Here is a 57,259-nt window from a genome sequence, read left to right as displayed (position 1 = left end):
CCAGTGCCGGGCAGGATGTCGTCTAACTTACATACGGTCGTCCACTGGCTCATGCGTTTTCCTCCGCTAGTTCAATCTGTTTCACCGGAATACGCTCGGCAGGGCGTGCCGGACGGTGTTGTTGACGTTCACTCACCATTTGCACGTTCGGGTCACGTACCGGGCTGTTAATAAAGTGAGCAAAGCGTTTCTGTGCTTCCGCATCTTCCAGCGTTGCCTGCCATTCGCAGACGTAGCCTTCCCGCAGGCGTGCGATATCGGATTCAAGTTGGTCGTTAATGCCCAGTTTGTCTTTCACAATTACATTGCGCAGGTAGTCGATACCGCCTTCGAGGTTATCCAGCCAGACGGACGTACGCTGGAGCTTATCGGCCGTGCGGATGTAGAACATCATGAAGCGATCCAAATAGCGGACTAAGGTCTCGCGATCCAGATCGGCTTCCAGCAGGTCAGCGTGGCGCGGTTTCATCCCGCCGTTGCCGCATACATAGAGGTTCCAGCCTTTTTCGGTAGCGATGATCCCCACGTCTTTACCCTGTGCTTCCGCACATTCCCGCGTACAGCCGGAAACGCCAAATTTCATTTTGTGCGGGGTGCGAATACCTTTGTAGCGGTTTTCCAGCTCAACGCCGAACCCTACGCTGTCGCCGACGCCAAAACGGCACCAGGTGCTGCCGACGCAGGTTTTTGCCATCCGTAATGCCTTGGCGTAAGCGTGGCCGGTTTCAAACCCGGCTTCGATGAGCTGAGCCCATACGTCAGGCAGGTCGTCTTTCTGTACGCCGAATAGCGCCATGCGCTGAGAACCCGTCATTTTGGTGTACAGGTTGTATTGCTTCGCGATGCGACCAATGGCGATCAGGCCATCCGGCGTGATTTCCCCGCCTGCGGAGCGTGGGATCACGGAGTAGGTGCCGTCTTTCTGGATATTGCCGAGGAAGTTGTCGTTAGAATCCTGCAACGGCGTGTGCTGCGGTTTGAGCACGTACTCGTTCCAGCAGGAAGCCAGCAGGGACGCGACGGTCGGTTTACAGACCTCACAGCCGTAGCCTGAACCGTGTTTCTCCAGCAGTTGATCGAACGTTTTGATTTTTTCGATTTGGATCAGGTGGTACAGCTCCTGACGCGAATAGGCGAAGTGTTCACACAGATGATTATTGACTTCGATCCCCTGTTTGCTGAGTTCCGCGTTCAACACCTGCGTAAGCAGCGGGATACAGCCGCCGCAGCCCGTACCGGCTTTGGTGGTTTCCTTAAGCGCCGCGACGGTATGGCAGCCGCCGTTAATCGCTTTGATGATGTCGCCTTTGGACACGTCGAAGCAGGAGCAGATTTGCGCACTTTCTGGCAGTGCATCGACACCCAGCGTCGGTTTCGCACTGCCAGCGGACGCAGGAAGAATCAGCGCTTCAGGAGAATCCGGCAGCGGGATTTTGTTCAGCATGAATTGCAGCAGGTTACCGTAATCCCGCGTGTCGCCGACCAGCACAGCACCGAGCAGCGTTTTATTGTCGGCGCTGACGATCAGTCGTTTGTAGGTTTCTTTATTTTCATCCAGCCACATGTAGCTGCGAGAGCCTGGCGTATGGCCGTGTGCGTCGCCAATCCCGCCGACATCGACGCCCATCAACTTGAGCTTGGCGCTCATATCGGCGCCCTGGAATCGGTTTTCATGCCCTAACAGGTGGTCGACGGTAACCTGTGCCATTTTGTAGCCGGGCGCAACCAGACCAAATGGCCTGCCTTGCCAGGCGGCACATTCGCCGATGGCGTAGACGTCAGGGTCGGAAGTTTGACACCAGTCGTTAATCGCGATACCGCCGCGTGGGCCAATTTCCAGCGCACACTGACGTGCCAATTTGTCTTGTGCGCGGATACCGGTAGAGAACACGATGAAGTCGACTTCCAGCGTGCTGCCGTCGGCAAACACCATCGTCTTGCGGCTTTCCAGACCAGAATGTTGGATCGCCTGCGTATTCTTGCTGGTATGCACACGCACACCCATGTTTTCAATCTTGCGTTGCAGCAGGGTGCCGCCCTGTGCATCTAACTGTTCGGCCATGAGCACGGGGGCGAACTCAATGACGTGTGTTTCCACGCCAAGGTGTTTCAGCGCGCCAGCCGCTTCTAGACCTAATAGCCCCCCGCCGATCACCGCGCCGCGCTTGCTACGGCGTGCGCAGTTTTCGATGGCGTTCAGATCTTCAATGGTGCGGTAGACGAAACAGTCTTGCCCGTTTGATCCTTTGATTGAAGGAATCCAGGGGTAGGAGCCGGTTGCCATGATGAGCTTATCGTAATACACGGTACGGCCGGAATTGGAGTGAATGGCTTTTTCACTGCGGTTGATGGTGATGGCGCGTTCACCGAGCAGGACGTTAACGCCATTCTTTTCGTAATAACCTTCGCGTACTAAAGAAAGTTCTTCTACCGTATGGTGAGCGAAGTAAGAAGAGAGGTGGACACGATCGTAGGCAACGCGGGGTTCTTCACAAAAAACGGTAATCTCGTAGGTGGACGTTGGGGCCTTATCCAGCAACTCTTCGATAAAACGGTGGCCAACCATCCCGTTACCGATAACAGCGAGTCTGACTTTGTTCATTTTTGCCTCAAAATTGCTTCTTCTGAGGTTACCTTATCGCGCTACAAAGGCCGCTTATTGATGTACATCAAGTTGTCTTTTATATACTTCTTTGTGGGTATCTTGATGATTTTACTTAATTTTTATTAAGTGTTGGTTTTCATTGGAGTTTTCGGGATTGGCAAAAATGAGATCTATAGCACGCTTTTGGTCAGAAGCCGACTGATTAGCGGCCAATCCGCTATCAGGGTAATCGTACCCCTCATCAATCATTCACGTTCCTGAAGGCGTAAAAATAAAACTAAGGGATTATCCATTCATTTAGTAAGGATATGAAATTTTCTGGTGATAGTGCTCACAGCTTTATGTGCAAATGCACAATTATCCGCGACATAATTTCTTCATATGAAAGAAATTGCCTAATGACTAACGGCGTAACAACCTTAATAATTAAAAATAAAACGCTATTTTTTTTTAATTAACACGTAATTTCTTTTTGTGACGCCGATCGACTTATAAGGTCGTACCAGAAAGCGTTATGCGTTTTTTATCTACTAGTCCCAGCACAGGCAGTGAAGTGATTCTTTACTATTTATGTGGCTCACATTCGCAATCGTATACATGAGTTGTGTTAAACATCAAAGCAGGTAACAACGTGAAAATAGAATCAATTGATGTCACCGTCTTCACTTATCCCACACGTCGGGTTTCCGATAGTGCGGGCCATTCACACCCGGGAGCCGAGAATCAGGCCAAGATGGCGCTGTTGACCATCACGGCAGATGACGGCCAAAAAGGTTACGCTTTCGCTCCGCCGGAAGTGATTCGTCCCCATATCGTTAATGCGTTCTTCCGTAAAGTGCTGATTGGGCAGAATCCGTTCGATCGTGAACGCCTCTGGCAGGATCTGGTGCACTGGCAACGCGGCAGCGCCAACCAACTGACTGACCGCGCGCTGTCGATTGTGGAATCCGCACTGTGGGATCTGCAAGGTCGCGTGCTGAACATGCCTGTGCATAAGCTGCTCGGCGGCTATCGTGAAAAAGTCCCTGCTTACGGCAGCACCATGTGTGGTGATGAGCTGGAAGGCGGTTTATCTACGCCAGAGGAATACGGCCAGTTCGCCGAAAAGCTGGTGCAGCGCGGCTATAAGGCCATCAAGTTGCATACCTGGATGCCGCCTGTCTCGTTCGCGCCTAGCCCGAAAATTGATGTGAAAGCCTGTGCGGCAGTGCGTGAAGCGGTCGGACCGGATGTCTGCCTGATGCTGGATGGCTACCACTGGTACAGCCGCAGCGATGCACTATACATCGGCCGTGAACTGCAAAAGCTCGATTTCACCTGGTTTGAAGAGCCAATGGAAGAACAGAGCATGGCGTCCTACAGCTGGCTGACCAAGAGCCTGGATATCGATGTCATCGGGCCGGAAAGCCTGTCAGGTAAATATTTCAGCCGTGCTGACTGGGTTAAAGAAGGCGCATGCGACATTTTGCGCGCGGGCGTGCAAGGCGTCGGCGGTCTCTGGCCGTGTCTGAAGGTTGCCAGCCTGGCTGAATCTTTCGGTATGGACTGCGAAATTCACGGTAACGGAGCGCCAAACCTTAACGTTGTAGGTGCGATCAAAAACTGCCGTTGGTATGAACGCGGGCTGCTGCATCCTTTCCTCGATTACGACGAACCTGCTGCTTACCTGAATTCGATTGTCGACCCGATGGATGACGAGGGCTTTGTGCATCTGCCGCAACGTCCAGGGCTGGGAGAAGATATTAATTTTGACTGGATTGAGGAGCATACCCTAAGCAAAGAATAGTTTTTCTGTATGAATAGTTGTTTGTTCGATCTGAAAGATAGCCTTACCTAAAAAATAAAAAGTTGTCGTCTTCCATGCTCCCACACCTGGAGAATAATGATGAAAGCACGAGCAATACTCCGTACCCTGCTGTTAGGTTCACTCTGCATGGCCGCTACACCGGCCATTCTATCGGCAAAAACCCCTGACGATCAGCTGATCGTGGGGATGAACATGAACAACATGCTCTCACTCGATCCGGCCGCCATGACGGGTAACGAAGTGGTGGGCATTATCGTCAACCTCTATGACTCGCTGGTGGTGCTCGATCCGGCCAACCTGAGTAACATCCTGCCTTCTCTGGCGAAAAGCTGGAGCGTCAATGATGCGGGCAACGTCATCACCTTCAATCTGGTCGATAACGCCAAATTCCATTCCGGTAACCCCGTGACGGCACAAGATTTCGCCTGGTCGATGAAGCGTCTGCTTAGCCTCAACATGGCCCAGGCCACGACGTGGAAATCCTACGGCTTCACCGCGGAAAACGTGGAGAAAATGATCCGTGCCAAAGACGATCATACCGTTGAAATTGAGCTGCCTAAGCCGAACGACCCCAAGCTGGTGATCTATTCGCTGGCAACGTTAGGTAGCGGCTCGGTGCTGGACAGTAAAACGGTCATGAAGCACGAGAAAAACGGTGACTGGGGTAACGGCTGGCTGACCACGAACGAAGCCGGTTCTGGTCCGTTCAAGCTGGATGTGTGGCAGGCGAAAGACGTGCTGCGCATCAGTAAGGTTGAGAACAACTGGCAGGGCGACGCGAAAATGCGGCGCGTGATTTTCCGCCACATGACTGAATCACAGGCGCTGCGTCTGATGATTGAAAAAGGCGACATTGACGTGGCCTCTGGGATGTCGGTGCCGGATATCAATGCGTTGAAACAAGATAAAGACGTTGTGGTTGATGAGGTGAAAAAAGGCACGCTGTACTACGTTGCAATGAGCCTGAAAAACGAATACTTCGCTAAGCCGAAAGTGCGCGAAGCGGTTCGCTACCTGATTGATTACGATGGCGTCAATAAGACAGTGATGCCTGGCTACGGCTTCTATCATCAGCGCCCTATCCAAAAAGGGATGGATGCGACGTTGCCGGACCCTGGCTATAAGCTGGACGTGCCACGCGCCAAAGCGCTGCTGGCTGAAGCTGGCTACCCGAATGGGTTTGAAACCACGCTACGTGTTCTTTCCGATCAGCCGTTCCTGAATCTGGCGACGTCGGTACAGTCCACGCTGGCACAGGCGGGTATCAAAGCCAAAATCATCTCCGGTACTGGCAATCAGGTTTACGGCGCGATGCGCGATCGTAACTTCGATATGCTGGTCGGCCGCGGCGGTGGTGGCGTCGATCCGCACCCTCACTCCAGCCTGCGTTCTGTTGTCTATAACCCGGATAACAGCGACGAAGCCAAACTGACCAACTTCCAGGGCTGGCGCACGTCTTTCTACGACAAACCCTTGAACGACATGATCGATCAGGCACTGTTGGAGAAAGATCCTCAGAAACAGAAGCAGATGTATATCAACGTACAGAATCGCTATGAAGAACTGTTCCCGGCCATTATTCCGGTGTCGCAGATGATCGATTCTGTGGTGTTGCGTAAAGACGTGAAAGGCTATGTGCCGCATCCGTCTTCTACGACGCATCTGCGCGAGGTCTATAAGCAGCGCTAGTGTCCACACGTTAAATCGGATGATTAGCTACACGTTCCCAGCTAATCATCCCGATCAGATACGCTAAAAAGAGATGACCGCGTGAGTGGTGATTTGCTGTCGCCGCTAACCGGGATATCAGGAGAAAGAACATGGTTTTCTCTGATTGGATCAAGCCGGGTGGAGTACTGCGTCGTTTGGCAAAACGTCTGTTTCAGGTCGTCGTCACGCTGTTCGGGTTATTAATCCTGACCTTCGTGATCGGCCGCGTGATGCCAATCGATCCAGTCCTGGCTATTGTCGGGCAGGATGCTGACCAAAGTACCTATCAACAGGTTTACCAACAACTGGGGTTGGATAAGCCGCTATATGTCCAGTTCTTTATTTACTTCAATTCACTGATGCATGGGGATTTGGGCAATGCACTCCTGACCGGACGACCGGTCATGGATGACATTATCCGGGTTTTCCCTGCCACCATCGAGCTTGCCACCATGGCGATTATCGTGGGTGCGGGTTTGGGTGTTCCGCTAGGCGTGCTGGCTGCGGCGCGACGCGGTAAGTGGGCGGATTATGTGGTGCGTTTTATCAGTCTGGCCGGTTATTCGACGCCGATATTTTGGGTCGGGATGATGGGGCTGCTGGTGTTCTATGCCTGGCTGAATTGGGTCGGTGGCGCAGGACGGGTTGATATGGCCTACGATGGTCTGGTGGAAAACCGTACCGGTCTGCTGTTGGTGGATTCACTACTGGCAGGCGAGTGGGATGTGTTCCGCAGCGCGTTGAACCATCTGGTATTGCCCGCGACGATTCTCGGTTTCCATTCGCTGGCCTATATCAGCCGTATGACGCGCAGCTTCATGCTGGCGCAGCTTTCGCAGGAATACATCATTACTGCGCGAGTGAAAGGGCTGTCTGAGTTCCGTGTTGTCTGGGCGCATGCGTTTCGCAATATTCTGGTTCAGCTTCTGACGGTGGTAGCGCTGGCGTATGGCTCGCTGCTGGAAGGGGCGGTGTTGATCGAAACGGTCTTCTCATGGCCAGGATTTGGTTCCTATCTGACCGGTAGTCTACTGCTGGGGGATATGAACGCGGTGATGGGGTGTGTGCTGCTGGTGGGGTTAATCTTCGTGACGCTTAACCTGCTGTCGGACATGTTGTATCAAATCTTTGATCCGAGGACGAACGCATGAATATTTCCTCTGAGCCGTCAGTCACTCGTGAGTCGGTACTGCGGACACCGCCCGAAAAACGCGTGAGCCGCTTGCGGCTACGCGGAGCGCGAATCGGCGGGTTTCTCTTGACGATGATGCGCAATCCACTTACCGCGATTGGTTCTGCGATTGTGCTGATGTTGATGCTGGTCGCCATCTTCGCGCCGTGGATCGCCACGCACGACCCGCTGGTACAGGATTTGGCCAACGCGCTACAGGCACCGAGCGCGGCGCATTACTTTGGTACCGATGAGTTTGGGCGCGATGTGTTTAGTCGTCTGGTCTATGGTTCACGCATCACGTTGTATATCGTTGCGCTGGTGTCGGTCACCGTTGGGCCGATCGGGCTGGCGTTGGGCGTGGTGGCAGGGTATTACGGTGGCATCGTTGACACTATCCTGATGCGCATCACCGATATCTTTATCTCGTTCCCCAGTCTGGTATTGGCGCTGGCGTTCGTGGCGGCGCTCGGCCCTGGTCTGGAACATGTAGTGATCGCGATTACGCTGACGGCCTGGCCGCCGATTGCTCGTCTGGCAAGGGCGGAAACGCTGTCGCTGCGTCACGCGGACTTCGTTTCTGCTGTGAAGCTTCAAGGGGCATCGTCTATCCGCATCCTGCTGCATCACATTGTACCGCTGTGCCTGCCATCGGTGATTATTCGTATCACTATGAATATGGCGGGCATCATTCTGACGGCGGCGGGTCTGGGCTTTCTGGGGTTGGGGGCACAGCCGCCCGATCCTGAATGGGGCGCGATGATCTCTGCGGGTCGTCGTTACATGATGGAGTGCTGGTGGTTAGTAACTATTCCGGGGCTGGCGATTTTAATTAACAGCCTGGCGTTCAACTTCCTTGGAGACGGCCTACGTGACATCCTCGATCCCAGAACTGAATAAGTCTTCTCAACGAGTGCCGGGAAGCTCGCCCCTGATGGAAGTGGAAAATCTGCGGGTAGGCTTCGTGAACCGTGGTGTTGTGACTGATGCCGTGCGCGGCGTTTCCTTCCAGCTTGGCTGTGAAAAGCTGGCGATTGTTGGCGAATCCGGCTCCGGTAAATCGACAGTTGGCCGTGCGCTGTTGCAACTGCACCCGCACAGCGCGCGAATTACGGCAGATAAACTGCGCTTCGGTGATACCGATTTGCTGAAAGCGGATGAGGCGCGGATGCGTCAGATTCGCGGCAAGCGCATATCCATGATTATGCAGGACCCCAAATACTCGCTGAACCCAGTGGTTTGCGTCGGCGATCAGATTGCCGAAGCCTATCTGGCGCACCATAAGGTGTCGCACCGCGAGGCGAAGGAAAAGGTGATGGCAATGCTGGACGTGGTGCGTATTCGTCAGCCAGAGCGTGTCTATAATCTGTATCCCCATGAGATCTCAGGCGGGCAAGGGCAGCGCATCATGATTGCGATGATGCTAATTACCGAACCCGAAATCGTGATTGCCGATGAGCCGACCTCAGCGCTGGATGTCTCCGTGCGTTTGCAGGTGTTAGCGATGTTGGACGATCTGGTGAGTGAGCGTGGTCTGGGGCTGATTTTCATCAGCCACGACATCAATCTGGTGCGCAGCTTCTGCGATCGGGTGCTGGTGATGTATGCCGGGCGCGTTGTGGAGTCGATTGCTGCCGCCGATCTGGATAACGCACAGCACCCGTATACGCGCGGGTTGCTGAATTCGCTGCCGGATATCGACCACCGACGCCCACGTTTGCCGGTGATGAATCGCGATCCTGCCTGGATCAACGGATAAAGGGGATAATCATGGCAACTGAAGCAATACATCAGCGTCAGCCGATGATCGAAGTGAATAACCTGAATCTCTCTTTCGGTCAGGGCAGCACGGCGAATCAGGTGTTGTACGATGTGAACCTCACGGTCAACGATGGCGATATCTTTGGTCTGGTGGGGGAATCGGGGTCAGGAAAAACCACCGTGTTGAAGTGTCTGGCCGGATTGTTTAATCATTGGGAAGGCACGCTGCACATTGACGGGAAGAAGCTGGCACATCGGATCGATCGGGCGCGCTGTCGCCGCGTGCAGATGGTGTTTCAGGACCCGTACGGATCGCTGCACCCCCGTCATACGGTAGAGGCGATTCTGGAAGAGCCGCTGTCGATCCACCGTTTTGACGATCGTGACGATCGCATCGATACCTTGCTGGAGAAGGTCGGGCTGGGAACGAACTTTCGTCGCCGCTATCCGCATCAGCTGTCGGGCGGGCAGCGCCAGCGCGTGGCGATTGCCCGTGCGCTGATTCTGGAACCGAGAGTGCTGCTGCTCGATGAACCAACCTCGGCGCTGGACGTGTCGGTGCAGGCGGAGATCCTCAATCTGCTGACGGAGTTGCACCAGCAGGAAAAGCTGACTTACCTGATGGTGACGCACGATTTAGGCGTGATTTCTCACTTGTGTCATAAAGTGGCGGTGATGCAATACGGCAAGATACTGGAAACGCTGGAGACCGACGATCTGACCAGCGATGTGCCGAAGGATGCTTATACTTCGATGCTGGTTGACGCCAGCCGTCAGTACAGCCGCGATCTGGCGGTGCGTTCGGAACGTATGGGCTAGGCGTGCAGTGCGACGATCATCATCATCATGAGGGCCGAGTCATCGGCCCTTTTTTTGTCTTGTAAGCAGGTTTTCGTTCACAGTTGGTTACGAACAGACTTTTATACGTAAAAAAAGGTAAATGGGTAGCGCTGAAGAGTGCGGATACTTACAATCATTACGCTTTCTGTAGTCGGCCTCTTCAAAAAGGAATTCTCATGTTCAAACGTACTCTGGTTGCGGCAGCAGCCCTTATTTCACTGACGGCATTTTCTCCAGCCTTTGCGGCCTCTGGCACCACTCATGTGCTGTTGACGACGTCCGCAGGCAATATCGAACTGTCTTTAGATAATCAAAAAGCGCCGGTTTCGGTAAAAAATTTCGTCGAGTACGTTAACAATGGCTTTTATAACGGGACGACATTTCATCGTGTGATCCCCGGTTTTATGGTGCAGGGCGGCGGTTTTTCTGGCGAAATGAACCAGAAAGCGCCAAATGCGCCGATCAAGAATGAAGCTGACAACGGCCTGCGTAACCAGCGTGGCACTATCGCGATGGCGCGAACCGCTGACAAAGATAGCGCGACCAGCCAGTTTTTTATCAACGTAGCGGACAACGCTTTCCTCGATCATGGCCAGCGTGATTTTGGCTATGCCGTATTTGGTAAAGTGGTGAAGGGTATGGACGTCGTGGATAAGATTTCTCAGGTACCAACGAAAAACGTTGGACCTTACCAGAATGTGCCGACTGCACCTATCGTGATTCAGTCCGCGAAAGTGCTGCCCTGATTGGCAAGATAGATAAGCAAAGAACCGAGAATACAAAAGGCCACGTCAGTGGCCTTTTGCGATCTTAACGCTTCAGTTCGCGCATTATTCCAGCGCTTTTGCCATCTGCTGTAGCCAGGCATCCACGCCAGTGCTCGGCACGTTCAACTGACGGTAGGTCGTGGTTGCCACGGGATAGCCGCCAACCTCTTCCTGACTGTTCACGAAGCCACCTGTCCGCTGTTTGAAATTCTCCACGATACGTTTATCAACAGCATCACGATCTTTAGGGCGTGCGCCTGCGCGTTGCAGTACCTGATTGGTGACGGCGCTGGCCGGTGATGCCGTTAAGCCCGCAGGCCAAATAGGGGAGATTTTGAGTAAATTAATTCCGCTGCCTGACGTTTGTGGCGCGGTTTTTCCCTTGGCATCATACGCGAGGTTATCTGACATCCAGACATCGCCAGAGCTGTTGCTTCCTACCAGGCCTAAACCTGCTTTGGTATTTGCGCCATAGTGCATCACGTTACCCGCAACGGAAACGCGTGGGCTGGCGGGCATAGTTTTCCCTTCCCATTCTCCTTTGACTCCGCCAACGCGCACGCCCCAAATGCCGGGGTTGTAGATCAGATTATTGACCATGACGCCCGTTGAACCCGCCTTGAACCAGGCGTTGCGCTCGTTGTTGTGCGCATACAGGTTGCCAATGATTGACACATCAGTCACGTTATCGTGAACCAGCGTGCCCATCGAGTGAATGCCTTTGGTGTGGGCTGAGTCGTATAGGCCTTCAGCAACGATATTATTCGAGAGCGTGATACGGTGCGCGGTGCCCTGTGGTCCGTCGTAGCGTGGGCCGGAAATAGACAGATTTTCGTCTGTACCCCACGCGAAACTTGAGTGATCGATGACAACGTTGTAAGCATTTGCGCCGTTGATTGAAACATCACGCTCAAAGCCGCTTTTCTTACCCGTACCGGCATCGCCGATGCGAAAACGAATATGCTGCATGAGCACATCATGGGTGCTAATTCCCATTCCGCCACGAATAATCGTGATACCGGGGGAAGGGGCCGTTTGACCCGCAATGGTGACAAACGGTTCGGTTAGCCGAAGGTCGCTTTTGTTCAAGTCGATAATACCGCCAACCTCGAAAACGATAATGCGCGGCCCTTTGGCGGCTAGTGCTTCCCTGAGTGAGCCGGTTCCGGAAGAAGCCAGCGTTGTAACGCGAATAACGCGTCCACCACTGCCTGCCACGGTATCCGTTCCGAATCCTTTCAACTCTGGTGCTGCTGGTGTGGCGGCGCTAGCCATCGGTATGCCAACACTGAATACTGTACTGGTGCTGAACAGTGCGGCGAACAGAAGAGAACGTTTCATTTCATTTCCTTGAATATTAACGACAAAAATGAGCGAGCCTTTAGGGCTCGCTCAAGTACGGCCCGAACGATAGATCGACGGGCATTAAGCTTGCTTGCCGGCTCCTGTTAGCACAGGACAATGAGGGTAGGAGCCTGAAGCCAGCTTATTTACTCTTCTCGACTAGTTGCAATTTGCTGCTGTCAGTACGGCAAGGTTTTTGTTCACGCCAGCATAATTTGCCAGCTTGTCCTTCACGCACTGCGCTGAAACCGGGGAGTAGCTGTAAGGAACAGAAGCGAATGTGCCAGTGCTTTTCCAGTCTTCAGCATTCACGTAGGGTTTTGTGTCTTTGTCCCAAGTGATGTTGTATTTCGCGAAGTCGGCTGGGCTCATGACGTTATTGTTACGCAATTCCCAGGTACCGAAGTTGGAACCGTCGTAGCGTGAAGTCACAGGGTTTTTCGCATTTTCGAACCAGTTGCGTTCGATCAACGCAATCCCTTTCTGGCGCACGTTCAGGCCGGAGCTGGTGATACCAGTATAGAGGTTATTATAAGCGTGAACCTGACCACCACGTTGCAGTGGGAGGCGAGCGTTAACATCGTCGTAAATATTGTGATGGTAAGTCAGGTCGCGGCCCGTATCGCTGCTGCTGAAGCCGCTCAGCCCCACTTTTTTGATGCCGTGAATGTAGTTGTACGAAATGGTCACGTTGGTAGACGCTTTCTTGATATCAATCGCCGATTCAAATGTGGTATCACCGTCTTTTGTACCTGCACATTCAAAGTTTTTCGCGAAGATTTCGTTGTGGTCAATCCAAACGTTTGGCGTGTTATCGATGCGAATCGCATCACCGTCCTGCGCGCCACCTGGCATGTAACCAAAACGCATGTTACGGATGACAACATCGGATGATTTCGTCAGCCAGATCCCGAAGTTAGCGGAAGAACCGTTGGTGCCGATGATGGTAATGCCTTTGGTAAACTCTTTGATTTCCACGCCGCGCGCGTCTTTCTTCCACTGAGCGCAAATATCGTTCTCAGCAGCTTTGATCAGCGCATCTTCATTACCGTTATAGGTAATGACGAGCGGGTAAGCCCCACCTTTGACTTTCTTACCCTTGGAATCCAGCTTCGCCGCTTCGATAATATCAATGATATCCTGCATGGAACGCGCAGTTTTGTTCACGGCACCAGCCACGTTACCACCGTCAGTGGTAGCATAACCCCCCGTATTTGCCGCCATTGTTGGCTGGGCTGCAAGTAATAACAGCCCAGCGGCTGTAGAAGGCAGTAGGTATTTCATTCAGGTACTCTCCTTGGAATTGAATTTTTTTTGGGCATTTATGATCCACATAGCCCAGATTATATTATTAGGTTGTTTCAATAAAAGTGAAATCAAGGTTTATTGAAATCCCGTTTAAGTGTTATCATAAAAATAAAATAATTCAATATTTAGATATTAAATACATCAGACGAATAACATGGGTAAATATCGATGATTAATAAGTCCCTATTTTAAATGGTAATATTTTTTTCATTTTTTCTAAAATCAATACATCTTTGTTTTTTATTAAAAATAAAATTATTTTTTGGTTTGTTGTTTTTTGATAGGGATGATTTGAAAGGCGTGATAACTGTGAGCACCATCAAGAAATAAGTAAAATTCTCTCATTAAAAGGGGAGTGTTAAAAAATAATTGATGGCGATCAAATTATTAATTTATCTCATGTTGGTACGTCATTATTTTATTTGTCGATTAATCCTTAATTTAAATATGGTTTTTGTTAGTTAATCATTCAGCTGACTTTAATTTAAAATAATTAGCATGGTAGTTAATATGTTGATTGTCTATTTGGGAGGTTAACCTCTGTTCCTGCATGGATTTCCATAAAAAATAAGCGAGCTCTAAGAGCTCGCCCAAGGGTATAGCGTTTATTTACAGTTAGCTGCTGTCAGTACTGCCAGGTTTTTACCTACGCCAGCATAGTTTGCCAGTTTATCCTTCACACACTGCGCCGAAACTGGCGTGTATTTGTAAGAAATGGAAGGGAATTTGCCGGTACTTTTCCAATCATCAGCATTAACGTGAGGCGTGGAAGGGCGACCCCAGGTAATGTTGTACTTGGAGAAGTCTGCTGGTTTGGTGATGTTGTTGTTACGCAACTCCCAAGTACCAAAGTTGGAGCTGTCGTTACGTGCCGTCACCGGGTTCAGTGCATTTTCGAACCAGTTACTTTCGATCAGCGCGATCCCTTTCTGGCGAACGTTAAAGCCAGAGCCAGTGATGCCGTCATACAGGTTGTTGTAAGCATGAACCAGGCCACCACGCTGTAGCGGCAGACGTGAGTTAACATCGCGATAGATATTGTGATGATAAGTCAGGTTACGACCCGTATCCGAATTGCTTGCACCGCTCAGACCCACTTTTTTAATGCCATGGATGTAGTTGTATGACACCGTGACGTTAGTTGACCCTTTCTTGATATCGACGGCCGACTCAAAAGTGGTGTCATTATCTGGTGTGCCTTTACACTCAAAGTTTTTGGCAAAGATCTCATTATGGTCAATCCAGACGTTTGGCGAGTTATCAATACGAATGGCATCGCCGTCTTGCGCGCCGCCTGGCATATAGCCAAAGCGCATATTACGTACGACAACGTTGGATGAATTAATAATCCAGATACCGAAGTTGGCAGATGAGCCATTGGTGCCCTGGATGGTGATCCCTTTGGTAAACTCTTTGACTTGTACGCCGCGTGCGTCCTTACTCCACTGGCCGCAAATATTCTTTTCAGCCGCTTTGATTAATGAATCTTCATTACCGTTATAAGTGATAATGAGCGGGTAAGCTCCGCCTTTAACTTTCTTGCCTTTTGAATCCACTTTCGCGGCTTCAATAATATCTACAATCTCTTGCAGAGAACGTGCAGTTTTTTTCACGGCGCCGGAAACATCTCCACCATCGGTGGTGGCATAGCCACCCGTATTGGCGGCCATCGCTGGCTGAGCAGCAAGTAATAACAATCCGGCGGCGGCCGTAGGCAATAGGTATTTCATTATAACTGTCTCCTTAGAATAGAATTTTCATGGGCATTTATTGCTCCATATGCCCGATGTAGCAGGTACATATTTTTCAACAAAAAGGAATATCAATTTTGATGAAAAACTAGGGGGAGTGTGGTCAAAAAATAACAACACTTCAAGGGTGAAATGTTAAATGTATTACGGAGGAAACATTTTGTAATATTGATGATTGAATGGTTTTTGATTTATAGGAAACAACACTCCATTAAAATAATTTGAAATCAGTGAGTTATTTTTTTAATGGATGGATAATGTGTCTTGGTTTCTTTATCTATGTGATTTAAGCCGCGACTTTTCTTGTGACGATCGCTGAGATTAACGTAATAATTTATCTTAAGTCAGAATATAATATCACAGGGATATTCAGTTTTGTTTTTGTCATGAATGGATTTTATATTGAATTTTAATTTGCTAAGAAATAATTATTATTAACTACTATGTGTTGTGAAAAATGAGCGAGCACGTTGCGCTCGCTCATGAAGAACCCGGCGCAGAGTGAATACGCCGGGCTTAACGCGTTTATTTACAGTTGGCTGCTGTCAGTACGGCCTGGTTTTTACCTACGCCAGCATAGTTCGCCAGTTTATCCTTCACGCACTGTGCGGAAACAGGGGAATAGCTATACGGGACGGCAGGGAATTTGCCAGTGCTTTTCCAGTCATCCGCATTGATGTGCGGTGTGGATGGTTTGCCCCAGGTAATTTTGTATTTAGCAAAATCAGACGGGCTGGTAATGTTGTTGTTACGCAACTCCCAAGTACCGAAGTTGGAATCGTCATTACGTGCAGTTACTGGGTTGAGTGCATTTTCGAACCAGTTGCTTTCGATCAGTGCAATCCCTTTCTGACGGACGTTAAAGCCTGAACTTTTGATACCGTCATACAGGTTATTATAAGCATGTACCTGACCACCACGTTGCAGCGGCAGACGTGAGTTAACATCGCTGTAAATATTGTGATGGTAAGTCAGATTACGACCTGTATCCGTGTTGCTTGAACCGCTCAAACCCACCTTTTTCACGCCATGGATATAGTTGTACGACACCGTGACGTTGGTTGATGCTTTCTTGATATCGACAGCCGATTCAAAAGTGGTGTCGTTATCTGGTGTACCGGCACATTCAAAGTTCTTCGCAAAGATCTCGTTGTGATCGATCCAAACGTTCGGTGAGTTATCAATACGGATAGCGTCGCCATCTTTTGCGCCACCAGGCATATAACCGAAGCGCATATTACGTACGACAACATTGGAAGAGTTAACCACCCAGATGCCGAAGTTGGCAGAAGACCCATTGGTACCGAGGATGGTGATCCCTTTGGTGAACTCTTTGATTTCTACACCGCGCGGATCTTTGCTCCATTGGCCACAGATATTGGCTTCAGCGGCTTTGATCAGTGCATCTTCATTACCGTTATAGGTAATCACGAGCGGGTAGGCTCCCCCCTTGACTGCTTTACCGTTTGAATCTTTTTTCGCTGCCTCAATGATATCGACGATCTCTTGCAGAGAGCGTGCGGTTTTTTTCACAGCACCGGAAACGTCGCCGCCGTCAGTGGTGGCATAACCTCCCGTATTTGCTGCCATTGTTGGTTGGGCTGCAAGCAGCAACAGCCCAGCGGCTGCAGAAGGCAGTAGGTATTTCATTGTGTACTCTCCTTGACATAGAATTTTTCTGGGTATTTATCACTACACACCCTGTGTAATAAAAAAGGCTGTTTCAACAAAAATGAAATTAAGGTTTGTCTATAAAGCCGAGCTAAGTGTTAACAGAAAAAATAAACAATACAAGATGGGGCGTTAAATATATTAATTAAATAACAGGGGAACGTTGACTTGATTTGCTTTTAATGCTTTTAGATAGAAACTGATTTCTATTTAAATTCATTTAAATCAATTGGTTGTGTTTTTATTTTAATTTTTTTCTTTATTTTTACCTGTTTCATATCTAGATTTTATTCACTTGATAGCAATTGTGATCGCCGTCAAAAGTTAAAAGTAAATATTGATTAGAAAGATAAATTTCGTGGGGTAACTTGCCAGCTTAAAAAACGTAATTAATTCATGAGGGTTTTTTGGTTATTATTTATTTTGTTAACAATAGTTTCAAAGAAATCGTTTTCTGTAGGGGTTAATAATAAATATTACCTATTAATGAAGATATTTATTACAGAAATAAATCATTTGTTATCTTTATAATTATGATCGTGCTACTTTTATACTTTGGCTCAGTGCAGACACACTTGGTTGGTTTTCCTCTGTTTGTAGAGACGCTGTCCCTCTGAATATTTCAGCTTCTGCTGTGAAGCGATAAAAAAACTAAACATAAGGAAGTGGCTGACAGGCTGTTAGCGTTTATCTGTGTAAATATTTTTCGTACACATTTTTTGTTGACAAATTATTTTTTTATTGACCCTGAATTTTACGAAAGGTAGCATTATTAGCATGCATGAAAGCCATTTTCAGACACGCTACTAGGATCGTAAAATGTTCATCTCAGATAAAAAGATCGCAGAAAGTTTAATTGAAAAATCAATTGTTCTTATCGAGCAAATCAAAGCAGAGTTAGTTGTGCTGAAAAGCTCTTTGCCTCAGGAGGAGTATGAAAAGTGTCGGCATGTTGCCGGGCACTTAATTTATACGTTAACGGGTAAGGTTATAAATGATATTTCAATTGATCATCCAGATTTAAAACCAGATGGCTTTACAGTTTATTTAAATAAAGATGCGGATGTGTGATTTTTTTGTTATTTCCTTTCCTTTTTTTGTTATTGTTTCGTGCCATTTTTTAAATGGCACGTGATAGATAAAAGAAAAAAATCTTGATTTCTTTACTAATTATTTTAGTATTGATTAGGTTTTTGCGATAAATGCATGTATTTGTTGCCTAAATTATTTTGGTTATTGGAAGATAAAAAACCAAGTGTTAGAAACATTAATTAGCATACTTTTAAAGGATTGAGTTATGTTAAAATCCCCTCCCTTGTTGGTATTATCCCCATTGATTTTGTCGTTTGTTTTATTTTCAGGTAAAGCGATCAGTTCAGATGATAAACCCCTTCCTATTGACCTTATTAATGGGAAAGTCAGTTTTATACAAACACAAAATCAAAAAATGTGTATTGTTAAAAGTAAAAAATCGAATGAAATGATTATCGACGAAAAATATTCACTATCCCTGACCGATAGATGTATAGCCGAATGTTCATACCTATTAGATATGCCTGGTGATTATGGAAGTACGAACTTCCATAGTTGTCTTGCACAATGTAAAGGTGGCGTTGCGATGTGTGATTTCTAATTTTAAAATTAGTTTTTTTGTCAGTGTCTTTTAAAAAATAATCTTGTTAATTTTTTATATTCATTTTCATGATTTTTTTAATGTGTTTATTGAAAAAATTCAATTAGTAAATTTAAAAGGATGGTATGAGTTATGGCTTCATACAAGATACGGATTTTGAGTTGCAGCGGCGGCACCCAAGAAATAATGTGTCCTGATGATAAATATATACTTGATGCTGCTGAAGAAGCTGGAATAGATCTTCCCTACAGTTGCCGGGCTGGAGCGTGTTCTACATGTGCATGTAGGGTGATCTTTGGAAGTTATGATGATAGCGATCAATCTTTCCTTGATGGAACCCAGAGAGGAACATTTATATTATCTTGTACAACATATCCTACATCAGATATGACAATAATGTCTCATGCTGAAGCTGACTTGGTTGAATAAGAGGGTTGAATAATGGTTAGCAGAAGGAATTTTATTTTATCCGGTGTTGCATTCAGCCTTTGTAGCTTGGCATATAGAGTAAATAGTGAAACTGGCGAGCGACTTACAGTAATAAATGCAGTGTTAATTAATGACGTAAATGATATTAATGAACGCTTGGATAAGTTTGTATTTAAAAAAGGTCAATGCAATTCTGTTAAATCAACACAACAGAGTGCTGTAAAAGTTATTATCAACGTTATCCGTAAGTCTACGATGGAACCTTTAACCGGGAGCAAAGTGGGTTTATGCCTTTCTGATGCTTTCAAATCTAAAGGAAAGCTTGCTTCTGCGACTGAGAACTGCAACTTAACGTGGGCCGAAATTAGAGATGAAGCACCTATCGAGTTTATTACCTACATCCCTAAATTGTCTTTAAAAGGAAAGAAGGTGATGAATCCTATGGATATTATCATTAGGGAGGGAAATAAATTTGGTGTCTATCGGTTTAATTTCCCCTTGGATTATTTATCATCGATCGGTGTATTCCAGTCGAATGCGAAAGAAGCGGTAACAACGACTACCCTGACAGATAAAGCAATCGAGCTATATGGGGCAAAGCCAGATACCTCAGTTGCTGAGCTACGACCTGATTTTGTTGATGGTTTTTATCGGGTACCTATAACTTTTATCTTGGATGATGCTTAGCTATCGTTAATAGCTCGCGCTCGTTAATCTAATCAATATCTAGCTAAAGTAGGGATTCTGCACATTTAACTCGGAATCTCTGCTTCCTGCCCTCTAACATGCCTCTGGATACAACTAAGATCGACCTCTCGCCATACTTCTAGCTATACGCAGATACAATAATCAGTGTTGCATGCGTCTATGAAAAATTCATTGGCATAATTTTCGGGTATTATTGTGGATATCAAGAGTAGGGCTAATTTAAATAACTAATATTTATCATAACATTAAGTCAATATGCTGCTAATTATCGATAACTGTCATCGACGTCCATTAGCGTTTGTTACGCTCTATCTTATGGTTTAATTCTATTAAATTACAGTTAATTACCGTGCATTGGTGGGTGGAGTCGTCCATTGTTATCCACGGAAATAGCGGGTATCTTTGCGGGTATCGTTTATCTGATACCCGCAATCCTATGCCGCTGACTGATGCAAAAATTCGTAGTACCAAACCGACCAGTAAAGCAATCAAGCTGGCTGATGGCGGGGGCCTGTATCTGGAGGTTCGTCCATCAGGTTCAAAACTGTGGCGCTACCGATACCGTATTGCAGGAAAAGAAAACGTATTTGCTCTGGGGGAGTATCCAACACTGAGTCTTGCTGAAGCCCGCGCAGAGCACGATAAAGCGAGAGCTTTGGTCAAACAGGCAATCCACCCAGCACATCAACGCCAGTTAGAACGTATGGCGAGCCACAGTGCTAACGCGAATACGTTCGAAGCTGTTGCGCGTGAATGGATCGATAAAAAGTCGCCAGACTGGACACCCTACTACTTACGGCAGGTAGAACGCTTCTTTGCTGCCGATGTATTCCCCGCCATTGGTAAGTTGCCGATCAAAAGTGTTAAAGCGGCTCACCTGCTTGAGATCATTAAACGTATTGAAGGTCGAGGGGCGGAGACGGTTGCTTTGCTGGTCAGGCAATGGTCATCTGCGATATTTCGTTACGCCGTTGCAACGCTTCGAGCAGATAGCGATCCGGCGGCTGCGCTCAAAGGTGCGGTACGCCGCCCTAAAGTTGAGCACCATAAACCTCTGTCTCGCACTGAAATTGCGGATTTCATGCAGACACTGAATCGTTATGGTGGCTATCGAACCACGGTGATTGCCTTAGAATTGATGTTACTGACGTTTGTCAGAACCGTGGAGCTTCGCAAAGCGGAATGGAATGAATTTGATCTGGATGGTGCCGAGTGGCGAATCCCTGCCGGAAGAATGAAGATGCGAGAAGAGCATATCGTCCCGTTATCAACGCAGGCGATAGTTCTGTTACGAGAACTACAGACATACACTGGTGGACGCGGGTGGCTGTTTCCAAATTATCGGAACCCACATGATTGCATGACGGCGACCACTCTTAACCGTGCGCTTGAGCGTATGGGGTTTAATGGCAAGGACGGCATCGGTTTTTCTGCGCACGGCTTTCGCGCTACCGCATCAACTATTTTAAATGAAATGGGCTACCGACCTGATGTGATCGAACGTCAGCTTGCTCATACTGAGCGTAACAAAGTTCGGGCAAGTTACAACCGTGCGGAGTATCTGGATGAACGACGGAAGATGATGCAGATGTGGGCGGATTTTGTTGGTAATTTGCATTGTATGTAATTTTATTGGTTATTATTTATGTGCTTTGTATTTAAATCCGGTTTTCCTTACCTTGAAGGCGGTACTTGAGATACCAGCGCTTAGAGCTGTGAGGATTCCCCAAAAGATAGAGGTCGTGCGTGTCCTTTCTCGTGAGGCTTAACAGTTCGGGCAACAACCTTAGTCAGTGCCATAATTGGGGGCCAACGCATAATCGAAGTGAATTTCTCCCCAAATTATCTAGATGCCAATGGACGAAAAAAGGCCACAGTGGATAAAACAGACAAAATTGCAGGGAGGGAAATGAAATTAATATATTTATATTACAGTGGATACTGGCATTACTGGGCGATCGTGGACATAAAAAATCCACCATGCGGTGATTTGATTTTCATATAATGGTGAATACCGGACTCGAAAATTATTGTATTTGTGTAATTTTAAATAAAAACACTACCATTACGACCACTAAATTGACCCTAATGGATTTTAGACAACATTCTTTCGAAGTAAATACAAGGAGAGAAAACACTCAGATAAGAAGGGGGTAAATCCCTCCTTATCCGCTAAATTTGACAGATCGATAAGAGCGAAAGACAAAGTTGGCATTTAGTTATATGACTAGCTAAAAGCTAAGGAGATTATCGGACGCAGCCAATTCTATCGTAGCCAATGATTGATGACTATAGCCTTTCATTGAAAAATGAAATGAGCTTATCCTCATAATCTAAACCAGTATTGGTTTTTAATTCATCACTAAGCTGCCGAATTTTTGCTTTCACTCTTCCTGACGATTTTTCTCCGTGACCAATAATTAGTTGCCTGACCTGCCTGCCAATATCGCTAGATACATGGTTAGATATTTGCACACCTAACAGGTTCGGAAAAGTATTCTCATAGAGAGCGTTAATTTTATTTTTAGGAGGTGTAAAGCTTATATAATTATAAAGAAAATCGGGTCTCATATAGCAACTAACAGGATATTTTTGCTTAAATAATCTACTAACAGTTCTATGTGTCGCTGTATCTGATGATAGCCACCAAGTTTTGTATCCTTCTAATGAGGATTTAGTCTCACCATGCATGTCTCTAAGAGCATAAATTGTTAAAATCAAATTTGCGTCTGCCCGAGCTTTAGCCGCAGATCCTTTTACCGAAGATAACTCATTTACCAATGTAATTAAATCGTTATTATCGATATTGACTTTCATCTCATTTGTTGATGATGACACATAATCAATGCCGAACTCTTCATTCAAAAAATCAATTAATTCTTGTTTTGCTAAAGGTGAATTAATAGAGACAAAGTTATCTAAATATAACTCATACGAATTTACCTTATTTTCATTTTTAGCATACAGGAACGATCTAATCAAAATTTGATCGACAAACTCCTCTGACCCACTAATAAATTGGTCGATGTTATCTTTATAGTTATCTTGAAAGACTCTGTAGGAGTTTTTGATATGATATAAGAGCTCATCAAGTATGGTATCGTTAACAAGCAAACGGACACCTCTAGATTTAGCAGACTTTAGCAAACTCCAATAACGCTTGTTTTGATCCTCTAAGTAAACCTCCGAAAATGCTGGAACGAGTATTGATGTGCATACAAAAATCCTCATCTTCCCAGCCATTTGTTGAAAGTAACTAATAATATGTGGATCACACTTCATTAAAAATAGCATTAAATATGTTTTTGATAATGACTTAAGATATTCCTTTGCTTGTGGAGAACCAGAGTAAACAATATCTCTAATTGCCATAATTAAGGCACTCTTAACTCTATTTCTATTTTTATCTATAATATTTGATGCGTCTAAAACCAGATCTACTGTATCTGATAAATTTGATTCGAATAGATCAGAACCACCTCCATTTAATAAAAAATCAGAAAATTCCAATCCTTGCTGATAATATATAAGTTCAACTATTTTTTTCAAAATTTCCGGAAGTTTTTTTATCTGGACTTCTTCATCTTTAAGTTTTGTTCTTAGCACGGATTCAGCTTCATCCATAAAACTATTGTATAAAATCTTATCCTTAGAGTTATCTGCTATAATTTTCAATCTTGTCTCATATGGCAAACAGTAACTATCATCATTATCACGAGTGTGGTGATTTATCTTTTTGTTTGGTTTTTTAGATAAGGATTTTAACCGTTTATTTATCTTAGAACGCAGTCTTTCGACTTCAAAATCAAACATTTCTCGAACTGCACTTTCAATTTGATCTGATGTCATTAATATATATTTATCTGGATCTGTGTCTCTAAGCGAATACAGAATTAAACTATCTATAAGCTTATCGTTGAGGTTTCCTTCATGACTACTCCTTCCTATTTGTTGCATTAAAAATACATATAGTCTAGGATCTTTCACAAAATCATTTACAACAAATTCCTTGCCAGGTTTCTGCATTTCTCTAAGGTGACGAGAAATAAAATTTATAATTACGCTCTGGGTTGCAGGAGAATCGTTGCAGTTATCTGCAATCCATTTTGCATCGAAAATCCTTAGATTTATACCATAGTCATCATTACTCATATCGATTAACTTATCTTTGTTTTTTACCTCTACACTAGTAACATAAGTGAGTCTAGAATAATTTATAGAGTTATCTCTTAATTTATCTAAAGTATCTATCAACTTCTGTTCTGATTTTTTATCGATAGTTATCTGAAATATAGAGGTTGGCCTGTTCGCATCTTCTGATGCATATTCAAGACCATCAATTCCCCTATCCTTTATTCCACCACTACTCAAAAATTTATAACCTAAACGAGCAGATAAAAATTCTTGAGAAAAATTTTCAAAAAGAAAACCATCATCAATGACAGCCAGCATATCCATAACATCTTCTGCGTGAACCGATTGATTTTCCAAAATATTTCCTTAAGTTAATATATTAACGTGCAATAAAAATATATTATAGCCAAAAAACGAACGTTTTTTAGCCTTCTTTCAAGATTATTATCCATACCAACTTAACGTCGATTCATCTAAATTCCAAATTTTTTAAACAGTTAAAAGTGATGTCCTAAGTAGTTTATATCAGCAGTATATTATTTCATTATGAACTTTATTGGCTTAATAGCATGCCAAATTAATGTAAACCCTATCGGTCAAATTATCATATCAAAAATAGGTCAGGACAACGCAATCAAACCAACACCTTCAACCCATGCTTCTGCACCACGGTAAGCAGTTTCAGCGACAACCCGCTAGGGCGTTTAACACCGCTTTCCCATTTCTGCACCGTTGAAACACTGGTGTTCAGGTAGCTGGCGAAAACAGGCTGGCTAACGTTCAGCTTTTCACGCAATGCTTTGATCTCAATAGGCTGAAGATCGTCCACGCTGTTGAGGCACGCTTTGTTAAAGTTGCGCATCGTTTCCTGTGGGATAGCATCGACGCTGAATAATCCAGAAGCCGCGCTATGGATAGCCTCAAATGCAGGACTCTTGAATTTACTTTTTGCGGTCATGGCAAATCTCCACCAGTTCTTTACTCTTAATCAGTGCCGTAATTTTTTCATCGGCAAGGGTTGCGTAGTGCTTCGCCAAATCGCGGAATCCGGCCAGTTCGCGATTATCAATATTCGCCATATCCTGCTTGGCAAACAGGAACGTGTAAAACCAGTGCTGTCCACCTTTCGCCAGTATGATGGCGCGATCACGATTCTGGTTCAGCCGCTTCTTATAAACGCCGCCGCCGAGATCATCAGCTTTCCCTTGCATCACCGCCTCGATAGCTTCACACAACTCGCTATCTTTGATGGCGTGGGATTTAGCCGCCTTAGTGAACCATTTAGTTTTGAATACACGCATCAGGCCGACATCCTGTAACCTTAATTATAGCACTAAGTGCTAGATTACTCGCTTTTCTGGCAGAGTCAAAGCACTTGAAGTCTGCAACACTTTGTCGTATTTTTGACCATGAAAACCTGCTGTCGATGACAGCCACCAATGTTTTCAGTATCGGGATGATACGAGTGACCTGTGAGAAACGCCTTCGGGTGGTCACACTGCCAAAGTCATAAGGAATAGAGCGTGGTCTGAGACTGACGCCTTCGGGCGACCACACGATACTTTTACTTTTCCATTGCCTGAAAGGAAGGGAGCGTGATTAAGAAGCGCGGTAAATCTGCCATCCTTTGAAAGCAGATGTCGTCAGGTAGTTTGAACGCCGCTACGAGCGTGACGATGAAGGTTCCGTTGAACTTTACTTCAAGCCCAACGTTGCCGTGGGCTTACTATACCCAGCCAGAGAGCGGCTTCCAAGCCGTAGGAGACTGGCCTTAGCTGCAACGTTTATCGTTGTGGTGATTTCACTTCATAAGCGGCTTAAACAGCGCTTACCCTCGTAAGTTCGCGTTATCGCGTAACTTCGATTTTACTCGTCTTAATGATTTGCGTCTGCGCGTGTGAACGTGCTGGCTGCGCGCTGCTATGCCGTCAGGCATCTGCTAAGCGCCTGCCTGCAACGTCTGCACCGGCGTCACTTTTTCCGTGTCAACGGATGAAAGTGACGCCGCAGCCGAAGACCCCATCAGCCCCTGAGACATGCACCTCAACTACCGCGTCATGAATCTGACACATCCGTTTGTGCCGGACTGACCGCTTTTTTACAGGAGATTGAACCGATACCGAGGCAGGCCTAACCGCCTGAGAGGAAATCCTGCAACCGCAGGCGGCCGCACCGAGTGCCTAGCCGACACCTCCCAAGACCTCAACTGCTGTCCGCTCTGGCGCACAGGTATCGTTCAAGGCAGGTCAATTGCGATTGTTTCTGCCCTTTCCCATGCGCCAGAGAAAAGCATCCAGTTGAATTATGAGAGGTAAGTTGCATGAGTAAATTAAGTCGTGAAATGACCACGCTGGCGAAACAGGCTGGCGGGAGCTACAAGACGGTTCATGATCGTATCCGCATCATGGACAGGCTGTGCCGTCACCTGCTGGCGCTGAATATTCAGGTGCGTGACGTGAAGTATCTCAAAGCCAGACATATCGAAAGTTATATCGCCGAACGGCTGTCACAGCAGATTGCCCTTCGTACCCTGCACAACGAAATGGCGGCGCTGCGCACGGTGTTTAAGCAGGGAGGACGGGAAAAGCTCGCCGTTTCTGATCTCCTGACCAACAACGCGTTGGGGCTGAGTGGCGCAAGCCGTGCCGGGACAAAATTCGCTATCCCGGATGAGCGCTATCAGGCTGTTCTGCTCGCGGCGCAACAACGCGATAAAGGGCTGGCCTGCGCACTTCAGCTTGCCCGATTGCTGGGGCTGCGTTCCCAGGAAGCGGTGCAATGTGCCAGTTCGTTGAAGACGTGGGAAAAGCAGCTTGAGCGTCACCAACAAACGCTGACCGTGGTCTTTGGCACCAAAGGCGGCAGGCCACGCGAAACCCGGATTATCGATCGCGAGGCGATTCAACGGGCAGTAAACGAGGCGCTAAAGGTGGCCAAGGCGCGTAACGGCAGGTTGATCGATAAACCCGACCTGAAAACCGCTATGAACTTCTGGCGCACGCAGACCACCCGCTTAGGGCTGACCGGCCACTACTCCCCACACAGCCTGCGCTACGCATGGGCGCAGGATGCCATGCGTTATTACCTGTCACAGGGCTTTTCCCGCAATGAAGCCAGAGCATTAACCTCTATGGATCTCGGTCACGGTGATGGTCGGGGGCGCTATGTCGAGCGGGTTTACACCCGGAAGGAGGATTGAACATGACGGATAACACGTTGATTCGCTTATCGGGTGTGATGAAAAAAACCGGCCTCAGGAAATCATGGATTTACCTGCTGATGAAGCAGGGGGAATTCCCTCAGACGGTCAAAATCGGTGCCCGCTCAGTAGCGTGGGTGGAAAGTGAGGTGAATGACTGGATCGCGGCACGTATCAGCCAGCGCGGAGAGGCTAAACCATGATGCATTGTTATTTTTTTCTGGCGGGCAATTTACGATATACTGCTGATGCTGCGGCAAAATCCGCAGCCGGAATTGGCGTTCCGACACTTACCACGTTGCCTAAAAGACACGGATTTATTACGTGTCTTTTATTAGGCGATGCCTGCGCATACCTGTCAATGGTGGCTCAGGCGGGGGCTCCGCAAGGAGCGCCGGGCTACGTGGTAACCGGTTACGCCAACCCCGTCTGGGCTACCACCATAGAGGTTGGCGTCTCAGGTGGTAGTGATACCCTGCTTACCACGGAGGCTGCCTTATGGCTACGATCCTTCCCTTTCTCTACCCGCAATCTTTCTTTTTTTCTGCGGGGGTACATCATGTATGACCCCACGCCCCTGACGTTAGAAGAACTCGTCGATCACTGTCGGGCGCTGGCCTACGCCATCATTGAACTGGACAACGCGCTCGCGAAAGAGCTGCTGATCTTTATCCTTTGGGAACGTCTGAACCAGTTGAATGACGCACTGCAAGCGGAGGTGGCTGACGATGAGTAAATTCGTTTCAGACATTGCTGCACAGTCGCGCCACCGCTGGCGTGCCATTCTGTCTGCACTGGCTATTCCAGTGCCTTCCGGTGGTAAACACGGCGCTTGTCCTGCCTGCGGCGGCAAAGATCGCTTCCGCTTTGACGACAAAGAAGGACGGGGAACGTGGTTTTGCAATCAATGTGGTCATGGTGATGGCCTTGATCTGGTCGCACGGGTGAAAAACTGTGACCTGTCAGATGCCGCAAAACAGGTGGCCGCGCTGACACTCCCCACCTCAACAGCGCCAGCCAGGGAAAAAGCCGCTGAGCGCCCGCCGCTGGCCGATAAAATCAAGCAGATGCTGACCCATTCAAGGAATGGCGAAAGCGCCTACCTGAAAGCCAAAGGGTTTTCTATCGTCCATGCCCGCCTGACCGCACAGCAAAAAATGCGTATCGGCGGCGTGCTGTTTGATGAGGGAAGCCTGCTGCTGAAATTGCATCGCGTTTCCGGTGAACTGATCGGCGCACAGTTGATCAACGACGACGGAGAAAAACGCCTGCTGCCGGGCTCACAGTTGAAAGGCGCTTTCATTGCGGTGCATTACCCGAAAGAGCCGGACACCATCGTGATCACTGAAGGATACGCCACCGGCCTGACCATCAGCCAGATCACCACGGCAGCGGTGGTCGCGGCGGTATCGGCCAATAACCTGATGAACGTCGCCCAAGCCCTGCGTGGCTGGTATCCCGATGCCACTATTATTCTGGCGGGCGACCATGACCTGCATGCCGACGGTTCAACCAATATCGGTAAAGAACAGGCTGAAAAAGCCGCGCTCGCGGTGGACGGCTGGTTGTCGTTACCGCCCACGACAACGCTCTGTGACTGGGATGATTACCGTCAGCAATATGGGCTTGAGGCCACCAAATCCGCGTTCAACAAACAACGCTATCAGCCCGACACGATGTATACGCCTTTAGTTCGCACTGATTCCGCTACACCGGCATTCAACACCGCATTACCCCTGCGCAAAGGCTCTGACGGTTTTGATACGCGACAGGATTACCTGATTAAAGGCTATCTGCCGAGTTCATCCGTTGCCAGCGCTTACGGTGCCAGCGGCGCGTATAAATCGTTTCTGGCGGTATCGTGGGGATGCCATATCGCCACTGGCAAACCGTGGGCAGGCAAGCCGGTGACACAGGGCGCGGTGATTTATGTTGTTGGTGAAGGTGGGATTGGCGTTCCCCGCCGTATCCGGGCATGGGAGCAGACGCTTAACGGCGGTAGCCCGATTGATTCGCTTTATCGCGTCGATTGCCCGATTTTTCCGGCCAGCCCGGAGAGCGTGCAGCAGGTGATACACGCCGCCCGCGATGTGAAAGTCGCCTCCGGTATGCCGGTTCGTCTGATTATTCTGGATACGCTCGCCCGCTGTTTTGGCGGTTCGGATGAGAACGCGGCTAAAGACATGGGCGCATTCATTCAGGGATGTGACGCGATTAAAGCGGCAACACAGGCCACGGTGCTGATTATCCATCATTCCGGTAAAGATCAGGACAAAGGGGCGCGTGGCTCCAGCGCCTTTCGTGCCGCGCTGGACGTGGAATTTAACGTCAGGCGTGAAGGTGACGGCGGGGCATTAATCCTCAGTTGCACCAAGATGAAGGATGCGGAAGAACCACCGCGTCGTGCCTATGACCTGAATGCCGTCGATCTGTACGTGGATGATGATGGCGACCAGATCACCTCGCTGGTGTTGAACGATGAAGGCCGTGAAGTCAGAGAGGATGAGGCTGCCAGCGCTCCCGATTTAGCCGGTATCCCACGGCTAACGGAAAACCATGTCGCCTTATGGCAGGCAATTCGTTCGCGAACGTCCAGTGGTGATAGTTGCACCCGTTCGTTGATTCGGGATGACATGCGGGCGATGGGATTTGACGTATCCAAGAAGTTTACCCGCTGGCTGGATAAGTTGGAAAAGGACGGTCTGATCGTCTTTGATGGGGAAAGTATCACGCCGTTATCACAACGGAATAAAGTGGGGGATTAAACGGGGGAAAGTGGGGGCGAAAGAATAATGAATCCCTCTATCCGGCATTTTCCCCCACTTCCCACGCATATATAGGCGCGAAGTGGGGGAATAACTTAACTCAATAATAAATAAACATTTTTAATATAGGCATGAAAGTCAGGTGGGGGAAGCAGTGATCCCTGACTAAGTGGGGGAAAGGTGGGGAGGGTTTTCTATTCCCGATCTGGTGAGTTATGGAAAAATCACCCACATAAGAAAAATGAGCGCCAGCCCCTCCCAAAAAAGGGGCTGGCGAGGTGTGATGGGTTCCACTGCATGGTCATAGATATCTTTAGCATTTTGTTAGCGTAAATTTCTTGTCATCCTTTTCATGCTGGAGACGGGTACAATGGCCTTTATACCCGTCATTCTTCAAGCTGCTTGTGCGTTGGCTGCCCTTACTCACCCCAGTCACTTACTTGAGTAAGCTCCTGGGGATTCGCTCGGTTGCCGCCTTCACGCAACTCGAATTATTTAGGGTATATCGCTTTAGCCCATAAGCATGTATCGAAAAAAATTGCGGGTATTAATGCGGGTATGAAAAGAAAGATCAAATAACATGTTTATTATTTATCAGTAAGTTAACTAATTTATGCTGCTAATTATCGATAACTACGACTCCTTTACCTACAACCTTTATCAATACTTTTGTGAGCTTGGCGCACAAGTCGTGGTGAAGCGTAATGATGAACTGACGCTGCGCGAGATTGAACGGCTTGCGCCCGAGCGGTTGGTGATTTCTCCTGGCCCTTGTACGCCAGACGAGGCGGGCATTTCACTGGCGGCTATTCGTCACTTTGCTGATAAGTTGCCTATTTTGGGTGTGTGTCTTGGCCATCAGGCGATGGGGCAGGCGTTCGGCGCGCGGGTGGTGCGGGCGCGGCAGGTGATGCATGGCAAAACTTCAGCAATTGTGCACAACAATACGGGTGTTTTCACCGGGTTGGCCCAGCCTTTGACGGTTACCCGCTATCATTCGCTCATCATTGATCCCGCTTCGCTACCCGCTTGCTTTGAGGTTACCGCCTGGAGCGAATATGAAGGGAAGCGTGACGAGATTATGGGAGTCCGTCATCGCTCATTGCCGCTGGAAGGCGTGCAGTTTCATCCTGAGAGCATTCTCAGCCAGCAAGGGCATCAGCTTTTGGATAATTTCCTTAAAATTTAATCATATAGAAAGTTATTTTCTTCATCGGCTGATTTAATATTGCCTGCGATTGATTTTTTATGCATATTTATTGACTATATTTTCATTTCTGACGTAATGGACAGCGGAGTGAGGCAGCAAATGACAGCAGAGCAGAAAGCAGTGACACGGGATACCCACGATAAGGTTATTTTGCCGGTTTATGCACCCGCGAAGTTTGTACCCGTGAAAGGTAAGGGGAGCCGCGTCTGGGATCAGGATGGCCGAGAATATATCGATTTCTCCGGTGGTATCGCGGTCACGGCGCTCGGTCACTGCCATCCGGCGCTGGTTAACGCCTTACAGCAGCAGGGCGAAAAACTGTGGCATACCAGCAATATTTTCACGAATGAACCTGCGCTACGCCTTGCCAGCAAACTGATCGATGCCACTTTTGCCGATCGCGTGTTCTTTGTTAACTCTGGTGCAGAGGCTAACGAAGCCGCATTTAAGCTGGCGCGTCACTATGCGGTTAAACGCCATAGTCCGTATAAAACCAAGATCATCGCCTTCTACAATGCATTCCATGGTCGCACGCTGTTCACCGTTTCAGTTGGTGGACAACCTAAATATGCCGATGGTTTCGGGCCTAAGCCTGCCGATATTGTGCATGTTCCGTTCAACGATCTTGCTGCTGTTAAAGCGGTGATGGACGATCACACCTGTGCGGTCGTGCTGGAACCGATTCAGGGTGAAGGCGGAATTACCCCCGCTACGCCTGAATTTTTGCAGGGCGTTCGTGACTTGTGCGATCAACATAAAGCGTTGCTGGTGTTTGATGAAGTGCAGAGCGGGATGGGGCGTACTGGTAAATTATTCAGCTATATGCACTATGGTATTACGCCGGATATCCTGACAACGGCTAAAGCGTTGGGCGGTGGGTTCCCGATTAGCGCGATGTTGACGACAGAAGAGATCGCATCAGCCATGACGGTTGGGGTGCACGGTACCACTTATGGCGGTAACCCTCTGGCCTGTGCGGTGGCGGAAGCAGCGCTGGATATTATCAACACGCCGGAAGTACTGTCGGGCGTAGCGGCTCGTCACGAGCGCTTTGTCAGTGAACTGGAGAAAATTAACCAGCAGTACGGCGTATTCGAGCAAATACGCGGGATGGGGCTGCTGTTGGGTGCCGAGTTGAAACCGCAGTGGCATGGCCGCGCGGGAGAGTTCCTGGCTGCTGCAACGGCGCAGGGACTGATGGTTTTGATGGCAGGGCCGAACGTGATCCGCTTTGTACCGTCGTTGATCATTGATGAAGACGATATTGTGCAGGGAATGAAGAAGTTCGCCAACGCTGTCGCGCAGGTTGTTAACGTAGGAAACTGAGTGACGTTCTCAAAAGCGCAGCGATAAAAAAAGCGTGAAGCAGAGGCTTCACGCTTTTTTTGTTGGTAGGGTACAGCGGCAGGGATTTAGCGAGTGCCGTAAACGACAATCGTTTTACCGTGCGCAGAGATCAGGTTCTGGTCTTCTAACATTTTCAGAATGCGGCCCACGGTTTCACGCGAGCAGCCAACGATTTGCCCAATTTCCTGACGGGTAATTTTAATTTGCATGCCATCTGGATGCGTCATGGCATCAGGTTGTTTGGCCAGGTTGAGTAATGTTTGGGCGATACGGCCGGTCACATCAAGGAAGGCAAGGTTGCCGACTTTCTCAGAGGTAACCTGAAGTCTGCTTGCCATTTGCGCAGACAAGCGCATGAGGATATCCGGGTTAACCTGGATGAGCTGGCGGAATTTTTTATAGGAAATTTCAGCCACTTCACAGGCGGTTTTTGCCCGAACCCAGGCGCTGCGTTCCTGACCTTCTTCAAACAGGCCGAGCTCACCAATAAAATCGCCCTGATTGAGGTAGGAAAGAATCATTTCCTTGCCTTCTTCATCTTTGATTAGCACTGCGACAGAGCCTTTCACGATGTAGTAAAGCGTTTCTGCTTTTTCACCTTGGTGAATCAGCGTGCTCTTCGATGGATACTTGTGGATATGACAATGGGAAAGGAACCATTCGAGAGTTGGGTCTGTCTGCGGTTTGCCGAGAACCATTCGCTATCATCCTCTGTTGTAATTCACTGCGCAAATTACAGGGGTCAGAGTTCCCTGTACGGCGTGTTTAACTGCTAAAAAAATAAAATTCAGTCTAGTCAGAATGACGTCAGGGAATATACTGGAACCACTGTACCCTTGATTTTCCGGTTGCTGCCTTGCCGCACCGTAAACGTCTGGCTACGTCATCATCATCTTCTTCGTTTCTGGCTTTGTCCAGAAAAGGTCTATTCTATTTTCGTTTTAACACAGCTTTAAGGATGTGTCTTGTGTTGTCTCGCTTCAGCATGACAAAGCTCTGATTAACGCTGGTTTTTGTACAGTAACGGTATAAATTTTCAAAAAATTTTTAGTGGAGAGGCATCATGCAGGCTCGGGTAAAATGGGTTGAAGGCTTAACGTTTTTGGGCGAATCCGCATCAGGGCATCAGGTATTGATGGACGGTAATTCCGGCGATAAAGCGCCCAGTCCGATGGAAATGGTGTTGATGTCCGTAGGGGGATGCAGCGCGATTGATGTGGTGTCGATTCTGCAAAAAGGTCGCAATGACGTGGCGGATTGTGAGGTGAAATTAACCTCGGAGCGCCGCTCTGAAGCGCCGCGCTTATTTACCCATATCAATCTACATTTTACCGTGACGGGAAAAGGGCTGACCGATAAAGCCGTCGAGCGAGCTGTTGCCCTGTCAGCGGAAAAATACTGCTCTGTGGCATTGATGCTGGGCAAAGCCGTTGAGGTGACGCACAGTCACGAAATTAGAGTGCTGGAATAATCCCTTTCTCTGGGTACTTATTCTGGTCACTTAAGCCTGTTATACCCTAAATAATTCGAGTTTCAGGAAGGCGGCAAGAGAAGGACAAATTCGTCGGGAACGAATTTGACCAGCCACGGCTGGCCTCCGGTGAGAGACAGGATGTCTCTCATTTCATCCCGATGAGCTTACTCAGGTAAGTGATTCGGGTGACTGCACGCGGCCAACGCACATGCAACTTGAAGTATGACGGGTATATTAGGGGAAACACGGGGGGAGGTTCCCGAGGGAGGCCTCATCCCTGTGGTCGCCCCGTGTATCTCGCTGCTTATTCTATCGTTTTCCCTTCGATTAACCGCTGTACCAGCGGTGCCATGATGAGCTCCATCGCTAGCCCCATTTTCCCGCCGGGAACGACTAACGTATTGATGTGGGAGATAAATGACCCCTGCAACATGGCGAGCAGATAGGGATAATCAATATTATCCAACCCTTGAAAGTGAATGACGACGAAGCTTTCGTCCAGTGAAGGAATTGACTTGGCGGCAAACGGGTTAGAGGTGTCCACGGTGGGTACGCGCTGGAAGTTGATGTGCGTACGAGAAAACTGCGGCGTGATATAGGTGATGTAGTCTTCCATGGAGCGGACGACAGAATCCATCACCGCTTCACGCGAGTGACCGCGTTCATTGACGTCACGAATCAGCTTTTGAATCCACTCCAGGTTGACGATCGGTACTACGCCGACGAGCAAATCGACATGCTGTGCCACATCATTTTGTTCGGTGACCACACCACCATGCAGCCCTTCGTAGAACAGGATATCGGTAGGTTCCGGCATGGGTTCCCACGGTGTGAATGTCCCGGGAACCTGATTATAGGGAATCGCTTCATCGTAGGTGTGGAGGTATTTACGCGTCTGGCCGCGACCATGTAGACCATATTCGATAAACGATTGTTCTAGCAGGCTGAAATCATTCGCTTCTGGGCCGAAATAGCTGATGTGGCGCCCTAAATCACGCGCTTTGCGGATCGCCATGTCCATTTCCGGGCGGGTATAGCGGTGAAAGCTATCGCCTTCTAACTGGGCTGCACGTAGATCGAACTGCTGGAAAATCTTACGAAAGGCCAAGCTGGTTGTCGTGGTTCCCGCTCCGCTGGAACCAGTAACCGCAATAATCGGATGCTGATGTGACATAAGGCGCGTGACTCCGTGATCGCGATGCGCGCATAGGCTGAAAGCCTGCGCACATTCTCAAAAATGACGTAATGGTTCCCATTGTTAGCATGTTTGGCGTGTTCTTTCACGTCTTTCACCATGCTCAATAAGGAGCATGTCCACCTGCATTGAGCTGCCCGCGTGGCATAATATTTAGCGTCTCATGCAACTCAGACCACACCAAAACGACCTCGCCAGATTGGAGCTGACTACGGATATCTTCTACTTTCTGCGCCAGCGAACGTTCCTGCTCGCCATAATCGGTGCCTTCACGCAGCACGAAAGATTCGATGATGTTATCCAGCGTTTCTGGATCGAGCTGTTGCCAGGGAATAATCACGCTAGGGTTCCTGAGTAAAAGTGGTTCCTGAAGAAGGATCGGCGGCGTGGTCCAAGAATGGGCTAAGCCAGTTGGGAATGCGCTGTTCCAGCCACATTTCCGGTTTCAATAACGTACCACTCACGAAGCCAACATGCCCGCCGTGTTCCGTTAGTTGATACTCAATATTAGACGGTAACTGCGACAGATCGGGAATGACCTCTGACGTCATAAAAGGATCGTCTTTTGCGTGGATGATCAGCAGTGGTTTGCGTATTTGAGGTAATAGCGGCAGCGCGCTACAGCGTCGATAGTAGTCAGTGGCATCGTGAAAGCCGTGGATACGGGAGGTAATGACGTCATCAAACTCGCGCAACTGGCGGATTCGCTTCAACTGCGGCAACTGGATCGGCAGCGTGTCCGGGTACGCTGCCAGCTTGCGGCTGGCGTTTTGTTTCAACAGGCGCAGCAGGTAGTGCTGATAGACGCGGGAGAATCCTTGTTCCATCCGACGGCTGCAAGGTTCGAGCATCAATGGCGCGGAAACGATGACGGCGGCGGACAGGGAACAGCCTTCACCCTGCTGACCGAGCAGGTAGGCCAGCATGTTTCCGCCGAGAGAAACGCCGATGGCGGCGGTAGGCGCCGCGCCCAGCGTTTCTTGCATCCAGCGCAGAAAATAGCTGGCATCGCTGGTTTCGCCAGAATGATAAATGCGTTTCATCCGGTTGGGCTTACCGCTGCACCCGCGAAAATGCATGATGACGGCCAGCCAGCCGCGCTGTTTGCAGGCATGCAGTAGGCCATGAGCGTAAGGGCTGTGGAAACTGCCCTCCAATCCGTGAAACAGCACCACGCGTGGTTTGTGCCGCGCCTGCTCGGGCGCTTCGCTCCATGCCAGATCGACGAAATCGCCGTCGGGTAATTCGAGCGCTTGCCAGACTGGTGAGAACTGCGCGTGACGGCGAATCAGGCGTGGTAATAGCGTTTGCAGATGCGGATTATGCGCACCGCTTAGCGGATGAAAATGGTCATGCATAAAGGATATGAAAATCTTGTTGTCGGCTCTTGTACGATCAATATCACACTGTTAGCTTCAATGCTGCCAGTTGGTACGACATTTGGGTCAGGAGCGCCCACAAATAATGGAACTGAGTTTATTTCTTTCGATGTTAGGTTTTTTGTGGGTAGCGGCTATCACACCGGGGCCGAATAATATGTTGTTGACCACTTCGGGCGCGAATTTTGGCTTTATGCGTTCACTGTGGCTGATGGTTGGCATCATGTTGGGGATGCAGAGCATTTTGCTGCTGGTCGCATTCGGCGTCGGCGGTTTGATTCTGATTTATCCTTCGTTGCACTTTATTCTGAAAGTCCTCGGTAGCGCCTATCTGCTTTGGCTGGCGTGGAAAATCGCCACGGCGGCTTACGAACGGTTGGAGACATCCGTTGCGCCGCCTCAGCCGATCCGGCTTTATCAAGGGTGGTTGTTGCAATTCTTAAACCCGAAAGCGTGGCTCATGGCGTTGGGCGCGGTGGCCAGCTTTAGTCTGGCGGGTGAAGGCTATAACCATTCGGTGATCGCGATAAGCATCGGCATTGTGCTGGTGAATCTGGTTTCCGGTGTCATCTGGCTGGGTTTTGGTACGGTGATTGGGCGACTGCTACGCAGTAAGAAAGCGTGGATCATCTTCAACGTATCAATGGGGCTGCTAACCGCTGCCTGCGTGTTGTTGATTTGGCATTAACGTTGATTTGGCATTCATGCTGGTTTGATAAAGTCGTGAGCGGTTTATCGCTCACGACTTTATCAGGAGAGGGACATCAGATTTATTCGCTCTGCATCATCTGTTCTAACTGTTCCTGTGCGTCCAGCCAGGACAGCTCCGTTTCTTCCAGCTCGATTTTGACTTTGGTTTGTTGTTGCAAGCAATCGGTGAGCTCGGCCTTGCGGCTGATGTCGTAGATTGCACTGTCCGCCAGCCGAGCTTCCAGTGCTGCGAGCGCTTCCCCCAGCTTCTCCATCTGCTGTTCAAGCTTGGTGATCTGCTTACGCAGTGGCTGAGTTTGTGTTCTCAACTCGGCTTCACGGCGTTTCTGATCTTTTCTACCTTGTGCACTGTTGGCTGCATTCTCTTTTGGCGTTTCATCGGCCGCATTTTCCTGACGTTGCAGGCCAACCAGCCACTGTTGGTAATCTTCCAAATCGCCGTCGAATGGCTCTACTTTCTGGTCGTGTACCAGATAGAGATCGTCGGTGGTAGAACGGATCAGGTGTCGATCGTGCGAGACGACAACCAGCGCGCCTTCAAAATCGATTAACGCTTCGGTTAGCGCCTGACGCATGTCCAGATCGAGGTGGTTGGTCGGTTCGTCGAGCAACAGGAGATTTGGACGCTGCCAGACGATCAGTGCCAGCACCAGACGCGCTTTTTCACCGCCGGAGAAGCGCTCGGTGATCTCGGTGACTTTGTCGCCCTGAAAACCGAAGCCACCGAGGTAGTCGCGTAGCTGCTGTTCCGTTTCCCGCTCAGCCAGGCGCACCAAATGTTGCAAGGGTGACTCGTCTGCACGCAGGAACTCCAACTGATGCTGGGCGAAATAACCGAGCTTAACGCCTTTTGCCAGCCCGATTTCTCCTTTCAACGGGGCAAGCGTGCCAGCAAGCAGCTTGATAAGCGTAGATTTACCTGCGCCGTTATGGCCGAGGAGCCCGATGCGCGAACCCGGCACTAAATTGAGTTTGATGGATTCGAGAATCAGCTTGTCGTTGTAGCCTGCGCTGACCTTTTCCATCTTCATGAGTGGATTAGGCAGCGATTCCGGGGCGCGAAAGCTAAAGCGGAAAGGGTTATCGACATGCGCTGGCGCAATCATCTCCATGCGTTCCAGCATTTTTATCCGGCTTTGCGCCTGCTTGGCTTTGGTCGCTTGCGCACGGAACCGGTCAATATAGTGTTGCAGATGCGCGACGCGCTCCTGCTGGTGCTCATAAAGCGATTGCTGCTGTGCAAGGCGGGTGGCGCGTTGGCGTTCAAACGAGGAATAGTTACCGGTGTACTCGTTAAGCGACTGCTGTTCGATGTGCAGAATCTTGGTCACCACCGGATCGAGGAAATCGCGGTCGTGCGAGATCAGAACCAGCGTACCAGCATAGTTTTTTAACCACTTTTCCAGCCAGATGACGGCATCCAGATCGAGGTGGTTGGTTGGTTCATCGAGCAGTAACAGGTCTGAACGGCAAATCAGCGCCTGCGCCAGATTCAAGCGCATCCGCCAGCCACCGGAAAAGGCGCTGACAGGCTGTTGCAACTGTGGTTGAGAAAACCCTAACCCACTGAGCAGGCTTGACGCTCTGGCCTGGATCGTCCAGGCCTGAATCGCATCCAGCTTGCCGTGCAGCGTGGCAATCGCGTTGCCGTCGTTCTCTTCGTTGGCGGTCTGCAACGCGGCTTCCAACTGGCGGTATTCACGGTCACCGTCAATCACGTAGTCCAGCGCGGGCTTGTCCAATGCCGGTGTTTCCTGATTGACCCAGGCCAATGACCAGTTTTGCGGAAATGTCGCGCTACCACCGTCGGCGCTGATTTCACCTTTCAGTAATGACAGCAGCGTAGATTTACCACAGCCGTTCTTGCCAACCAGACCAACTTTCTGGCCGGGATTAACCGTTGCTGTCGCGTTGTCGATTAGAACGCGTACACCACGTCGAATTTGCAGCGAAGAGAAAACAATCATAAAGCGCCGTATGTTCAGAGTATGTTAAATTATGGACATATCAGGACACGCGGTGTCCTGTTTTTAGTCGTTGCGCTGCATGGTAACGGAAAACGATTATCATGACGACGCTTTGGAGGGGAATGATGTCGCAGCCACCGAAGATTTTGCTGCTGTATGCCCATCCGGAACCACAGGACTCGGTCGCGAACCGGGTCTTATTGCAACCGGCGCAGCAGTTGGCGAATGTAACCGTGCACGATCTTTACGCACACTATCCTGATTTTTTTATCGATATCCATCACGAACAACAGTTGCTGCGTGAGCATCAGATCATTGTTTTCCAACACCCGTTTTATACCTATAGCTGCCCGGCGTTGCTGAAAGAGTGGCTCGATAGAGTGTTATCCCGTGGTTTTGCCAATGGGATTGGCGGCAATGCGCTGGCGGGGAAATACTGGCGTTCAGTGATTACGACCGGTGAACCGGAAGATGCTTACCATGCTGATGGCAACAACCGTTACTCCATGGATGATTTGTTACGTCCGTTTGAGCTGACAGCCGGCATGTGTCGTATGCATTGGATGAGCCCGATGATTGTTTACTGGGCGCGTCGTTTACAGCCCGACGTGTTATCGAGCCACGCCAGAGCCTACGGCGAATGGCTATCCTCCCCTTTATCTGAAGAGGAACGCTAGTATGGAGAGTTCCGCGCTACTGACTGCCGGAGTCTTGTTTTTGTTTGTGGCGGTAGTAGCTGTACCGATCGCTGCCCGATTAGGAATTGGCGCCGTATTGGGCTATTTGATCGCCGGGATCGCCATTGGCCCTTGGGGGCTTGGCTTTATCCGTGATGTGGAGGCCATCCTGCACTTCTCGGAGCTGGGCGTCGTTTTCCTGATGTTCATCATCGGGTTGGAGCTGAATCCGTCCAAGCTTTGGACGCTGCGTCGTTCCATCTTCGGCGTTGGGGCGGCTCAGGTTGGCCTGAGTGCGCTGATTCTCGGTGGGGCATTATATCTGACGGACTTTTCATGGCAGTCCGCGTTGATTGGTGGCGTGGGGCTTGCGATGTCGTCAACGGCCATGGCGTTGCAACTGATGCGCGAGAAAGGCATGAATCGCAGCGAGTCCGGCCAACTTGGTTTTTCTGTCCTACTGTTTCAGGATTTGGCGGTGATTCCCGCGCTGGCACTGATCCCTATTCTGGCTGGTGTGCAGGGTGATTTCGGCGATTGGGAGCGGATTGGCCTGAAGGTCGCCGCGTTTCTCGGCATGTTAATCGGCGGCCGCTATCTGGTACGTCCGTTGTTCCGTTTTATTGCGGCATCCGGCGTGCGCGAAGTGTTCACCGCCGCTGCGTTGTTGCTGGTACTCGGCTCTGCGCTGTTTATGGAAGCATTAGGGCTTTCTATGGCGTTAGGCACCTTTATTGCTGGGATTCTGCTGGCGGAAAGCGAATATCGGCATGAGTTGGAAATCGCGATTGAACCGTTCAAAGGTTTGTTGTTAGGCCTGTTCTTTATCTCAGTAGGAATGGCGCTGAATCTTGGGATTCTCTACACCCACATCGTGAAAATTATGGTTGCGGTGTTGGTGCTGGTGGCGGTGAAAGCGGCTGTCCTTTATTTCCTCGCGCGGGTTAACCGAATGCGCCGCTCCGAGCGCTTGCAGTTTGCCGGCGTGCTGAGTCAAGGCGGCGAGTTTGCTTTCGTACTGTTTTCCGCAGCGGCCTCATTCAACGTATTGAAAGGTGAGCAACTGCCGCTGTTGCTGGTGACGGTGACGCTATCGATGATGACGACACCGCTGCTGATGCAGGCGATCGACCGCATTCTGGCGCGTCGCTATAACGTGCAGGATGTACCGGATGAGAAACCCTATGTCGAAGATGATGAACCGCAGGTGATTGTGGTGGGTTTCGGACGTTTCGGACAGGTGATCAGTCGTTTATTAATGGCGAACAAAATGCGGATTACGGTTCTTGAGCGGGATATCAGCGCCGTCAGCCTGATGCGCAGTTATGGCTATAAGGTTTATTATGGCGATGCCACGGAGCTGGAACTGCTGCGTTCGGCGGGCGCGGACAAAGCACGATCGATTGTGATTACCTGTAATACGCCGGAAGATACGATGGAAATTGTACACCTGTGCCAACAGCATTTTCCGAATCTGGAGATTCTGGCGCGGGCGCGTGGGCGTGTTGAAGCCCATGAACTGTTGCAGACGGGCGTAAGGCATTTCTCGCGTGAAACCTTTTCCAGCGCGTTGGAACTGGGGCGGAAAACGCTGGTAACACTCGGCATGCATCCCCATCAGGCGATGCGCGCACAGCAGCATTTCCGGCGTCTTGATATGCGCATGCTGCGTGAATTGATGCCGCAGCTGACAGGGGATGTTGCGCAGATTTCTCGTGTAAAAGAGGCGCGTCGTGAGCTGGAGGATATTTTCCAGCGCGAAATGCTGCGCGAGCGTCGTCGACCTAGCGTGTGGGATGAGGACGACGAATAAGTGCCGACAGCGCCTAGTAGAATAGAGATTCTGGAACGGAGATGAATGGGAGTTATCATGCGTAAACGTTTTATTGCAGGGGCGGTGTGCCCGGCGTGTCAGGCTCAGGACACGCTGGCAGTTGGACGAGAAGATGACGTCGAGGTTGTGGTGTGCGTAAAGTGCGGATATCGCAAGAGTCAGGCAGATGAACCTGCGACCACACCCGACCCGCAGGCTAGCGATATTATCGGGATCTTTCGGCCAGAATAAGAGACGGGTGTCATGATGGCATTGTCATCAACCGTTGACGTTTTTTGATTCCAGACGGTACATAGGGACATTTTTCAGCTACAATTTGCGCCAGTTTGATTTCCAACGGTAGGAGATATCATGAAAGTAGCAAAAGATCTGGTGGTCAGTCTGGCCTATCAGGTACGTACAGAAGACGGTGTGTTGGTTGATGAGTCTCCGGTGAGCGCGCCGTTGGACTATCTGCATGGTCACGGTTCCCTGATTTCAGGTCTGGAAACCGCGTTGGAAGGCCGTGAAGCTGGCGAAACGTTTGATGTGAACATTGGTTCCAGCGACGCTTACGGCAACTATGACGAGAATCTGGTTCAACGCGTACCGAAAGATGTTTTTATGGGCGTTGACGAGCTGCAAGTGGGTATGCGTTTTCTGGCTGAAACCGATCAGGGTCCAGTTCCAGTTGAAATCACCGAAGTTGAAGATGACCACGTTGTTGTCGACGGCAACCACATGCTGGCAGGCCAAAACCTGAGCTTCCATGTTGAAGTGATTGCCATTCGCGAAGCGACGGAAGAAGAATTGGCGCACGGCCACGTTCATGGTGAACACGATCATGAACATGGTGACGGTTGCTGCGGCGGTCACGGTCATGACCACGATCATGACCATGATCACCAACACGGTAAAGGCGGCTGCGGCGGCCACGGTGGATGCGGTTGCCACTAATCGGTCGTAGCGCATACAACGGCCGAATGCTGTCATAAAAAAAACCTCAGGTTGATGAACATCACCTGAGGTTTTTTTATATCTGGCCGGTAGTGAACCTGAGTATGTCAGGTTCAGTAATGCGGCGGTGGCGTTTCTTCCGACTGAGGAGCGACGAGCGACGTTTGCTGGTTGCGCAGCCTGTCGGTGAGTAGACGGACGTGTTCACGCAGGCGGCTAATTTCTCGCTCGTGTTGAATAACCGTTTGGTTAAGCTCTTCTATGGTTAATTCCTGAAAGGCCTGTCGGCTTTCCAACTGTTCAAGCCGTTCTTCGAGTGCTGATGGTGACATCGGTATTCCCCTTACTTCTTGTTACCTGCGAGTTTGTCAGAAAGCGGAAACTTCTGGTAGTAAAAACGGTCGCAGTAGGGCGCAATGCAGTATCCGAAATGGGGCATATCGTTGCCGGATGGCCTTAGGACGATACAAATGATGTCGGAAAAGCTTCCTGACGTTTTTTATCAAAGGATTGTCGAGTGTGTCGTTGTGTTGTCTTCGTCCGCACAGTTATAGTAGGCGCGAATTTATTTTAATGATGGCTGGAGCACGTCGCTCCAGATGCTGGAGAAATGGATGAAATCACTGTTTAAAGTAACGCTGTTAGCAACAACGATGGCTCTGGCTCTGAACGCAGGCCAGGCTCTGGCGGCAGACAAAGCGCAGGCATCTGACACCACTGCGGCAGCCAAATTCAAAAGCGATGAGCAGGCAGCGGCTTATGCGCTAGGTGCTTCTTTAGGGCGTTACATGGATAACTCTCTGAAAGAGCAAGAGAAATTAGGCATCAAGCTGGATAAAGAACAGCTGATTGCTGGTGTGCAAGATGCCTTTGCTGACAAGAGTAAGCTGACTGACGAAGAAATCGAGAAAACGCTGCAAGGCTTTGAAGGCAAAGTGAAAGCAGCGGCTGAAGCCAAAATGAAGCAAGATGCGAAAGATAACGCTGATAAAGGCACCAAGTATCTTGAAACTTTCGCCAAAGAAAAAGGCGTGAAGAAAACTGAATCTGGCCTTCTGTATCAGGTTGAGAAAGAAGGCAGCGGTAACGCGCCGAAAGACAGCGACACCGTAGTGGTTAACTACAAAGGTACGCTGGTTGATGGTAGCGAGTTCGACAACTCCTACAAACGCGGTGAGCCGCTTTCTTTCCGTCTAGACGGCGTGATCCCAGGCTGGACTGAAGGTCTGAAGCACGTTAAGAAAGGCGGCAAAATCAAGCTGGCTATCCCACCAGCGCTGGCCTATGGCGAAAACGGCGTACCGGGCATTCCGGCTAACTCCACGCTGGTGTTTGACGTTGAGCTGTTGGACATTAAATCTGAAGCTGACCTGAAAGCAGCCGATGATGCGAAAGCTGAAAAACCAGCCGCTGCAGAGAAAACCGCTAAATAAGCATCGCTATTATGGCGATATGACCGCAGGCCTGGCCTGCGGTTTTTTTTGTGTTTCACAATCACGTTCCTGCAATCGAATCCCCTTTTCAGCTTGTTGTCTCTCAATGACGCTCATCTTCGGTCTGACTGCTATTTTCCAACTGACCGTGACGGCTCATACCTGTTATCCACCGCTATCACCTATTGGCGGCACAGCGCACGTAGCACTTTTGCCAACATCTTGACGGCAATTTCAAGTTCATGTGGAGCGTGAGCCGCAAATCCCATGAGGAAACCTGCTTTATGCTGGCTCGATGCATGCAGCGCTGTCAGCCCCAGTAGATCGATACCGGCCCGACGTGCAGACTCCACGGCATCGTGTTCAGGGATGTCTCGGATGAAGATACAGGGCATCTGCATGCCTCCGGTCGGCACTCGTGGCTCCACGAAATCAGCCAGATGCTGGCGCACCAGTTGTGCCAGCACATCGCGGCGTTCCGCGTAAATGGCGCGCATCGTGCGTACATGAGCACCGAAGTGACCACCTTCGATGAAGCGTGCCAGCGTGAGCTGTGGAATCGGTGCGCTGTGTCCATCCATCAAGGTGCGGCCCACGGTCATCGGTACGACCAACTGTGGCGGCAGAACCATGTAGCCGATGCGCAGGCCTGGAAACAGCGATTTGGTGAAGGTGCCGATATAGATCGTGCGATCGTGCGAGTCGAGTCCCTGCACACAGGTGGTGGGTTTACCCGCGTAGTGAAACTCGCTGTCGTAATCGTCTTCAATAATCCAGCTCTGGTGCTGCCAGGCCCATTCGATAACGGCCAGCCTTCGGTCCAATGCCAGCGTCGCGCCGGTTGGAAACTGGTGTGAGGGCGTCAGGAATACGGCTTTCGCAGGCGCATTGTGTTCGCTACTTGCTTCAAGTAGGCGATCGACCTGCAACCCATCAACATCTAACGGGATCGGCACGCACGCGAGCCCGGCGGCCTCGAATGCCTTGCGTGCGCCGTGGTACACAGGATCTTCAAGGAAGATCCTATCGCCAACATCCATCAGCACATTCGCGCACAGGGTTAGCGCTTGCTGGGAACTGGTCAACACTAACACGCGATCGGGCGTGGCGCGGGCTCCTCGTTCGAGATTGACATAATCTGCGATGGCTCGTCTCAACGTTTCCATACCCTGCGGCGGGCTGTGTAACAGCGCTTTAGTGCCATATTCTTTTAGCACCTGCCGCTCTAGTCGTTCCCACGTCTGGAGGGGAAAGCTGCGTGTTTCCGGCACGCCGGGCGCGAACGCGCGCGGTATGATGAAATCTCGTACACCGCCATTCTGGAACATGGCGCTACCGCGTTGACTGAGGCGCAGCTCTGTTTTGCTCTCTCCCGTTTTCCGGGCTTTGCCCCGTCCTGACAGGCGTTTTGCCCGCTCGGACACGAAACTGCCGCTGCCAACGCGACGCTCAATGAACCCCTCTGCATGCAGCTGGCTGTAAGCCGACTCGACCGTATCACGCGATACCTCCAGTGATGTAGCCAGCGCGCGCGAGGCGGGTAAGGGTTTTCCCACATCGAGAATACCATCAAGGATGAGCTGGCGAATCGCCCGCTGGATACGAGCATGCAGCGGCAAAGCGCCGTGCGTGGGATCGCCAATCCAGGCTTTGACCGATTCAAGCTGGGCATGTTTGAACAATTGGTCTGCCTCTTATAGAGAAAATGGTGGGGAACATCCGACTATTTTAAATCTATAAATACGTTTCACAATCCATTCATCCTCTTCATTAGGAGTTAGGCTGATGCCGATATCTTCCGATACACCCACTCGCCACGACAGCCATGGTCGCTATCCTGAAGCCGCCACGGTTGAGGATTTCCAACGTAATCTGGCGGCAGTACAGATGCGCATCGCGGCGGCCTGTCACCGCGTTGGGCGCGATCCTGCCACCGTGCGCCTGCTGCCAGTTAGCAAGACCAAGCCAGAAAATCGCCTGCGTATGGCCCATATGGCAGGTTGTCGGCTATTGGGTGAGAACAAGGTGCAGGAGGCGTACCGCAAATGGGAAGCGATGCAGGACTTAGCCGACTTACAGTGGTCGGTTATTGGTCACCTGCAAACCAACAAGGCTAAGCTGGTGGCACGCTTCGCTAGCGAATTTCAGGCATTGGATAGCCTGCGACTGGCTGAAGCGTTGGATCGCCGCTTGCACGTTGAAGGACGCTCACTGGATGTCTTCGTGCAGGTTAACACCTCCGGCGAGGCCAGTAAGTACGGCCTGCCTCCTGAAGACGTTCCTGCTTTTATTCAGGCGCTTCCCACATTCTCTGCGCTACGTGTGCGTGGACTCATGACGCTGGCGCTGTTCTCCAGCGAGGCTGAACGCGTGCGCCAGTGTTTTATACGGCTGCGTCAGTTACGCGATCGGTTGCAGCAAAACCTTCCGGTCGGCATTGCGCTGGATGAATTATCCATGGGCATGTCCGGTGATTTTGAAATAGCGATTGAGGAAGGTGCCACCGTGGTACGCGTCGGGCAGGCAATCTTTGGCGCGCGTCCTCTGCCGGATAGCTACTACTGGCCTGATAGTTCCATTACCGCATCACATTGTTAAAAACCATAGGATGATACCCATGTATGACACCTCTTTTACTCTTACCGATTTCGACCCGGAACTGGCCGATGCCATCCTGCATGAAGAACACCGTCAGGAAACTCACGTTGAACTTATCGCCTCAGAGAACTATGCCAGCCCGCTGGTGATGGCGATCCAGAACTCTGTGTTCACCAACAAATATGCAGAGGGTTACCCCGGCAAGCGCTATTACAGCGGCTGCGAGTATGTCGATGTAGCCGAGCGTCTGGCTATCGAGCGGGCCAAAGCGCTGTTTGACTGCGATTACGCTAACGTCCAGCCCCATGCTGGTGCTCAGGCTAATGCGGCCGTATTTCTCGCACTGACTAACCCCGGCGACACCGTGATGGGGATGAATCTGGCTCAGGGCGGGCATTTGACTCACGGTAATCCCTCCAATTTCTCTGGTCGCCACTACAAGATCGTACCTTATGGCCTTGACCCTGAAACAGGGCTTATCGACTACGACGAAATGGAGCGTATTGCCTTGGAAACCCGGCCAAAGATGTTAATAGGTGGATTCTCCGCCTATTCACGTCACAAAGACTGGGCACGCATGCGCACTATTGCTGACAAGGTGGGTGCTATCTTCTGGGTGGATATGGCTCATGTTGCTGGTTTAGTGGCAGCAGGTGAGTACCCGACTCCGCTCCCTCACGCGCATGTTGTGACGAGTACAACGCATAAGACCCTGCGCGGCCCGCGCGGTGGAATTATTTTGGCCAAGGGGCAGAGTGAGGATTTTTACAAAAAGCTCAACGCCGCCGTGTTTCCCGGTATTCAGGGTGGCCCGCTGATGCACGTTATCGCGGCCAAAGCGATAGCTTTCAAGGAAGCGTTGCGCCCTGAATTCACAGTTTATCAGCGTCAGGTGGTGACCAACGCCCGTGCTATGGCGCGCGTCCTCCAACTGCGTGGCTACAAGATTGTCTCCGACGGCACCGACAACCATTTACTGCTGATCGACCTGTCCGCTAAGCCTTATACCGGTAAGGATGCTGACGCTGCACTGAGCGAGGCTTATATCACGACAAATAAGAATTCGGTGCCTAACGACCCGCGTTCACCTTTTGTGACCTCTGGACTGCGTATTGGTACGCCAGCCGTCACAACGCGTGGTTTCGGTGTGGCAGAATGCGAGGAATTGGCGGGATGGCTATGTGATGTACTGGATGGACTGGGTGCCGGAAATGAAGAATTAACGGCGATACGCGATCGTGTTCGTGAGCAGGTGGTCGCACTGTGCCGCCGCTACCCTGTGTATCAATAGGGGATAAGGCTTCTGCACAGGGATGTGCCGTCGCGGTGCTATTTTGACGTGGATCTTCTATTGGTGTTCTTCAGGCGGAATCGGGGTAGTCGTCAGGTGTGGTTAGTACTACCCGCGCGAGTGCGCCAGGACCTTGCAGTCGATTACTGAGAAAAAATTTCCCCTCGTGCAATTGGGCAATGCGCGTCACGATACTCAGCCCGAGGCCGATACCACCATAGCGGCTGTCCATTCGTACAAACGCCTTACTCAATTCACCGACTTTGCTTTCATCGATACCCGGCCCTTCATCTTCGATCTGTAATTCAAAATGTTGTTGGGTGTTAAGGCTCACTGTAATCTGACTTTCTTCAGGACTATAGCGATAGGCATTCTCTACCAAATTCCGTAACAGTAACTGGAGTAACGTCGCATCACCGCGCAGAGTGATATCTTCTCGCGGTAATACCCATTTCAGCCTTTGTTGACGTTTTTGCAGCATCTCGGCCAGTTCATCCTGCATGGGAAAGATGACATCTTGCAGGAATGCGACATTCTCGTGGTGGCCTGCCGAGAAATCCTGTCCGACACGTGCCAGCAGTAAGAGTTGTTCCACCGTTTTGACCATTTTATCGATACGTTTGATGAGTGAGCTGCAATCAATCTGATGTTGTTGCTGGTGTAATTCCAGATGCAGCCGAATACCGGCTAACGGCGTTCGTAACTCATGGGCGACATCGGCAGTAAATTGTCTGTCGCGTTTCAACGTTTCGTCCAGACGTTGAAAAAGCTGGTTGATGGTGTGTGTGACGGCAGCAACTTCTTTAATGTCACTCTGCTGTGGCAACGGTTCCAGATTTTCAGCAGTACGATCCTGCAATTCTTCCTGTAGCCGAGAAAGCGGGCGGGTGATCCAACTGACCGCCTGAAAGCACATGAGCAATGTCAGGATGACCATCACCAGGCTGGGGATGCTGAGAGAAGCGATCGCCTCATTAATTTCTTGATCGATCTGCATATTTTGAGCGGTTGCACTCAGGGATTTATCAACCAGCAGGCCGATCTGTTCTTCACTCTCGTGCCAGAGCCAGAATACGCTGATCATCTGGCAGACGAGGAGAATGCCGCCCAGTGCCAGCACCAAACGGCGACGCATGCTGGTGACGGCGTCGGTGTCACCCTTCATGGTTGTTCCCCTTTGGTCAACAGATAGCCAAAGCCTCGCAGGGTTCGGATGCGCTCTTTCCCTATCTTGTGACGCAGATTATGGATATGGACTTCCAGTGAATTGGAGGATGGGTCGTCGTTCCAGGCATAAATGTCCTGATGAAGAAGCTCTCGGTGCACCTGAGAACCGGCTTTCAACACCAGGCGGGAAAGTATCGCAAACTCTTTCGGCGTCAGCACTATCGGTTTTTCGTCCAGCCACACTTGCTGATTGTTTAAATCCAATGTGATGTTGTCGACCTGTATCTTGCTGTTGCTTGAACCCTGATTGCGGCGAATCAGCGCGCGTACGCGCGCCTGTAATTCAGTTAACGCGAAAGGCTTGGCAAGATAATCGTCTGCGCCCACATCCAGTCCGCTGACGCGATCGTTGACCTTATCCCGCGCCGTTAAGATGAGCACGGGATGCTGATAATTATTCTTACGCCAGCGGGATAGCAGAGCGAGGCCGTCGTCGTCCGGTAAGCCAAGATCGAGAATCACCAGGCTGTAGTGCGCGCTACTGATGAGCGCGTCCGCTTCTTTGGCTGTGCCAGCGCAATCGCAGGCATAACCTTCATGACTCAACGCCAATAATAATCCTTCCTGCAACAGCTTATCGTCTTCAACAATCAATAATTTCATGTTGCCTTGTCCCTGCATGGCTGAAGGATATCGAGCTGAGGCTGATATTCTTTTGTGGCGATACTAAACATCCCCAGTATGGTATGGAAAAGATTATCTTGCGAGTAATCCTGCTGCTTCGCGTTCTGGCGCAGACAGGTGTCCTGAATCGCCTGTTGTTGCTGATAACCCGAGGATAACCACATCAACATCGGCACATGCGTTTGCTGCTTTGGCGCAATAGAGTAGGGCATGCTGTGCAGGTAGATGCCGTTCTCGCCTAACGATTCGCCGTGGTCAGACAGGTAAACCAGTGAGGTATTAAATTTATCCTGATGCTGTTTCAGTAGGTTGATCGTTTTATCCAGAACAAAATCGACATACAGAATCGTGTTGTCATACGTGTTGGTCAGTGCTTCTTGCGTACAGGTTTGAATCTGATTGGTATCACAGGTTGGGGTAAATTTCTTAAAGGCGTCAGGGTAGCGCTGGTAATAACTCGGGCCGTGGCTGCCTATGGTATGTAATACGATAATCCCGTCGTTATCGAGCTTATTGATATAGTCTTCGACGCCGTGGAATAACGCTTCATCCTGGCATTCGCCGTTGGTGCAGAGACCTGGTAGTTTCAGCGATGTCACATCAACCGTTGGCACACGTGTACAGGCATCTTTGCAGCCGCCGTCATTTTCTTGCCAGAGTACGTTAACTTTGGCGCGTTGTAATATATCTAACAGCCCTTCCTGATGGCTGGCTACGTCACCGTTAAAGCTTTGGCGCGGCATGTTGGAAAACATGCAGGGAACGGAAACACCTGTTGATGTGCCGCACGATGACGTGTTTTCAAAATAAACCACATTGTCTTTTGCCAGCAGTGGGTTCGTCTCTTTCCCGTAGCCGCCCAGCGAAAAGTTTTGCGCCCGGGATGTCTCTCCCACGACCAGAATAACCAGGTTCTTTTTTGCTGTCGGGGACGCTGACGACACTTTGTGAGCGTCCAGGCCGATTTGCTCCAGGGGTAAATTAGCCAGCGCGCTATGCTTATGGTAGGACAGGCTGGCTGCCACAATATTGCTGGGCGTAATCGCTTTTACCAACTCTTTGTTATTACGCATGAACGAGGCGTAATCTTTATAAAAGAATGCCGCGACAGATAAAATGGCGAATAACGAAATAATAACGCTAAGAAAACGCATGCCGATATAGAGGGTTGTCGGTTTGGCGGGCTTTATTTTTATCCAGATAGCGAGCGCGGCAGGAATGACGCCAATAAAGAATACCCAGGCGACAAGCTGTGGCGTAAGCAGTGAGAAGGACTCGCTGGCCGTCGTCTCCAGAATATTCTGGACCATCGTGCGGTCAATGATAATGCCGTAGTTCAGCATAAAATATTGTGCGGCGGCACCGGACAGTAAGAAAAAAACGATGACGGCCTTACGCAGATAAGGGAAGGCCAGCAGCGTGAAAATGATATTCAGCACCGCGAAAATCACCACCGGCATGCTGAGAAAAAAAGGGATGTTAGTCCAGTCTGTCATATCCAGCAGTTGTAGCGCCTGACGGTAGTAGGCGATGTTCTGGACCAGAGTAATAAAGGCAGAAAATACCAACACGAACATGATGCTGTTCAGGTGTGGTCTGCCCATCGGTATTGGATTTTTCATATGCGTCTCTCGTGATTTCCATGATGGAGAGGAAAGAAGACGCAGACTCTAGCGGGATTAAATTAATACAACCTTAAGAGGTAGTCCGTTAAATTCGGGGACGCGAGAGTGGACATTTGCTAGACTATGTCCCTTGTCAATACAAAATAAAGATACCCGTCATACTTCAAGTTGCTTGTGCGTTGGCCGCCCTTACTCACCCAGTCACTTACCTGAGTAAGCTCCTGGGGATTTGCGCGGTTGCCGCGTTACAAGGCTCATAAATGGGCCTTGCCCTAAAGGGCCAACGCGGGGCGTTGTTTAAAACGCTAACGTTTTATCACGCAGCTCGAATTATTTAGGGGATAATGATGCTGAGGGTGGTGTCTGCCATGTCTAATTCGCTTGTATCTGGCGAATCTTATGAGCTTGATTTACTCGATGAACGGCCGTTCAGCCAAACGGACTACGAGATCCTGAAATCGTATGAAGCGGTGGTTGATGGCTTGGCCATGTTGATTGGTGAGCACTGTGAGATAGTGTTGCACTCGCTTGAGGATCTTAAATGTTCTGCCGTGCGTATTGCGAATGGGGAACATACCGGCAGAAAGATTGGCTCGCCGATTACGGATCTTGCATTGCGTATGTTGCACGACATGGCAGGTGAAGATAGCAGCGTGTCGAAAGCCTATTTTACCCGCGCAAAAAGCGGCGTGTTGATGAAGTCAGTGACGATCGCAATCCGTAATCGCGATCAGCGCGTGATTGGGCTGCTGTGTATCAACATGAATCTGGATGTACCTTTCTCCCAGATTGTGCAGACCTTTATTCCACCTGAAACGCATGACGTTGCATCTTCTGTTAACTTCGCATCATCTGTTGATGACCTGGTTGCACAAACGCTGGAGTTTTCCATTGAGGAAGTTAATGCGGATCGCAATGTCTCCAATAATGCGAAAAACCGCCAAATCGTCCTGAGCCTGTACGAGAAAGGCATCTTTGATATTAAAGACGCCATCAACCAGGTCGCCGAACGTCTGAATATCTCCAAGCACACGGTTTATCTTTATATTCGTCAATTCAAAAGCGGCGACTTCAGCGGGCATGAACGTTGATGCTGAGTTACTGCTTGCTGGTGACTGGCCCTGCTTACGGCACGCAGCAAGCGAGCAGCGCGTTACAGTTTGCGCAGGCGCTGTTGGCTGAGGGGCACAAGTTGAAAAGTGTGTTCTTCTACCGGGAAGGCGTGCTAAATGCCAACCAGCTAACGTCACCCGCTAATGATGAGTTTGACCTTGTACATGCCTGGCAGCAGTTGGGCGAAACGCATCAGGTGGCGCTGAATGTTTGCGTTGCCGCCGCGCTGCGCCGAGGGGTGGCCGATGCGCAGCAAGCTGCCCAGCTCAACCTTGCGGGAGCGAATCTGCAATCCGGCTTTGTTCTCAGTGGGTTGGGTGAACTGGCGCAGTCGGTACTGACCTGCGATCGGGTGATTCAGTTTTAAGGTAGCGTTATGAAGCGAGTCGCATTTGTTTTTACGCATTCTCCGCATGGGAGTGCATCTGGGCGTGAAGGGCTGGATGCGCTGTTGGCGATGTCGGCACTGACAGAAGAGATTGGCGTGTTTTTTGTTGGTGATGGCGTGTTTCAGCTACTGCCGCATCAACAGCCGGAAAAGATTCTGATGCGCAATTACATCGCTACGTTTGGGGTGCTGCCGTTATACGACATCGAACGCTGCTATCTGTGCGAGACTTCCGTACGTCAACGTGGGTTGAATATAGATACAGACTGGGTTTTGGATGTGGAACTGTTAGCACCGAAAGCATGGCGCAGCAAGTTGGCCGGTTACCATTCCATTCTTTCATTCTAGCGATGGATTTCTCCATTTTATGTTACACACGCTCTCAACTTCTCCTTATCACACTGACCTTGACGCACTTTTGCGCAGCTTGGAGCAGGGTGATGCTTTGCTCTTATTGCAAGATGGTGTTATCGGTGCCGTAGCTGGTGGAGATATTATTCATCGTCTTCTTGATTCAGCCGTTCTTCTCTATGCACTTCAGCCTGATGCTGAGGCAAGAGGAATAACTGAACAAATTTCAAACAGCGTGGTCCTTATTGACTATAATGAATTTGTTCAACTGACAGTGGAACACCCGCAGCAACTCGCGTGGTAACGCCGAATTTTTGTATATTTCTTGACTCCTTCCACTGCCAGCCCTAAAATTCTGCGTCCTCATACTTTGCCTTGCGCAAACATGGGGCGATTTATTACGTGTTTACGAAGCAAAACCCAGGAGCTTTTTGAATGGCAACGATTAACCAGCTGGTACGCAAACCACGCTCCCTGAAGGCTGCTAAAAGCAACGTTCCGGCGCTGGAAGCATGCCCGCAGAAACGTGGCGTATGTACCCGTGTATATACTACCACCCCTAAAAAACCGAACTCCGCACTGCGTAAAGTATGTCGTGTTCGTTTAACTAACGGTTTTGAAGTTACCTCCTATATTGGCGGTGAAGGTCATAACCTGCAGGAGCACTCCGTGATCCTGATCCGTGGCGGTCGTGTTAAAGACCTGCCAGGTGTGCGTTACCACACCGTTCGTGGCGCGCTGGACTGCTCAGGTGTTAAAGACCGTAAGCAATCCCGTTCCAAATACGGCGTGAAGAAGCCAAAGGCTTAATGGTTCTCCGTTAAGTAAGGCCAAACGTTTTAACTTAAATGTCAAACTAAACTCGTAGAGTTTTGGACAATCCTGAATTAACAACGGAGTATTTCCATGCCACGTCGTCGCGTCATTGGTCAACGTAAAATTCTGCCGGATCCTAAGTTCGGATCAGAACTGCTGGCCAAATTTGTAAATATCCTGATGGTAGATGGTAAAAAATCTACTGCTGAAGCAATCGTCTATACCGCGCTGGAGACCCTGGCTCAGCGTTCTGGTAAAGATCATCTGGAAGCTTTTGAAGTAGCTCTGGACAACGTTCGCCCGACTGTCGAAGTTAAGTCGCGCCGCGTTGGTGGTTCTACTTATCAGGTACCAGTAGAAGTCCGTCCGGTTCGTCGTAATGCGTTGGCAATGCGTTGGATCGTAGAAGCTGCTCGTAAACGCGGTGATAAATCTATGGCTCTGCGCCTGGCGAACGAACTTTCTGATGCAGCAGAAAACAAAGGTACTGCTGTTAAGAAACGTGAAGACGTTCATCGTATGGCCGAAGCTAACAAGGCGTTCGCTCACTACCGTTGGTAATCCCTTCGCTGTAGTCATGCTAACCAAGCGGGCGCTAAAAATAGCCAACCCGCTTGGGTTAACTAAATTGAACGCCCTAGTAAATAGAGGATACAAATGGCTCGTACAACACCCATCGCACGCTACCGTAACATCGGTATCAGTGCGCACATCGACGCCGGTAAAACCACTACTACCGAACGTATTCTGTTCTACACTGGTGTAAACCATAAAATCGGTGAAGTTCATGACGGCGCAGCTACCATGGACTGGATGGAGCAGGAGCAGGAGCGTGGTATTACTATCACCTCCGCAGCGACTACTGCATTCTGGTCTGGTATGGCTAAGCAGTATGAACCGCATCGCGTAAACATCATCGATACCCCGGGACACGTTGACTTCACTATCGAAGTAGAACGTTCCATGCGTGTACTGGATGGTGCGGTAATGGTTTACTGCGCAGTTGGTGGTGTTCAGCCGCAGTCTGAAACCGTATGGCGTCAGGCAAACAAATATAAAGTTCCACGCATTGCGTTCGTTAACAAAATGGACCGCATGGGTGCGAATTTCCTGAAAGTTGTTGGTCAGATCAAATCCCGTCTGGGCGCGAACCCTGTTCCGCTGCAGTTGGCAATTGGTGCTGAAGAAGGTTTCACCGGTGTTGTGGACCTGGTGAAAATGAAAGCCATCAACTGGAACGATGCCGATCAGGGCGTGACCTTCGAATACGAAGAGATCCCAGCTGATATGCAGGAACTGGCTGAAGAATGGCACCAAAACCTGATCGAATCCGCAGCAGAAGCTTCTGAAGAGCTGATGGAGAAATACCTGGGTGGTGAAGAACTGACTGAAGAAGAGATCAAAAAAGCTCTGCGTCAGCGCGTTCTGAACAACGAAATCATCCTGGTAACCTGTGGTTCTGCATTTAAGAACAAAGGTGTTCAGGCGATGCTGGATGCGGTAGTTGACTACCTGCCATCCCCAGTTGACGTACCTGCGATCAACGGTCTTTTGGATGACGGTAAAGACACGCCGGCTGAGCGTCACGCAAGTGATGACGAGCCGTTTGCTGCGCTGGCATTCAAAATCGCTACCGACCCGTTTGTTGGTAACCTGACGTTCTTCCGTGTGTACTCTGGTGTAGTTAACTCCGGTGACACCGTACTGAACCCAGTTAAATCAGCACGTGAGCGTTTTGGTCGTATCGTTCAGATGCACGCTAACAAGCGTGAAGAGATCAAAGAAGTTCGTGCGGGCGATATCGCTGCTGCTATCGGTCTGAAAGATGTAACGACGGGTGACACGCTGTGTGATCCAGATAACGTCATCATTTTGGAACGTATGGAATTCCCAGAGCCGGTAATCTCCATCGCGGTAGAACCGAAAACCAAAGCTGACCAAGAAAAAATGGGTCTGGCATTGGGCCGTCTGGCTAAAGAAGACCCGTCTTTCCGCGTTTGGACTGACGAAGAATCTAACCAGACTATCATCGCTGGTATGGGTGAATTGCACCTCGATATCATCGTTGACCGTATGAAACGTGAATTCAACGTTGAAGCGAACGTGGGTAAACCACAGGTTGCTTACCGTGAAGCGATTCGTGCGAAAGTTACCGATATCGAAGGTAAACACGCCAAGCAGTCTGGTGGTCGTGGTCAGTATGGTCATGTTGTTATCGACATGTACCCACTGGAGCCGGGCTCAAATCCGAAAGGTTACGAGTTCGTTAACGACATTAAAGGTGGTGTAATTCCTGGTGAATACATCCCTGCTGTTGATAAAGGCATTCAGGAACAGCTGAAAGCAGGTCCTCTGGCTGGTTACCCAGTGGTTGATCTCGGTGTGCGTCTGCACTTCGGTTCTTTCCATGACGTTGACTCCTCTGAATTGGCGTTTAAACTGGCTGCTTCTATCGCCTTTAAAGACGGCTTTAAGAAAGCAAAACCTGTTCTGCTTGAGCCGATCATGAAGGTTGAAGTTGAAACGCCGGAAGAGAACACTGGTGACGTCATCGGTGACCTTAGCCGTCGTCGTGGTATGCTGCGTGGTCAGGAATCTAACGTTACTGGCGTTGTGATTCATGCTGAAGTTCCGCTGTCTGAAATGTTCGGATACGCAACTCAACTGCGTTCTCTGACCAAAGGCCGTGCTTCTTACTCCATGGAGTTCCTGAAGTACGATGATGCGCCTAACAACGTTGCTCAGGCCGTAATTGAAGCCCGTGGTAAATAAGCCTCAGGGTTAAAACAAAATCCCGTGCTCTCTCCATAGGGGGAGAGCATTTGAGTAAGGAATATCGCCGTGTCTAAAGAAAAATTTGAACGTACAAAACCCCACGTTAACGTCGGTACTATCGGCCACGTTGACCATGGTAAAACGACTCTGACTGCTGCAATCACTACCGTTCTGGCTAAAACCTACGGTGGTAACGCACGTGCATTCGACCAGATCGATAACGCACCAGAAGAAAAAGCACGTGGTATCACCATCAACACGTCTCACGTTGAATACGATACCCCGTCTCGCCACTACGCGCACGTTGACTGCCCAGGACACGCCGACTATGTGAAAAACATGATCACCGGTGCTGCCCAGATGGACGGTGCGATCCTGGTTGTTGCTGCGACTGACGGCCCAATGCCTCAGACCCGTGAGCACATCCTGCTGGGTCGTCAGGTTGGCGTTCCTTTCATCATCGTGTTCCTGAACAAATGTGACATGGTTGATGACGAAGAGCTGCTGGAACTGGTTGAGATGGAAGTGCGTGAGCTGCTGTCTCAGTACGACTTCCCAGGCGACGACACCCCAGTGGTTCGTGGTTCTGCGCTGAAAGCGCTGGAAGGCGAAGCTGAGTGGGAAGCAAAAATCATCGAACTGGCAGAGCACCTGGATTCTTACATCCCAGAACCAGAGCGTGCAA

At 49.6% G+C, this 57,259-nt stretch carries 55 protein-coding genes (1 of these 55 cut by a window edge); 35 read left to right on the top strand and 20 right to left on the bottom strand.

What is annotated here, in order from left to right:
• The 3 genes from nirD to A6301_RS06705 form a co-directional block, all read right to left on the bottom strand.
• On the bottom strand, window positions 1-53 hold the beginning of the coding sequence (gene nirD / locus A6301_RS06715; RefSeq protein ID WP_205540397.1) for a nitrite reductase small subunit NirD. The gene continues 316 nt to the left of window position 1, outside the view; only the first 53 of its 369 coding nucleotides appear in the window; the start codon lies at window positions 51-53; its stop codon lies beyond the left edge, outside the window.
• Entirely contained in the window at window positions 50-2,602 is a 2,553-nt protein-coding gene (nirB, locus tag A6301_RS06710) for a nitrite reductase large subunit NirB (protein ID WP_107168876.1), read from the bottom strand. Before nirB ends, nirD begins: the two co-directional genes overlap by 4 nt.
• Window positions 2,603-2,713: 111 nt before the next feature.
• The gene (locus A6301_RS06705; RefSeq protein WP_205540395.1) at window positions 2,714-2,854 is read right to left on the bottom strand and encodes a hypothetical protein; all 141 of its coding nucleotides are present in this window, start codon (window positions 2,852-2,854) and stop codon (window positions 2,714-2,716) included.
• A 382-nt stretch (window positions 2,855-3,236) separates the two neighbouring features.
• Here A6301_RS06705 and A6301_RS06700 point away from each other — a divergent pair, with 382 nt between their 5' ends.
• The 7 genes from A6301_RS06700 to ppiA all read left to right on the top strand — a co-directional run bounded on the left by A6301_RS06700 (window position 3,237) and on the right by ppiA (window position 10,640).
• Window positions 3,237-4,391: a mandelate racemase family protein gene (locus A6301_RS06700; protein ID WP_137741750.1), complete on the top strand. Its 1,155-nt coding sequence runs from the start codon at window positions 3,237-3,239 to the stop codon at window positions 4,389-4,391.
• 99 nt (window positions 4,392-4,490) lie between these two features.
• Window positions 4,491-6,101: an ABC transporter substrate-binding protein gene (locus tag A6301_RS06695; protein WP_107168875.1), complete on the top strand. Its 1,611-nt coding sequence runs from the start codon at window positions 4,491-4,493 to the stop codon at window positions 6,099-6,101.
• A 131-nt stretch (window positions 6,102-6,232) separates the two neighbouring features.
• Complete coding sequence (locus tag A6301_RS06690) at window positions 6,233-7,273, top strand: ABC transporter permease (RefSeq protein WP_039492138.1); 1,041 nt, start codon at window positions 6,233-6,235, stop codon at window positions 7,271-7,273.
• 113 nt (window positions 7,274-7,386) lie between these two features.
• Window positions 7,387-8,193, top strand: coding sequence for an ABC transporter permease (locus A6301_RS06685; RefSeq protein WP_234257430.1), 807 nt, complete (start codon window positions 7,387-7,389; stop codon window positions 8,191-8,193).
• Window positions 8,165-9,052: an ABC transporter ATP-binding protein gene (locus tag A6301_RS06680; RefSeq protein ID WP_370642183.1), complete on the top strand. Its 888-nt coding sequence runs from the start codon at window positions 8,165-8,167 to the stop codon at window positions 9,050-9,052. Before A6301_RS06685 ends, A6301_RS06680 begins: the two co-directional genes overlap by 29 nt.
• Window positions 9,053-9,096: 44 nt before the next feature.
• Window positions 9,097-9,873: an ABC transporter ATP-binding protein gene (locus A6301_RS06675; RefSeq protein ID WP_205543208.1), complete on the top strand. Its 777-nt coding sequence runs from the start codon at window positions 9,097-9,099 to the stop codon at window positions 9,871-9,873.
• Window positions 9,874-10,070: 197 nt separating this feature from the next.
• Window positions 10,071-10,640, top strand: coding sequence for a peptidylprolyl isomerase A (ppiA, locus tag A6301_RS06670; protein WP_107168872.1), 570 nt, complete (start codon window positions 10,071-10,073; stop codon window positions 10,638-10,640).
• Between the two features lie 84 nt (window positions 10,641-10,724).
• Here the strand turns inward: ppiA and pelZ are convergent, their stop codons facing one another.
• The 4 genes from pelZ to pelA form a co-directional block, all read right to left on the bottom strand.
• The gene (gene pelZ / locus A6301_RS06665; RefSeq protein WP_234257393.1) at window positions 10,725-12,002 is read right to left on the bottom strand and encodes a pectate lyase PelZ; all 1,278 of its coding nucleotides are present in this window, start codon (window positions 12,000-12,002) and stop codon (window positions 10,725-10,727) included.
• Window positions 12,003-12,164: 162 nt separating this feature from the next.
• Window positions 12,165-13,289, bottom strand: a complete 1,125-nt coding sequence (gene pelC / locus A6301_RS06660; RefSeq protein WP_107168870.1) for a pectate lyase PelC — start codon at window positions 13,287-13,289, stop codon at window positions 12,165-12,167.
• Window positions 13,290-13,918: 629 nt separating this feature from the next.
• Window positions 13,919-15,043, bottom strand: coding sequence for a pectate lyase PelB (pelB, locus tag A6301_RS06655; protein WP_107168869.1), 1,125 nt, complete (start codon window positions 15,041-15,043; stop codon window positions 13,919-13,921).
• 546 nt (window positions 15,044-15,589) lie between these two features.
• Window positions 15,590-16,714: a pectate lyase PelA gene (pelA, locus tag A6301_RS06650; RefSeq protein WP_107168868.1), complete on the bottom strand. Its 1,125-nt coding sequence runs from the start codon at window positions 16,712-16,714 to the stop codon at window positions 15,590-15,592.
• A gap of 840 nt (window positions 16,715-17,554) precedes the next feature.
• Between pelA and A6301_RS06645 the strand changes: the two genes are divergently transcribed.
• From A6301_RS06645 to A6301_RS06625, 5 genes are all read left to right on the top strand, one after another.
• On the top strand, window positions 17,555-17,806 hold the full coding sequence (locus A6301_RS06645) for a hypothetical protein (protein WP_234257392.1): 252 nt from the start codon (window positions 17,555-17,557) through the stop codon (window positions 17,804-17,806).
• Window positions 17,807-18,032: 226 nt separating this feature from the next.
• Window positions 18,033-18,368, top strand: a complete 336-nt coding sequence (locus A6301_RS06640) for a hypothetical protein (protein ID WP_234257391.1) — start codon at window positions 18,033-18,035, stop codon at window positions 18,366-18,368.
• A gap of 132 nt (window positions 18,369-18,500) precedes the next feature.
• Window positions 18,501-18,797 carry a 2Fe-2S iron-sulfur cluster-binding protein gene (locus A6301_RS06635; protein ID WP_107168865.1) on the top strand — a complete coding sequence of 99 codons (297 nt, stop codon included), beginning with the start codon at window positions 18,501-18,503 and terminating at the stop codon, window positions 18,795-18,797.
• 12 nt (window positions 18,798-18,809) lie between these two features.
• A complete protein-coding gene (locus A6301_RS06630) occupies window positions 18,810-19,484 on the top strand; it encodes a hypothetical protein (RefSeq protein WP_234257390.1) in 675 nt (224 codons plus the stop codon).
• A 457-nt stretch (window positions 19,485-19,941) separates the two neighbouring features.
• Window positions 19,942-21,132 carry an integrase arm-type DNA-binding domain-containing protein gene (locus A6301_RS06625; RefSeq protein WP_234257389.1) on the top strand — a complete coding sequence of 397 codons (1,191 nt, stop codon included), beginning with the start codon at window positions 19,942-19,944 and terminating at the stop codon, window positions 21,130-21,132.
• A 662-nt stretch (window positions 21,133-21,794) separates the two neighbouring features.
• On the opposite strand, the gene A6301_RS06620 is transcribed toward A6301_RS06625, so the two are convergent.
• From A6301_RS06620 to A6301_RS06610, 3 genes are all read right to left on the bottom strand, one after another.
• Window positions 21,795-23,996 carry a hypothetical protein gene (locus tag A6301_RS06620; protein WP_234257388.1) on the bottom strand — a complete coding sequence of 734 codons (2,202 nt, stop codon included), beginning with the start codon at window positions 23,994-23,996 and terminating at the stop codon, window positions 21,795-21,797.
• Window positions 23,997-24,273: 277 nt separating this feature from the next.
• On the bottom strand, window positions 24,274-24,597 hold the full coding sequence (locus A6301_RS06615; RefSeq protein ID WP_234257387.1) for a DNA-binding transcriptional regulator: 324 nt from the start codon (window positions 24,595-24,597) through the stop codon (window positions 24,274-24,276).
• Window positions 24,581-24,940, bottom strand: coding sequence for a type II toxin-antitoxin system RelE/ParE family toxin (locus tag A6301_RS06610; RefSeq protein ID WP_234257386.1), 360 nt, complete (start codon window positions 24,938-24,940; stop codon window positions 24,581-24,583). Before A6301_RS06610 ends, A6301_RS06615 begins: the two co-directional genes overlap by 17 nt.
• A gap of 1,019 nt (window positions 24,941-25,959) precedes the next feature.
• Between A6301_RS06610 and A6301_RS06605 the strand changes: the two genes are divergently transcribed.
• From A6301_RS06605 to A6301_RS06575, 6 genes are all read left to right on the top strand, one after another.
• The gene (locus tag A6301_RS06605; RefSeq protein WP_234257385.1) at window positions 25,960-26,838 is read left to right on the top strand and encodes an integrase domain-containing protein; all 879 of its coding nucleotides are present in this window, start codon (window positions 25,960-25,962) and stop codon (window positions 26,836-26,838) included.
• A gap of 2 nt (window positions 26,839-26,840) precedes the next feature.
• Window positions 26,841-27,041, top strand: a complete 201-nt coding sequence (locus tag A6301_RS06600) for an AlpA family transcriptional regulator (protein ID WP_116586223.1) — start codon at window positions 26,841-26,843, stop codon at window positions 27,039-27,041.
• Window positions 27,038-27,574: an ash family protein gene (locus A6301_RS06595; protein WP_039547926.1), complete on the top strand. Its 537-nt coding sequence runs from the start codon at window positions 27,038-27,040 to the stop codon at window positions 27,572-27,574. Before A6301_RS06600 ends, A6301_RS06595 begins: the two co-directional genes overlap by 4 nt.
• Window positions 27,567-29,603, top strand: coding sequence for an AAA family ATPase (locus tag A6301_RS22465; protein ID WP_370642182.1), 2,037 nt, complete (start codon window positions 27,567-27,569; stop codon window positions 29,601-29,603). The genes A6301_RS06595 and A6301_RS22465 overlap by 8 nt, the downstream gene beginning before the upstream one ends.
• Before the next feature lie 613 nt (window positions 29,604-30,216).
• Window positions 30,217-30,792 carry an aminodeoxychorismate synthase component II gene (locus tag A6301_RS06580; protein ID WP_205540390.1) on the top strand — a complete coding sequence of 192 codons (576 nt, stop codon included), beginning with the start codon at window positions 30,217-30,219 and terminating at the stop codon, window positions 30,790-30,792.
• A 120-nt stretch (window positions 30,793-30,912) separates the two neighbouring features.
• Complete coding sequence (locus A6301_RS06575) at window positions 30,913-32,139, top strand: aspartate aminotransferase family protein (protein WP_234257384.1); 1,227 nt, start codon at window positions 30,913-30,915, stop codon at window positions 32,137-32,139.
• Between the two features lie 86 nt (window positions 32,140-32,225).
• Here the strand turns inward: A6301_RS06575 and crp are convergent, their stop codons facing one another.
• Window positions 32,226-32,858: a cAMP-activated global transcriptional regulator CRP gene (gene crp, locus A6301_RS06570; protein WP_004090925.1), complete on the bottom strand. Its 633-nt coding sequence runs from the start codon at window positions 32,856-32,858 to the stop codon at window positions 32,226-32,228.
• A gap of 365 nt (window positions 32,859-33,223) precedes the next feature.
• Here crp and A6301_RS06565 point away from each other — a divergent pair, with 365 nt between their 5' ends.
• Window positions 33,224-33,631 (top strand): OsmC family protein, encoded by a 408-nt coding sequence (locus A6301_RS06565; protein ID WP_107168861.1) that lies wholly within the window; start codon window positions 33,224-33,226, stop codon window positions 33,629-33,631.
• A 307-nt stretch (window positions 33,632-33,938) separates the two neighbouring features.
• Here A6301_RS06565 and A6301_RS06560 read toward each other — a convergent pair whose 3' ends face one another.
• The 3 genes from A6301_RS06560 to A6301_RS06550 form a co-directional block, all read right to left on the bottom strand.
• Window positions 33,939-34,808: a phosphoribulokinase gene (locus tag A6301_RS06560; protein WP_048262707.1), complete on the bottom strand. Its 870-nt coding sequence runs from the start codon at window positions 34,806-34,808 to the stop codon at window positions 33,939-33,941.
• Between the two features lie 124 nt (window positions 34,809-34,932).
• Window positions 34,933-35,169: a YheU family protein gene (locus A6301_RS06555; protein WP_048262706.1), complete on the bottom strand. Its 237-nt coding sequence runs from the start codon at window positions 35,167-35,169 to the stop codon at window positions 34,933-34,935.
• 1 nt (window position 35,170) lies between these two features.
• The gene (locus tag A6301_RS06550) at window positions 35,171-36,187 is read right to left on the bottom strand and encodes a hydrolase (protein WP_234257383.1); all 1,017 of its coding nucleotides are present in this window, start codon (window positions 36,185-36,187) and stop codon (window positions 35,171-35,173) included.
• 106 nt (window positions 36,188-36,293) lie between these two features.
• Between A6301_RS06550 and A6301_RS06545 the strand changes: the two genes are divergently transcribed.
• Entirely contained in the window at window positions 36,294-36,896 is a 603-nt protein-coding gene (locus tag A6301_RS06545; protein ID WP_107168858.1) for a LysE family translocator, read from the top strand.
• An 82-nt stretch (window positions 36,897-36,978) separates the two neighbouring features.
• Here A6301_RS06545 and A6301_RS06540 read toward each other — a convergent pair whose 3' ends face one another.
• Entirely contained in the window at window positions 36,979-38,886 is a 1,908-nt protein-coding gene (locus tag A6301_RS06540) for an ABC transporter ATP-binding protein (RefSeq protein WP_234257382.1), read from the bottom strand.
• A gap of 125 nt (window positions 38,887-39,011) precedes the next feature.
• On the opposite strand from A6301_RS06540, the gene kefG reads away from it, so the two are divergent.
• The 4 genes from kefG (at window position 39,012) to slyD (ending at window position 42,333) form a co-directional block, all read left to right on the top strand.
• A complete protein-coding gene (kefG, locus tag A6301_RS06535; protein ID WP_234257428.1) occupies window positions 39,012-39,563 on the top strand; it encodes a glutathione-regulated potassium-efflux system ancillary protein KefG in 552 nt (183 codons plus the stop codon).
• A gap of 1 nt (window position 39,564) precedes the next feature.
• On the top strand, window positions 39,565-41,376 hold the full coding sequence (gene kefB / locus A6301_RS06530) for a glutathione-regulated potassium-efflux system protein KefB (protein ID WP_107168855.1): 1,812 nt from the start codon (window positions 39,565-39,567) through the stop codon (window positions 41,374-41,376).
• A 57-nt stretch (window positions 41,377-41,433) separates the two neighbouring features.
• On the top strand, window positions 41,434-41,628 hold the full coding sequence (locus A6301_RS06525) for a YheV family putative zinc ribbon protein (protein ID WP_165800639.1): 195 nt from the start codon (window positions 41,434-41,436) through the stop codon (window positions 41,626-41,628).
• A 120-nt stretch (window positions 41,629-41,748) separates the two neighbouring features.
• Complete coding sequence (slyD, locus tag A6301_RS06520; protein WP_014701635.1) at window positions 41,749-42,333, top strand: peptidylprolyl isomerase; 585 nt, start codon at window positions 41,749-41,751, stop codon at window positions 42,331-42,333.
• A 113-nt stretch (window positions 42,334-42,446) separates the two neighbouring features.
• Here the strand turns inward: slyD and A6301_RS06515 are convergent, their stop codons facing one another.
• The gene (locus A6301_RS06515; RefSeq protein ID WP_107168853.1) at window positions 42,447-42,665 is read right to left on the bottom strand and encodes a protein SlyX; all 219 of its coding nucleotides are present in this window, start codon (window positions 42,663-42,665) and stop codon (window positions 42,447-42,449) included.
• Window positions 42,666-42,947: 282 nt separating this feature from the next.
• On the opposite strand from A6301_RS06515, the gene fkpA reads away from it, so the two are divergent.
• A complete protein-coding gene (gene fkpA / locus A6301_RS06510; RefSeq protein WP_107168852.1) occupies window positions 42,948-43,766 on the top strand; it encodes an FKBP-type peptidyl-prolyl cis-trans isomerase in 819 nt (272 codons plus the stop codon).
• Window positions 43,767-43,948: 182 nt separating this feature from the next.
• Here the strand turns inward: fkpA and A6301_RS06505 are convergent, their stop codons facing one another.
• Window positions 43,949-45,448, bottom strand: a complete 1,500-nt coding sequence (locus A6301_RS06505) for a PLP-dependent aminotransferase family protein (RefSeq protein WP_234257381.1) — start codon at window positions 45,446-45,448, stop codon at window positions 43,949-43,951.
• A 103-nt stretch (window positions 45,449-45,551) separates the two neighbouring features.
• On the opposite strand from A6301_RS06505, the gene A6301_RS06500 reads away from it, so the two are divergent.
• Both A6301_RS06500 and glyA read left to right on the top strand, forming a co-directional pair.
• The gene (locus A6301_RS06500) at window positions 45,552-46,364 is read left to right on the top strand and encodes a YggS family pyridoxal phosphate-dependent enzyme (protein ID WP_234257380.1); all 813 of its coding nucleotides are present in this window, start codon (window positions 45,552-45,554) and stop codon (window positions 46,362-46,364) included.
• Window positions 46,365-46,383: 19 nt separating this feature from the next.
• A complete protein-coding gene (gene glyA / locus A6301_RS06495) occupies window positions 46,384-47,655 on the top strand; it encodes a serine hydroxymethyltransferase (RefSeq protein WP_234257379.1) in 1,272 nt (423 codons plus the stop codon).
• A gap of 70 nt (window positions 47,656-47,725) precedes the next feature.
• Here the strand turns inward: glyA and pmrB are convergent, their stop codons facing one another.
• From pmrB to eptA, 3 genes are read right to left on the bottom strand one after another with little or no spacing between them, the layout of a single operon-like run.
• Complete coding sequence (gene pmrB / locus A6301_RS06490) at window positions 47,726-48,820, bottom strand: two-component system sensor histidine kinase PmrB (RefSeq protein ID WP_234257378.1); 1,095 nt, start codon at window positions 48,818-48,820, stop codon at window positions 47,726-47,728.
• On the bottom strand, window positions 48,817-49,485 hold the full coding sequence (pmrA, locus tag A6301_RS06485; protein WP_107168847.1) for a two-component system response regulator PmrA: 669 nt from the start codon (window positions 49,483-49,485) through the stop codon (window positions 48,817-48,819). The genes pmrB and pmrA overlap by 4 nt, the downstream gene beginning before the upstream one ends.
• Window positions 49,482-51,128, bottom strand: coding sequence for a phosphoethanolamine transferase EptA (eptA, locus tag A6301_RS06480; RefSeq protein ID WP_234257377.1), 1,647 nt, complete (start codon window positions 51,126-51,128; stop codon window positions 49,482-49,484). Before eptA ends, pmrA begins: the two co-directional genes overlap by 4 nt.
• A gap of 371 nt (window positions 51,129-51,499) precedes the next feature.
• Between eptA and A6301_RS06475 the strand changes: the two genes are divergently transcribed.
• The 8 genes from A6301_RS06475 to A6301_RS06440 all read left to right on the top strand — a co-directional run.
• Window positions 51,500-52,222 (top strand): transcriptional regulator, encoded by a 723-nt coding sequence (locus A6301_RS06475; protein WP_005969561.1) that lies wholly within the window; start codon window positions 51,500-51,502, stop codon window positions 52,220-52,222.
• A complete protein-coding gene (gene tusD / locus A6301_RS06470) occupies window positions 52,222-52,611 on the top strand; it encodes a sulfurtransferase complex subunit TusD (RefSeq protein ID WP_107168845.1) in 390 nt (129 codons plus the stop codon). The genes A6301_RS06475 and tusD overlap by 1 nt, the downstream gene beginning before the upstream one ends.
• 9 nt (window positions 52,612-52,620) lie before the next feature.
• A complete protein-coding gene (gene tusC / locus A6301_RS06465) occupies window positions 52,621-52,980 on the top strand; it encodes a sulfurtransferase complex subunit TusC (protein WP_107168844.1) in 360 nt (119 codons plus the stop codon).
• Window positions 52,981-52,999: 19 nt separating this feature from the next.
• Entirely contained in the window at window positions 53,000-53,287 is a 288-nt protein-coding gene (tusB, locus tag A6301_RS06460) for a sulfurtransferase complex subunit TusB (RefSeq protein WP_234257376.1), read from the top strand.
• A 131-nt stretch (window positions 53,288-53,418) separates the two neighbouring features.
• Window positions 53,419-53,793 (top strand): 30S ribosomal protein S12, encoded by a 375-nt coding sequence (rpsL, locus tag A6301_RS06455; RefSeq protein WP_005969567.1) that lies wholly within the window; start codon window positions 53,419-53,421, stop codon window positions 53,791-53,793.
• A gap of 96 nt (window positions 53,794-53,889) precedes the next feature.
• Window positions 53,890-54,360 carry a 30S ribosomal protein S7 gene (gene rpsG, locus A6301_RS06450; RefSeq protein ID WP_009111198.1) on the top strand — a complete coding sequence of 157 codons (471 nt, stop codon included), beginning with the start codon at window positions 53,890-53,892 and terminating at the stop codon, window positions 54,358-54,360.
• 96 nt (window positions 54,361-54,456) lie between these two features.
• On the top strand, window positions 54,457-56,571 hold the full coding sequence (gene fusA / locus A6301_RS06445; protein WP_205540381.1) for an elongation factor G: 2,115 nt from the start codon (window positions 54,457-54,459) through the stop codon (window positions 56,569-56,571).
• A gap of 69 nt (window positions 56,572-56,640) precedes the next feature.
• Window positions 56,641-57,259: GTP-binding protein (locus tag A6301_RS06440; protein WP_039529801.1), on the top strand; the 619-nt coding region annotated here is incomplete at its 3' end.

Source organism: Pectobacterium sp. IFB5596, assembly GCF_021432585.1.
GTDB classification, from domain to species: Bacteria; Pseudomonadota; Gammaproteobacteria; order Enterobacterales; family Enterobacteriaceae; genus Pectobacterium; species Pectobacterium punjabense.
The sequence above is the reverse complement of the archived record's forward strand: the minus strand, read 5'-3'. Positions and strand labels throughout refer to the sequence as shown.

What these genes read in the sequence shown, in the direction of transcription:
- nirB (WP_107168876.1), bottom strand. Translation starts at nt 2,602, where the DNA reads ATGAACAAAGTCAGACTCGCTGTTATCGGTAACGGGATGGTTGGCCAC.
- A6301_RS06705 (WP_205540395.1), bottom strand. Translation starts at nt 2,854, where the DNA reads ATGATTGATGAGGGGTACGATTACCCTGATAGCGGATTGGCCGCTAAT.
- A6301_RS06695 (WP_107168875.1), top strand. Translation starts at nt 4,491, where the DNA reads ATGAAAGCACGAGCAATACTCCGTACCCTGCTGTTAGGTTCACTCTGC.
- A6301_RS06690 (WP_039492138.1), top strand. Translation starts at nt 6,233, where the DNA reads ATGGTTTTCTCTGATTGGATCAAGCCGGGTGGAGTACTGCGTCGTTTG.
- A6301_RS06685 (WP_234257430.1), top strand. Translation starts at nt 7,387, where the DNA reads ATGATGCGCAATCCACTTACCGCGATTGGTTCTGCGATTGTGCTGATG.
- A6301_RS06675 (WP_205543208.1), top strand. Translation starts at nt 9,097, where the DNA reads ATGATCGAAGTGAATAACCTGAATCTCTCTTTCGGTCAGGGCAGCACG.
- ppiA (WP_107168872.1), top strand. Translation starts at nt 10,071, where the DNA reads ATGTTCAAACGTACTCTGGTTGCGGCAGCAGCCCTTATTTCACTGACG.
- pelZ (WP_234257393.1), bottom strand. Translation starts at nt 12,002, where the DNA reads ATGAAACGTTCTCTTCTGTTCGCCGCACTGTTCAGCACCAGTACAGTA.
- pelC (WP_107168870.1), bottom strand. Translation starts at nt 13,289, where the DNA reads ATGAAATACCTACTGCCTTCTACAGCCGCTGGGCTGTTATTACTTGCA.
- pelB (WP_107168869.1), bottom strand. Translation starts at nt 15,043, where the DNA reads ATGAAATACCTATTGCCTACGGCCGCCGCCGGATTGTTATTACTTGCT.
- pelA (WP_107168868.1), bottom strand. Translation starts at nt 16,714, where the DNA reads ATGAAATACCTACTGCCTTCTGCAGCCGCTGGGCTGTTGCTGCTTGCA.
- A6301_RS06645 (WP_234257392.1), top strand. Translation starts at nt 17,555, where the DNA reads ATGTTCATCTCAGATAAAAAGATCGCAGAAAGTTTAATTGAAAAATCA.
- A6301_RS06640 (WP_234257391.1), top strand. Translation starts at nt 18,033, where the DNA reads ATGTTAAAATCCCCTCCCTTGTTGGTATTATCCCCATTGATTTTGTCG.
- A6301_RS06635 (WP_107168865.1), top strand. Translation starts at nt 18,501, where the DNA reads ATGGCTTCATACAAGATACGGATTTTGAGTTGCAGCGGCGGCACCCAA.
- A6301_RS06630 (WP_234257390.1), top strand. Translation starts at nt 18,810, where the DNA reads ATGGTTAGCAGAAGGAATTTTATTTTATCCGGTGTTGCATTCAGCCTT.
- A6301_RS06625 (WP_234257389.1), top strand. Translation starts at nt 19,942, where the DNA reads ATGCCGCTGACTGATGCAAAAATTCGTAGTACCAAACCGACCAGTAAA.
- A6301_RS06615 (WP_234257387.1), bottom strand. Translation starts at nt 24,597, where the DNA reads ATGACCGCAAAAAGTAAATTCAAGAGTCCTGCATTTGAGGCTATCCAT.
- A6301_RS06610 (WP_234257386.1), bottom strand. Translation starts at nt 24,940, where the DNA reads ATGCGTGTATTCAAAACTAAATGGTTCACTAAGGCGGCTAAATCCCAC.
- A6301_RS06605 (WP_234257385.1), top strand. Translation starts at nt 25,960, where the DNA reads ATGAGTAAATTAAGTCGTGAAATGACCACGCTGGCGAAACAGGCTGGC.
- A6301_RS06600 (WP_116586223.1), top strand. Translation starts at nt 26,841, where the DNA reads ATGACGGATAACACGTTGATTCGCTTATCGGGTGTGATGAAAAAAACC.
- A6301_RS06595 (WP_039547926.1), top strand. Translation starts at nt 27,038, where the DNA reads ATGATGCATTGTTATTTTTTTCTGGCGGGCAATTTACGATATACTGCT.
- A6301_RS22465 (WP_370642182.1), top strand. Translation starts at nt 27,567, where the DNA reads ATGAGTAAATTCGTTTCAGACATTGCTGCACAGTCGCGCCACCGCTGG.
- A6301_RS06580 (WP_205540390.1), top strand. Translation starts at nt 30,217, where the DNA reads ATGCTGCTAATTATCGATAACTACGACTCCTTTACCTACAACCTTTAT.
- A6301_RS06575 (WP_234257384.1), top strand. Translation starts at nt 30,913, where the DNA reads ATGACAGCAGAGCAGAAAGCAGTGACACGGGATACCCACGATAAGGTT.
- crp (WP_004090925.1), bottom strand. Translation starts at nt 32,858, where the DNA reads ATGGTTCTCGGCAAACCGCAGACAGACCCAACTCTCGAATGGTTCCTT.
- A6301_RS06565 (WP_107168861.1), top strand. Translation starts at nt 33,224, where the DNA reads ATGCAGGCTCGGGTAAAATGGGTTGAAGGCTTAACGTTTTTGGGCGAA.
- A6301_RS06560 (WP_048262707.1), bottom strand. Translation starts at nt 34,808, where the DNA reads ATGTCACATCAGCATCCGATTATTGCGGTTACTGGTTCCAGCGGAGCG.
- A6301_RS06550 (WP_234257383.1), bottom strand. Translation starts at nt 36,187, where the DNA reads ATGCATGACCATTTTCATCCGCTAAGCGGTGCGCATAATCCGCATCTG.
- A6301_RS06545 (WP_107168858.1), top strand. Translation starts at nt 36,294, where the DNA reads ATGGAACTGAGTTTATTTCTTTCGATGTTAGGTTTTTTGTGGGTAGCG.
- A6301_RS06540 (WP_234257382.1), bottom strand. Translation starts at nt 38,886, where the DNA reads ATGATTGTTTTCTCTTCGCTGCAAATTCGACGTGGTGTACGCGTTCTA.
- kefG (WP_234257428.1), top strand. Translation starts at nt 39,012, where the DNA reads ATGTCGCAGCCACCGAAGATTTTGCTGCTGTATGCCCATCCGGAACCA.
- kefB (WP_107168855.1), top strand. Translation starts at nt 39,565, where the DNA reads ATGGAGAGTTCCGCGCTACTGACTGCCGGAGTCTTGTTTTTGTTTGTG.
- A6301_RS06525 (WP_165800639.1), top strand. Translation starts at nt 41,434, where the DNA reads ATGCGTAAACGTTTTATTGCAGGGGCGGTGTGCCCGGCGTGTCAGGCT.
- slyD (WP_014701635.1), top strand. Translation starts at nt 41,749, where the DNA reads ATGAAAGTAGCAAAAGATCTGGTGGTCAGTCTGGCCTATCAGGTACGT.
- A6301_RS06515 (WP_107168853.1), bottom strand. Translation starts at nt 42,665, where the DNA reads ATGTCACCATCAGCACTCGAAGAACGGCTTGAACAGTTGGAAAGCCGA.
- fkpA (WP_107168852.1), top strand. Translation starts at nt 42,948, where the DNA reads ATGAAATCACTGTTTAAAGTAACGCTGTTAGCAACAACGATGGCTCTG.
- A6301_RS06500 (WP_234257380.1), top strand. Translation starts at nt 45,552, where the DNA reads ATGCCGATATCTTCCGATACACCCACTCGCCACGACAGCCATGGTCGC.
- glyA (WP_234257379.1), top strand. Translation starts at nt 46,384, where the DNA reads ATGTATGACACCTCTTTTACTCTTACCGATTTCGACCCGGAACTGGCC.
- pmrB (WP_234257378.1), bottom strand. Translation starts at nt 48,820, where the DNA reads ATGAAGGGTGACACCGACGCCGTCACCAGCATGCGTCGCCGTTTGGTG.
- pmrA (WP_107168847.1), bottom strand. Translation starts at nt 49,485, where the DNA reads ATGAAATTATTGATTGTTGAAGACGATAAGCTGTTGCAGGAAGGATTA.
- eptA (WP_234257377.1), bottom strand. Translation starts at nt 51,128, where the DNA reads ATGAAAAATCCAATACCGATGGGCAGACCACACCTGAACAGCATCATG.
- A6301_RS06475 (WP_005969561.1), top strand. Translation starts at nt 51,500, where the DNA reads ATGTCTAATTCGCTTGTATCTGGCGAATCTTATGAGCTTGATTTACTC.
- tusD (WP_107168845.1), top strand. Translation starts at nt 52,222, where the DNA reads ATGCTGAGTTACTGCTTGCTGGTGACTGGCCCTGCTTACGGCACGCAG.
- tusC (WP_107168844.1), top strand. Translation starts at nt 52,621, where the DNA reads ATGAAGCGAGTCGCATTTGTTTTTACGCATTCTCCGCATGGGAGTGCA.
- tusB (WP_234257376.1), top strand. Translation starts at nt 53,000, where the DNA reads ATGTTACACACGCTCTCAACTTCTCCTTATCACACTGACCTTGACGCA.
- rpsL (WP_005969567.1), top strand. Translation starts at nt 53,419, where the DNA reads ATGGCAACGATTAACCAGCTGGTACGCAAACCACGCTCCCTGAAGGCT.
- rpsG (WP_009111198.1), top strand. Translation starts at nt 53,890, where the DNA reads ATGCCACGTCGTCGCGTCATTGGTCAACGTAAAATTCTGCCGGATCCT.
- fusA (WP_205540381.1), top strand. Translation starts at nt 54,457, where the DNA reads ATGGCTCGTACAACACCCATCGCACGCTACCGTAACATCGGTATCAGT.